The organism is Oscillospiraceae bacterium (assembly GCA_035380125.1).
GTDB lineage: Bacteria > Bacillota > Clostridia > Oscillospirales > JAKOTC01 > DAOPZJ01.
Genome location: DAOSWV010000005.1, coordinates 57,672 through 115,342 on the forward strand (window position 1 = coordinate 57,672; position 57,671 = coordinate 115,342).

The following is a 57,671-nucleotide window of genomic DNA, read 5'->3' on the forward strand; positions in this document are numbered from 1 at the left end:
TGATATCTTAAAACCGGATGTCTGTATTTTAAACAGCGGCGGTCTGGTAATGTATCAGGGCACGGAACTTTACAAACGAATGCTTTCGGCAGACACAACGGACGGCATTATTACGGAATTGGTAAACAATCCCGTCGTCGGTGATATCGCTGTCGCCACACAAGACCGTTATCTGGTCAGCTACACTTCCCCGCCCGATCACCCGGATTACGCCAACGGTATCATATATAATTTCAGAAAACCACTTAGTGTTCCGACATATAAAATTACAGCGGAAGTTTTCGGCAGCAAACTCGGTCATGAAATCGCAGCAAAGTATCCAAACTGCAGCTATGTCAGTTATATCGGTGAACTGTGGGGAAAATTCGCGCACTTCGAGGCCGAAAAAATGACTGCACTTGAGGCCGTTCTCCCGCGGCTCGGAATCATAGCGGCGCAGGTCGCGGCTTTCGGTGATGACATGGTCGATTTGGAACTGATCAAACGCTGTGGTGTCGGCGTCGCGGTAGAAAACGCCATTCCCGAAATCAAAGAAGCCGCCGATGAAATCACCGGCAGCAACGATGAGAATGGCGTAGCCGACTGGATTGAGAAGAACCTGTTGTTTTAGTACGCCCAATGAATTTTAAGGACCAAATTCGTGAAAATTGTAGGAGATTTGATTATGGAAAAAGTCGATTTTTCGTATGCGTTTGCCCCGCCCCACCGGATCACCCTATCGCTTCCGTCGGGAAGCGATAAAATCCTCACTGATATATCAAAAAACAGCATCAAATTCTCGTTCAGCTATCATTCGCTGCTCAACTCGGTCTATAATGCTTATCAGACGCCTGCAATTGAAAGAGCGGTCGAATACACCGTTTTAATCGACGGAAAAAAGGTTGAATTCAACAGTTGGCGAAGGGCGAAGGACGGAACTCCGGCTTTTCACGCTGCCATTGACGCAGAGGGCGTTTTGGTTGAATTTTATGGGATCGCCGCAGGCGAAGGCGCTGTTATCCGCATAAGAGCCGATTCTGCGGATGGGAAAGCTCACGCACTCACCGTGATCGGTGAAGCGATCAAGGGAAGCGGTTTTATTCATAATCCGGCGTGGGTTGACGGGAAAAATGCAAATATACTGATCTGCCTTCAATGGGATCGCTCTGACAGGATCATCTCCATGTTTCGCGGTGCGGACAGATACTCCGATCCCGTTCGAATCAGCAAAGAAGCCGGAGTGCTGTTTGACAGTGACAAGCATCCCAAACCGTGGAATTCTTCTTATGCGGAATTTGATCTGAAAGTGGGAAAAGAGTGTGCCGGTTATATCTTTATCCCGTATCAAAAATACGTCTATTCCGATATCGATAAAATCGAGCAGATCGATTTCGCCTCTGAGATAAAAAAGGCCGAAGAAGATTGGAAAAAATATCTCATTTCGCACTGCATACCGATAATTCCGGATGAGGGGATGAAAAGCGTATTTGACGCCTGCCTGGCCGACCTCTTTGTCATGCGCGAAAAAATAAGAAAAAATGAATACAGCGTTACATGCGGAACGGAAGTTTATCGATCTCCAAACGATACCGAACCGGTGATAGCGGATGAAATATTCGATCGTATGGGCTTTTCAAAAGAGGTTCGGGAGGATATGCCGGTTCATATGGGCGGCTGCGGGAACGACGGGGATTGGAATACGCCGACCGGCTGGAATGCAAAAATGTGGATGACAGCAGGTATCAAATCTTATTTTGCTTTTGAACATTTCCGTCTTACAGGAGATAAGGACTTTCTCAAAAAAATCTATCCGATGATGAAGGCAAATTCGGATTTTCAGAACCGCATGCGGCTTTCGACGGAGAATGATCAAAATCCCTCATGCCGCGGACTCATGCCGCGCGGGATGGGCGACTGCGGACTGATGAACAACGGCGACTTTTATGGGGTGTTTTATCCGCATTCGCTATTTTCGATCGTTGCCGACAGAGAAACGAAAAAAGCCGCCGAGATTCTCGGATATTCAGAGGACGCAAAGCTGCTCTCAAAAAGGATTCAAAAGGCCAAGGACGATGCGATTTTTTCATTGCGAAAAGAAGCGGTCGCAGATGAGAACGGCGGTTTTCATATTCCGTCCGGCCCGGAGGCAAAAGAAAATACCTCGCGCTACGGCGCTTTATATGCGTATGCTGTCGACATGCTCGATTTCAAAGACCCGTTGATTCAGGGTACGCTCAAATGGTTGGAGAACGACATCAGCGAAGGCGGACTGCCCAAGAATCTCGGCTGGCTCAAAGACGGCCTTTGGGTGGCGATTGCGCTTGATAATATCTCCTCGGCGTACTTGTCCGCCGGGATGGGCGACGAGGCGGTCAAGTATCTTTATCCGACCGCCAATCACGCGTCGCCTTTTGTCACCTGGTGCGAAGAGCGCGGGAGCGAAAAAGGCAGCGATAAAAGAACAGGCGACAGCCAGCATCTTTGGACGCCCGTGGCCGTTTGCCGGTATCTGCTCGATGCGCTGTGCCTGACAACGGAAAGCGGAATAAAACTGGTTTCCGGCATACCGAGGGATTGGCTTTCCGCAGGGAATACCGTCGGAATCAAGAAATTACGTGTTCCTGGCGGCACAGTGACTTATAAAATCAGCCGCGCTGCTTCCGATTTGCTCAAGCTTGATTTTGAAAGCAAAGAATTCGACCGGATCGGCGCTATAACGGCGGACATCCGTATACCGGAAAAAGCGTTAAAAATAAAAGAGGCGAAAGCGGTCGGTGGAAAAATTGAATTTTCGGATTATGCCATAAAGTTGTTCCCGGATAAGCCGAAGATGAAGGTAAAAATAACGCTCGGACCGGCATAATACCGTTTTCATACGAGATATGAAATTTTAACACCGAGATCGAAAAAATAACGACCTCGGTGTTGTTTTAACCTATTTTTATATTACGGGAATATAATATTGATTTCGGTGCCCTGTCCCAGCGTACTGGTTAATTTGACTTCCGCACCGTGCAGCAACGCGCCGTGTTTGACGATCGACAGGCCGAGACCTGTGCCGCCGGTGGCTTTTGAATGGCTCTTATCGATTCGATAAAATCGTTCGAAAACCCGGCTCTGATGTTCCGGCGCGATGCCGATGCCGGTATCCTTAACAGAGAGTACAGGATGCCCCTGCACCGTGCTTAAATCAATCAGCACCGAACCGCCTTTTCTGTTATAGATGATCGCATTGTCGCAGAGATTGAAAATCATCTCGTGCAGCGTGTTTTCAATACCGTTGACAGCCAGATGATCGCCCTGCAATTCCAGTATGACATCGGCGTTTTGGGCCTTTTGCGAGAGCTCGGAAACGACGCTCTCGCAGATCTCATAGAGATCCGTTTTCCGAAATTCCTGTTTTAAACCACCCTCGTCAAGCTTGGAAAGTTTGATAATGTCTTCGATCAGCGAAAGAAGCCGGCCGGCTTCGTCGTAAATCTGTTTGGTGAAGCGCGGGAAATCCTCGGGTTTCGCGACGCCGTTGCGCATGATCTCTGCATAGCCCAAAATCGAGGTCAGCGGGGTTTTCAGCTCGTGTGAAACATTTGCGGAGAATTCTCTGCGGATTTGTTCGGCGCGTTCCGAATCAGTGATATCCGTGACAAACAGCACGGCGGCAAATTCGTTGCTCTCGCCGACCGGGTCTGCGGACAACCGGTAAATATGGCCGTCGCGGCGGAATTTCTCCTGCGCCGGACGCCCTAAAAACGCCTCTTCGACAACGTGGATATAGGCCATATCGCGGCAGAATTCCAAATACCCGATACCCTCCGGTTCATAGGAGGAGAACACATGTTTTGCGCTGCGGTTTGCCGATAAAATTTTACGGTCCGCGCCGAAAATCACCAGCGCCTCGCTCATGCCGTCGGTGACTTCGGAAAATTCCCGTTGTTTTTCGGACAGCACACGAATCTGATCGTCAATTTTCTTGTTCCGCTTATCAATGCTGACAATCAACGGTGAAAATTCCTCATAAGCATCAGAAGAAAGCGGATCTTCGGGATTGATTTTGTTAATCGGCGCAACGATGTGCTTTGTCAGCAGATTGGCGGTGACGATGATGATTACCAGCGCAAAAATCAAGATGATAAAAATAATAGTGGCGGTGTTGTCGATGATGGTCGCCATGCTATTCATGGTCGCCGCAAGACGCAGCACATTCCCGTCGTCCAATAATACGGCGTAATAATAGGTTTTTTGCCCGAGGGTGGCAGAAGCGCGGGTAGATTCACCGTTTCCGATTTCCAGTGCGGAGATGATTTCGGGCCTGTCGGCGTGATTTTCGAGCGTGGAAGCGTCGACAAAACTATCATATATAACCGTGCCGTTCGGCGCAACCAGAGAAATACGGTTTTCGCTGTTGATGCCGATTTGCCGGAGATATGAAATATCCTCTTCGTCATAGGCGCTTATAATATATCCGGTTTCGGTTTTAATTTCAGCTTTGCGTTCGTCGGTGAACTGATTATAAACGGTTCCCATCACGGCAGTTACCGTTAAAGTAAGCAGTAAAAAAGACGTCAGAAATATGCTCCAAAAAATTCTCCGCTTCATCGGTTCACCTCCATTTTATATATGGGTATTTCAAACTTCGTTTCCGATTCGATAACCCACGCCGCGGACGGTTTCGATCAGCTCTCCGCTGTCACCCAATTTTGAACGAAGCGTGCCGATATGTACGTCCACCGTTCTTGTCTCGCCGTCAAACCCGTATCCCCAGATGTTTTCAAGCAGCATATCCCGCGTTAAGACGGTGCCTGCGTTTTTCATCAGGAGGCGCAGTAATTCAAATTCTTTCAGCGTCACCTCAACGGCGGAACCGTTGACGGAAATCGAATGCGCTTTGACATTTAAAACGATGTTGTGAAAGGCGTAGACTACATCGTCGTTGGTCTCTTCCGCGCGCCGCAATACGGCTTTGATACGGGAAATCATCTCCATCATACCAAAGGGTTTGGTGATGTAATCATCCGCACCGGAATCCAGCCCGATCACTTTGTCGTATTCGGCGCCTTTTGCGGTGAGCATGATGATCGGGACTTTTTTCATCGCCGCATTTTGGCGCAGCCGCTTGAGAATGGAAATCCCGTCCTCGCCCGGCAGCATGATGTCAAGCAGGATCAACTGCGGTTTTTCGGTTTTCAGTACCGTATAGAGTTCCTGCGCGTTTTCACAGCCCATGGCCTTAAAACCGGTATTTTGGAGGGTATAGACGACCAATTCGCGGATTCCGCGGTCGTCTTCAACGACAATAATCATTTATGCTGCCTTCCTTTTTTAATAACAATCGGGATGTTGGGCTCTATATGATTTTTAATTGATAAAACCGATAATATCGCATCGTAAGCCATAATCTGTCCGAGATTCTTCGACTTAGTTCAGAATGACAAAATCTAATTTAATGACAATCTAAGGCATTTAAAATTCATTTCAAACGTTTTCGCCAACATGTTTTCCGGTGATTGCGAAAACCACCCATTCCGCGATGTTGGTCGCATGATCGCCGATACGTTCAAGGTATTTTGCAATCATCATGGTGTCGAGCGCAACTTCCCCGCTCTGTTTATTCAACGCAATCAGTTCGATCAGATCGCTTTTGATTTTCAGGAAAAGGTCATCTACGATGTCGTCATATGCGATGACCGACTGTGCAAGTTCGAGATCGTGTTTGACAAAGGCGTCGATGCTGTCTGTGACCATTTTGATGACGGCTTTGGCCATATCCGCAATGTGGATGTCGTTTTTGGAATCCGACAAATCGGTATACGTGACCAGTTCGGCGATATCGGCCGCTTGGTCGCCGATACGCTCCATATCGGTCACCATTTTAAGCGCCGAAGAAATGAGACGCAGATCGCTGGCCACCGGCTGCTGCTGCAAGAGCAGTTTCATACAGAGCGTTTCGATATCACGCTCTTTCTGATCGATTTCCTTTTCAATTTTAATGGCGTTTTCGGCGAGTGAAATATCGGAATCCAACAGGGATTTGACCGAACATGCAATCCCGTCTTCGCACAACGCGCCCATGATGATCAGGTCGTTATTCAGCGCCTGAAGCTGCTCGTCAAATTTGATGCGCATTATCCGAACCTCCCTGTAATATAATCTTCTGTTTTTTTGTTTTTCGGTGTTGAGAACAATGCTTCTGTATCTCCGTATTCAATGACCTCACCGAGCAGGAAAAACGCTGTTTTATCGGAAATTCGGGTTGCCTGCTGCATGTTGTGGGTCACGATGACAATAGAATACCATTTTTTAAGCTCGGTGACAAGGTCTTCTATTTTACTGGTCGAGATCGGGTCGAGTGCGGAGGTCGGTTCGTCCATCAAAAGTACCTCCGGCTCGACGGCAAGCGCCCTCGCGATGCAGAGACGCTGCTGCTGGCCGCCGGAAAGTCCGAGTGCCGATTTTTTCAACCGGTCTTTGACTTCGTCCCAGATCGCCGCGTCCACAAGCGATTTTTCGACGATTTCGTCAAGTTTTGCTTTCTGTTTGACGCCGTGGGTTCGGGGCCCGTATGCGATGTTATCATAAACGCTCATCGGAAAGGGATTGGGCTTTTGAAAGACCATGCCCACCCGTTTCCGGAGCAGGTTGACGTCCATTTTGCGGTCGTAGATGTCCTCGCCGTCCAACAGGACTTTGCCCTCGATGCGGCAGCCCTCGATCAGATCGTTCATCCGGTTCAGGGATTTTAAAAGCGTGGACTTGCCGCAGCCGGACGGGCCGATAAAGGCGGTGATTTCTTTGCTCTGAATCGTCAGATCGACGTTTTTCAGGGCTTGAAAATTTCCGTAAAATAAATTCAGTTGTTCGATGTTGTATTTATCCATTGTTTGTTCTACCCTTCGATAACCTCTTTGCGATAAATGCCGATAGTGCGTTGATGCCGACGACGACCACGAGCAGCACAACTGCCGACGCATAGGCCTTATCCTGTGAAAGCCCTTCGTTCCAGAGCGCGTACAGATGTACCGAGAGCGTTCTTCCGCTTCCCAAGACATCGTCCGGAATCTGCGCAACCGTGCCAGCCGTATAGATCAATGCGGCTGTCTCGCCGACGATTCTGCCGATCGACAACACGACGCCCGCGAGAATTCCCGGGATCGCCGACGGAAGAACGATTTTAAAAACCGTGCGCAGTTTTCCGGCGCCGAGTCCGAAACTGCCTTCGCGGAATGAATCCGGAACCGCTTTCAACGCTTCTTCGGTGGTGCGCATGATGACCGGCAGGATCATGATCGAGAGCGTCAAAGCGCCCGCAAGCATGCTGTAACCCCATCCGAAGTAGACCACGAACATCAGATATCCGAACAGACCGTAGACGATGGAGGGGATGCCGGAGAGGGTTTCGGCGGTCATGCGCACGACGGCGACGAGTTTATTGCCGCGTTTCGCGTATTCAACCAGATAGATCGCCGAGAAGACGCCGAGCGGTACGGCGATGAGCAAGGACATCAACGTCATTGTGACGGTATTGACGATCGCGGGAATGACGGAACAGTTCGTGGTGTTGTATTTCAGCGAAAACAGGTCGAGTGTGATGTTCGGTATTCCTTTTGCGAGGATGTAGACGATAATAAAAGCGAGCGCCGAAACGGTTAAAGTAATTCCGATATAGACGAGAATCCTTAAAATGACGGACTGCAGTTTTGCCCTTGTCATGTTTTCGACCTCCTTTTCAAGATCGAAAAGATCAGGTTGATAATCAATATAAACACGAACAGCACAACGCCTGTGGCAATCAGCGCGTCATAATGCAAATCGGCCGCATACCCCATTTCAATGACGATGTTTGACGTCAGGGTACGCAGTCCTTTGATGATAGAAGTCGGCATGATCGCCTGATTTCCCGCGACCATGACGACGGCCATGGTTTCGCCGATTGCCCGTCCGACACCTAAAATCACGGCCGCCATGACACCTGATTTTGCCGCCGGAAAAACGGAGAAGAAAACGCTTCTCTCATGACTGGCTCCGAGTGCGAGAGACCCTTCGTAATAACTCTCGGGCACTGCGCGGATCGCCGCCTCAGAGACGCCGATAATCGTGGGCAAGATCATAATGCCCAGTACGATTGATGCGGCAAGCATGGATGAACCGGTTCCTCCGAAGAGATTGCGTATGGTCGGGACGATGACCATCAATCCGAAGAATCCATAGACGACCGAGGGGATTCCGGCCAGCAGATCCACTGCGGGTTTCAACACTTTATGCAGCTTTTTCGGACAGAATCTGGCCATGAAGATCGCGGTGAGGATTCCGGTCGGAACACCGATCACAAGCGCACCCGCCGTGACGTAGATACTGCCCATGATCATCGGGAGAATGCCGTAGATGTCGTTTTCCGGCTTCCATTTTGTCCCCGAGATGAAATCCCAAAGCCCGATCTCTTTGATCGCCGGGATGCCGTTGGCAAAGAGGAACAGGCAGATGAGCAGTACTGCCAGAATCGCGACGCATGCGCTCAGCATGAAAACGATTTTCATTGTGATCTCTTTGAACTTGATCATAGATTGGCCTTTCTTGGAAAGTAAGGCTTGAAAATCGAATTTTCAAACCTTACTTCCCGGTGAGGTGCTTCAGAAACCGGATTAAGCAATATCTTCCCAGTTCACGATGGTGCCGGTGTAGATTCCGAGAACCTGCTCGGATGTCAGACCGTCGATCGCGTTTTCGATGTTGACAATCACGGCGATGCCGTCGAGAGCGATGACTGTCGGGACTGCGCCGGATTCAAGCTCGCTGTCTTTGAGTTCACGGGACGCCATACCGATTTCGCAGACACCTTCAAGCGTGCTCTTGACGCCGGATGTGGAGTCGCTCTGCTGAACTTCGATGGTCGCGTTGGTGTTGATTTCGAGATAGGCCTCAACCAGTTTTTCCATCAAAGGTGTGACAGAAGAGGAACCTGCGATAGTGATGGTGCCGGAGGGTTTGGTGCCTGCGTATGCGGACACGCCGTCAAGCGGGATATAGCTGTTGGCTTCGACGATGGCCTGTCCTTCGGTGGAGAGGATAAAGTCGATGAAGTCCTGCGCGAGGTCGCCGACTTCGCCGTAAGTGACGATGTTGAACGGACGGTAGATCGAATAGGTATCGTTTTTGATGTTTTCGACTGTTGCCGCCACGCCGTCAATTTCCAGCGCCTTGACTGTATCGTTGAGTGCGCCGAGAGAGATATAACCGATCGCGTTGGCATCGGAAGCGACGTTGGTCAGCACGACGCCGGTAGAGCTGTTGATCAATGCGGTGTCGATGGTGTAATCGACTTTATTGCCGTCCGCATCTTTCTGTTCGATTCCGAACAGTTCGATGAAGGCGCCGCGTGTGCCGGAACCGGATTCGCGGGAAATAACCGTAATGGGGGTGACCGCGGAAGCGGATGATTCCGGCGTTTTCTCACAGCCGATCAGCGCCGTACAGAGCAGTACCGCGGAAAGCACAAAAGTGATAAATTTTTTCATGCAAATTTCCTCCGTTTATCAATTCGTTGTCTGATACGGTTTTCACCGTACAGTTCAAGGATAAACCAGAAGCGTAAAATCAAAAACGGCTTTGATGTAAAATCTGTGTAAATTTTCGATATTTCGATTTTTTTACATGCTGATCAGGGCAATTGAGATAATTCCGATCCCAATGCCTAAAATTTGAATTTTCCGCAACTTATCCCTGAAAATCAGGACGCCGCAGATTGTCATCATGATTGTGACAGAGCAGCCGATAATTGGGAAAAGTACGGCGCTGTCGATGATCCCAGCAAGAAATAAATTGAACTTTTGATAGACACCCAGAATTATTCCCGCGAAGGCTGCGGGTATCCATACTTTCGGTGTCAATTTATAAGTAACTTTTACATGGACACTCTTGTATTTATAATAATAAAGCAGAGCGGAAAGCGTAAACGCGACGATATAGGCGGCCAGCACAAACCCGCTATATTGTTCTTTGGATTCCGTATGCTGGTGAAGCTTCAGGACGACGGATGCAAAACCGCCGGAGAAAAAACAAATCAACGTATGAATCAGCCAACGAACATTGAACTTCCCGAATTTGCTGTCTTTTTTTACGCTGAAAAAGAAAGAGATGAAAAGCAGAATCATTCCGATGATTCTGTTTACGGTCAAAGGTTCTTCGTAGATGATCGAACAGAACAGAATCGGAATGATCAGCGAAAAACTGTTGATCAAGACCGTCAGGGAGACAGAACCCGTCCTGAAAGCGTTCGCATAGGAAAACTGAAAAATGATGCTCAATATGCCAAATGCCGCCCCATAAAGGCAGGTCGTGATTGAGAGCGTCTGTTTTTCCGCTATTGTCAGCGGTATTGCAATCACAGCCGCGAAGGCGAACAGCATCCCATTATAAAACAACGCATCGGCACTCGTCTGCATGATCTTTTTTCCGAATGCGCTCTGGATCGTCACTTTGGTCGTCGCCATCGCCGCCAGCCCGAAAATGGCCAATAAGTAAAGCGGGTTCATTCCAAATCCCCTATCCGATTGATTTTATTTGCCGCAGTTTTTCAGGCATTCCCGAACGGTGTCTTCGTTTTCGAACAAGGTACAGCCGCCGTCATGTTCTCCGCCGGAAAGCCCTCTCTCCTGAAGGGATCGGAAAAACGGGGATTGAAGCGCATCTTTTAAAGTGCTGCTTTTTAAATCGGTGTCGGAATATGGAGAGAACGGACAGGCCTCCGCCGCGCCGTTCGGCCCGATGTGGAAAAAACCCCTGCCTGCCGCCAGACACCCGCCCATATACTGTTCGTCACCCGGAAAGGATAAAAACATCATCTTGGGATATTTTCGGCGGAGATGATTGAGTTTTTCGTCCATGATTCTGCGTTCTTTTTCGGTCGGAGCCAACTCGGTCTTGCCGTCAGCCGGTACATATTCGATATAAAAGATCAATCGGCAGCCGAGATCGTTGAAAAGGTCTAAAAAATCGTCGGAAGTGACCTCGTTGAGATTTTGCGTGGTGACGGTCACGGAAGCGCCGAAGAGGATTTTCTTTTTGCCGAGAGCGTCGATTGCGGTCATGATTTTTTCATAAGTGCCGGTACCGCGCCGTTCGTCGGTCTGTTCCCTGCCCCCTTCGACGCTGAAAATCGGGATCAGGTTCCTGTGGCGGTCCAACAGTTTGATATAATACTCATCAATAACCGTGCCGTTTGTGAAAATCGGAAAGATGATCTCCGGTTTTTTCGCCGCCTGTTCCAATACATCTTTTCGCAAAAGCGGTTCTCCTCCCGCCAACAGGCAGAATGTGATGCCGAGATCGGACGCCTGTGTGAAGAGATCATTCCATTTTTCTGCGGGCAGTGTTTCACCGCCGCATTTTTCGCCGCAGATGCCGTTGGCGCGCGCATAACAGCCCTTGCAAAACAGATTGCAGGAGTTCGTGATGCTCGCGATTAAAAAAGCGGGTACGTGCAGACCGTCTTTTTCAAAATCCTCGCGTGTTTTTGCGTTTTTCTCCGAATGCGTTAGAAATTTTAACAAATAAGCGGTCTCTTTTGGATTGCTGAAAGTGGACTTCAACACACCGGAAACCAACTCTTTGATGCCGTCGTTAAGGTAGGAAGTGAGTTCTGCGTTATTCATGAATTCTCCTTGCGCGAATGATTACAATTTTGATTATATTCGAAGTTCGGAGAAAAAACAATAAAATTTCTGTTTTTACATCGTAAATTCGAAGAAGAACGACATTTACAGAATCAAAAGGCAGAAGACGAGCAGAACCGCCAAAAAGCCGAAATTGAACGCGGAAAATTTTAAAATATAGCTTCCCTGTTTTCCCGGGTACAGGTTCGTATATTCGCGCAGGGTGATCAAACTGGCAAGAGACGCGATGATCGTGCCCACGCCGCCGATATTGACGCCGACAAGCAAACCGGCATAATCGGACGTGAAATTCGAGAGCAGCACCGCAGTCGGCACGTTGCTGATGAACTGGCAGGAAAGCGCGGAAAAAAGCAATGTATTTTTTTCGAGCAATCCGGCGAACAGGTTCCGGACCGCTTCGATACGAGAGAGGTTTCCGGAAAACACAAAAAATGCGGCGAACGTCAAAAGCAGCGGATAATCCACCGCCGCGAGCGCTTTTTTATCCATGAACAGAAGGACCGCAGGAATCAAAATCAAACCGAAATAATACGGGATTATTTTAAAGACCAATGCGATTGAAAATGCGAACAAAACGAAATAAATCATCGATTTTGCCGGGTCGAGCTTTTTGATCTCGCCGCCGATCCGTATAGGTTCCGGTTTGATAAACAGGCAGCAGATTGTGATCAGAATCACCGACAGCAGAAACGGCGGGAACATGATCGAGACAAACTCAGCGTTCGAAATGCCGAATTTCGAATAGAGGTACAGATTCTGCGGATTTCCGAACGGCGTCAGCATTCCGCCGAGGTTCGCGGCGATGTTCTGCATGATGAACGTAAACGCCATATATTTTTCTTTACCCGTTTTATACAGTGTGGAATATCCGAGCGGCAAAAAAGTCAGAAGCGCCATATCATTGGCGATCAGCATTGAGCCGATGAAAGTGACATAGACCAACACGAGAATCGATGTGCGGGTGTTTTTGCACTTTTCAACGATTTTGCAGGCCAAAATCTCAAAAAAGCTGATGTTTTTCAAAGCGCAGACAACCGCAAGTACGCAAAAAAGGCAGGTCAGCGTTTTAAAATCAAAATATGCGATATAGGCGCCGTCCGGTTTCACAAAAAACGCCGAGACAGCCGCAGCCGCCGCAGCGATCAGCATGACAATGTTTTTTCGGACGAATTGGCCGAATTTATTCGTTTCGGTTTTCGGATTTTTCGGGAGCGGATTTCGTTCCTGAACCCCGGAAAGATTCATGGTTTCATATCACCGCATTGATCAGATTGGCATAAAAAACAGCAGGCATTTACCCGCCTGCTGAATTTTAGCATTTATATGCGCAAAGTCAAGATCTTTTCGAAATCAGAATGCGTATTTTCGGTGGGATAGCGCTGCGATTTCCTCAAAATTGATCATCAGGTTCATCAGTTCGTGGGCGTGTTCTTTATACAAGCCGGTACTTTGTGCAAATGGCTCTGTAAAGCGAATATCGGAGCCGTTGTCAAACGGTCTGCGGCTGTCGTAAAGAGCGAACGGGACGGGTTCGGGGCTGTGCGTCGTGGTGGAGACCAGCGTCGGGTGGTCGGGCATCAAAAGCGCGCCGAACGGTTCTCCGCAGGATTTAAGATATTCAATCACAGGCGCGACGATTTTTTCGTCGATCTGTTCGATGGATTTGACTTTTTCGGCGGCGTTTCCGTGATGGCCGCACTCGTCCGGCGCTTCGACATGGATATAGACAAAATCGTCTTCTTTGAGCGCATCGATGGCGGCACGGCCTTTTGCGGCGTAATCCGTATGCCAATCGCCGGTTGCGCCCGGAACATGCAGAACGCGCAGTCCGGCGCATTTGCCCATGCCCTGAATTAAATCGACCGCCGAAATGATACTGCCCTTGACGCCGAATTTCTCTTTGAAATCGGTCATCTGCGGTTTCCTGCCCTCGCCCCACAGCCAAAGCGCCGAAACCGGCTTTTTGCCCTCTTTGATTCTGCGGATATTGACCGGGTGTTTCGGAAGCTCCCGATAGGAATATTCCATGATTTCGCGCAGCAGATCGCTGTTTTTTTCTTTCGGGAGATATTGACCGACGATTTGACCGTGAATGTCGTGTGGTGCGGACGTTTTCGCACCGGTCTCGGCGTTTCTCAAAACCAGGCAATGGCGGTAACGGATGCCGGCATACAATTCCACGCGATCTGAAAAATGTTCCGCGACCGACTGAATAACGGCGTGGGAATCCTTGTTTTCGATCTCGCCCGCACTGAAGTCCAGCATCACGGCATCTTCGAGTTTTTCGGCTTGCGAAAGCGTCACGGTATTGCAGCGGTAAGTGATGTCACCCGGCGAGAGTTCGATGCCCATATTGACGGCCTCAAGCGGAGAGCGTCCGGAATAATAGATTTTCGGGTCGTAACCGAACACCGAGAGATTCGCCGTATCGCTGCCGGCCTCCATGCCGTCGGGGATCGTCTTTGCCATGCCGAAAATGCCCTTTTGCGCCAACTCGTCCATGGCAGGGTGAAAAGCCGCTTCGAGCGGCGTTTGACCGGATAGTTCGGGGATGGCGATATCGGACATCCCATCGCCTAAAAATACAACATATTTCATAATTATTACCTATTTCCTTTATTTCAACCAGTCCAGAACGCTTTGTTTCATTGCGGACCGCGTGATGATTTGATCGAATCTGACCGGAAGGTTCCGGATATTTTTCAACTGCTTCGGCGCGGGAATTTTCGAGAATTCGTCCAAAGCGTCGATGGCGTTGAAGCCGTCCTTCGGAACGGGCTGCCCGAGCGCATGCAAGATTGATGAGGCAAATTTGAACGGAGAGGCGGTGGAAAGCACCGCCGTGGTAGTTCGGTCGCCCGTGGCTGTTTGATACTGCCGCAAAACGTCAAATCCCACTGCGGTGTGCGTATCGCAGAGATAGGCCTTATTTGCCCATGTGTCGGCGATGCATTTGTCGGTGGCGTTTTCATCGCAGAAATAGGCGCAAAAACCCTCTTTATGAAGCGTCGAAAGCAATTCGTCACCGATTTCGTAGCGGCCTGTTTCGCTTAACGAGCGCATAAATTGACGCACCTTTTCATCTCCGCCCAACAGGAACAAAAGGCGTTCCAGATTGGACGAGATCAAAATATCCATGGACGGAGAATTGGTCAGATAAAATGCGCGGTTTTTATCATAAACGCCGGTGTTGATAAAATCGGTCAAAATATTGTTTTGATTGGATGCGCAGAGGAGTTTATCCACGGGCAATCCGCTCTTTTTTGCAAAGTAGCCGGCCAAAATATTGCCGAAATTACCGGTCGGCACACAAAAATTCACAGGCGCACCGGGTTTGACGGCGTTGCCGGAAACCATTTTGGCATAGGCGTAAAAATAATAGACGATCTGCGGCGCAAGGCGTCCCCAGTTGATCGAATTGGCGCTGGAGAGGATGATTTTGCGTTTATCAAGTTCCTGAATGACCGACGGATCGGTGAAAATGGCTTTGACGCCGTTTTGGGTATCGTCGAAATTTCCTTTGACGGCGAGGACGTTGACGTTGTTGCCTTTTTGCGTTGACATCTGAAGCCGTTGAATTTCGCTGATGCCGCCGTCGGGATAAAAAACACAGATGCGGGTACCTTTTACATCGGAAAAACCCGACAGTGCGGCCTTTCCGGTATCGCCGGAAGTTGCGGTTAAAATTGCGATTTCTTTATCACAGCCGCATTTTTCGGCGGCGGAAGTCAGGAGGTACGGAAGCAGCTGAAGCGCAAAGTCCTTAAACGCACAGGTGGGCCCATGAAAGAGTTCCAATGAGAAAATACCGTCGCCGAGGCCTTTAATCGGTGCGGGATCGGCGGTTTCGAAGTTGTCTCCGTAGGCCTTTTCGATATAGGAGGAAAGCTCTTCTTCGGAATAACCCGGCAGGAATTTCGGCAGGATTTTTAAAGCGCAGCCGCGGTAGTCCAAGGCGCTCAATTCCGCAATTTCGGCAAGAGAAAACGACGGCAGCGTTTTCGGGACAAACAGTCCACCGTCCGGCGCAAGGCCGTTCAAAATCGCGTGTGCCGCGCTCACGGTTAAATTTTGATCTCTTGTGCTGCAGAATTCCATACCGTTTTACCTCTTTTGGTTATTTTGAAAGGTCGATCCAATACCTTTGAAAAGGCACTCCGTTTTTGAGGACTTCGTTTTCGAGAACGCCGCCGTTTTTTATCATGGTTTTTGCGGAGCCGATGTTGGTTTTGACGCAGGTGATTAGTACGCGTTCCAGACCCATTTCCCTGCACTTTTCAAGCGCAAGAGACAGCATTTCGGCAGCATAACCCTTTCTGCGCTCGGATGGGCGGATTTCATAACCGATGTGACCGCCGTAATTGAATAAAAATTCGTTGAGCTTATGGCGGATTTGAATGGTACCGACCATACGGTCACCGTCAAAGGCGAAGTATTCGGTGGCGGGAACAAGCGATTCGGTTTCATCATTTATTTTCAGGTCGGACTCAATTTTTTTAATCCAATCCGCGTAATTTTCGGCGTGGTCAAGCCCGGCGTCGCCGTTGATCTCGACTTCGCCGGCGTCGAAACACTCCTGCCGATAGTCGAGCGCCTCCCGCTCCATTTCAAGCGTTGGGAATAAAAGTTTTAATCTGCCCATAAGAGTTCCTCCGTTACAATGTGATCCAATAGCGTTGAACAATCGCGCCGTCATCGACCAACACTTCGTTTTCGAGAACACCGCCGTTTTTTAGAATCGTCTTAGCGGAACCGAAATTGTCGTTATCGCAGGAGACAAGCACTTTTTCAAGACCGAGTTCCCTGCACTTTTTAAGAACCAGCGAGAGCATTTCGGTCGCATAACCCTTTCTGCGCTCGGAGGGACGGATATGGTAGCCGATGTTTCCGTTGCACTTCAACAATTCCGCGTTTAAGCGATGGCGGATTTGAGTGACGCCGACCAGTTTGTCGCCGTCAAATGCAAAATAAAGCGTCGCGGGTACATAGGGGTTCTCTTCGCTTGTGAGATCGGCATTGATTTTGGCGATCCAATCCGCGTAATTCTCGGCGTAGTCAAACCCGCCGTCGCCCTGAATTTCGGTCTCGCCGTTCTCAAAACACTCCCGGCGGAATGCCAGCGCCTGTTGTTCCATTTCTAGGGTCGGGAATATCAATTTTAATCTGTTCATAAATGATCCTCCAAGATCAGTTCCATTTTCATGATGCGCGGGCTCATGCCGCAGGATTCGTAAAAGGCAATCGCCTCTTTATTGAAACACCAAACGCCGAGATCAATATTATAACAGCCCAGTTGTTTTCCCTGATCTTTGCACGTTTCAAAAAGTGCGCGTCCGATACCCATACGTTGATATTTTTGAAGCACGCAGATGTCGTCGATGTAAAACTGATCGAAATCAATATAGGTGGAATGATTGCGGATTCTGTTGATGTTTGCGAACGCATAACCCACGACTTCGCCGGCGTTGTTCTCGGCGATGTAAACGTAATGACCGGGCGTGTTCAGGCGTTCCGTGAAAGCGTCGGAAGTGAAGCACCGGGGTTCGGTCTTGAAAAGATCGGGACGGCCGTTGTAATGCAGATCGGCGATCTCTTTTTGCAGGGGTTTGATCTTTTCACAGTCCTCGGGGACGGCGGTTCGGATTGTGATATTCATAAATTTATTCCTTTCTCAATATATCCAGCGTATGGTACGACATGCCGGTCAGATCAGCGCGTTCGCAGATGGCGAAATGGTATTTCAAATACAATTCAAACAGGCTATCGTCCATATTGTCGATCATCTCACGGTTATAATTGGTGAACATATCAGTACCGAGGAAATGAAGCCGGCTGACTTTCAAGTCCGATATTAAGGCGTCTATTTCCTCCTTGCGGTAGAGCGTGAAAATTTCATCAGGAGTCGAAGAGGCCTTGAACGTAATGGGATTAATCAGGGTTTTATACGGTTCTTTCAAAATACCGCCGCGCTGAAAACCAAACTGGATGATGGTGGCCTCGTTCATACAATAGGCGACATATAGCAATCCGTTGGGTTTTGTCACGCGAAGGGCCTCCGAGAGCGCTTTTTTCTTGTCTTCGTCGGCAAACAGGTGGTACATCGGCCCGAGCAGCAGCGTGATGTCATAGGTGTTCTGAGCGATAAATGAAAGATCGACCGCATTTCCCTGCGTGATCGTGACGGTTTCATCAGGTAAGGTATTTATTTTGAATTTTTCAATATTGTGTTCGATTAATTCAACGGCGTCGACCGTATAACCTTTATGTGCGAAAAGGTGTGAATACCGACCTGTACCCGCACCGATCTCTAGGATTTTCATGCCGGAGCGAAGGTATTTTTCAATATATCGCACGGTCGTCAGAAACTCGACACTGCCGTGTCGGGAAAGCAAACGGCTATCTTCGTCGTAAGAATTATAATAATTCGTTAAAACTTCAAACGCTTCCATAAAAACCTCCTGGTAAAATAAAAAACGGCGTAAGCTCTTTATCGCTTACACCGCTGCGTCTTGTTCGAAAAATTCCTGTCTATTTTTCCGAATATGATAACAGAGGTATAAGCACGGCGGTAGTGGTAGTAGTACCATACACGTCATGCGTATCAGTAGTGGCGGTCGTTATATTTAATTTGTTAATCAACAATACCATTACCGGATCCTCCCGTTGGAAATTTTTAAGAGTATAACATGGGCAGAGCCTATTTGTCAACACTCTTTTATAAAAAGGATTTATTTGGTTTTTCAAAGTTTAGCGGATTTTTTCAGGAATAATAAATTATTACCTTGTTTTTCCTTATTCTTTTACATCTGTTTTATTTTTTCATCCCATAATTTTGTTACGGGTTTGTAAAAGGTTTTTTTACTTTAAATGATTGCATTTAGTTGATAAAAAGGTTATACTATAGGACATATTATTTTTCTCGAAATTGTTTGGGGGATGCATTTAATGAATACAAAGCTTGCATTTTACATATTGAAAAGATTCTTTTTGGCTCTATTGACGATTTTTTTGGTCATAATGATTACATTCTTTGTTATGCACGCCATTCCCGGCGGGCCGTTTTTGAGTGAAAAATCTCCAAGCCCCGAAGTCACGGCTGCACTTGAAGCAAAATACGGTTTGGACAAGCCTATTATGGAACAATTCTGGACTTATTTAAAAGGTGTTTTAAAATTTGATTTCGGTCCCTCTATCAAACAGAGAGGCCGCAGTGTTACGAATATTATTTTAGAGGGTTTTAAGGTCAGTGCTAAACTGGGTCTCGCCGCAGCAGGACTTGCGATTGTTTTCGGCCTTGTTTTAGGGTCTCTTGCCGCGGTCTTTCATAATAAAGTAATCGATAAAGTTACGATGGTTTTGTCAACCGCTTTCGTTGCAATACCATCATTTATTTTAGCGACGTTTTTATTATTGATATTTTGCGTCAAATTGAGCTGGCTGCCGGCAAACGGGTCCACGGCCGGCGGTTTGATCCTGCCCATTATTGCGCTTTCCTTGTATCCGATGGCATATATCATACGATTAACGAGGTCGAGTATGCTCGATGTACTGGGACAGGATTATATCCGTACTGCCCGTGCAAAAGGCGTGAAACCGAACAGAGTTTTGTTTAAACACGCTCTGCGAAATGCCATTACGCCGGTTATCACCTATGCGGGGCCGATGATCGCTTTTATTGTCACCGGAAGTTTGGTCGTGGAAAAGATCTTTGCCGTTCCGGGACTGGGCAAATATTTCGTCTCAAGCATTTTCAACAGGGATTATACGCTGATTATGGGTACCACGATTTTCCTTGCGACACTCGTTATCTTTATGATGTTGATTTCTGATATTTTATATAAAGTATTTGACCCGCGGGTTGAATTATCTTAAGAACGGAGGGTTTGAAAATGAGCGAAAATAAAAAAATGCCCAAAAAGAATCCTCTGAGCTTTCAACTGGATTTATCTAAATTTACACCCGCAAGCGAAGAAGAGAAACTGCAGCAGGTGCAAATGCGTGAGCGGACCACTTTTTTTAAAGACGGCATGCGCCGTCTTTGGAAAAATAAAATTGCCATGACCTGCTTCTTTATTATTCTGATCATTCTGCTTATGGTGGTTTTCGTACCGATGGTCTATCCGTATTCTTACGAACAGCAGCTTGGTCTTACTCAGGGCCAAAGTGTGGATTCGTCCTATTTGAATTTAAAGCCGTTTGAATACGGAGCGACCGAACAGGCGCGCATTGCCGCCGGTGAAAAAGTATTCCCGCATATTTTCGGAACCGACACTGCCGGCAGAGATTATGCCATCCGTGTCATTTACGGCGCAAGGGTTTCTTTACTGGTAGGTTTCTTCGCCAGCATCATCGTTTTGATCATCGGCGTTACCTACGGTTCTATAGCCGGTTATTTCGGCGGCAAAGTGGATTTGTTTATGATGCGAATTGTCGACATTATCTATTCCCTACCCGACCTCTTAATGATAATTCTGCTCTCGGTGGTATTAAAAACGGTACTCGCTCCGGTGATCGAGGGCTCTTGGTTTTCTAAATTGGGAACCGGAATGATCAGTATTTTCATTGTATTCGCATTGTTATACTGGGTTAGTATGGCGCGTTTGATCCGCGGTCAGATTCTCTCGATCAAACAAGAAGAATATGTCCTTACGGCAAAATCCATCGGTGCAAGCGCTTTTCGCATTATTCGCAAGCATATCCTGCCAAACTGCATCAGCATCATTATCATCACCACGGCACTCCAAATTCCTTCGGCAATCTTTACGGAAAGCTTTCTCAGTTTTTTAGGTCTCGGCGTCTCAATTCCGATGCCGAGTTTGGGTTCTCTTGCTTCCGATGCGCTCACGGGTATTTACAGTTATGCTTATCGTTTGGTTATTCCGGCTGTCTTTATCTGTTTGATCGTGCTTTCGCTGAACCTTCTGGGCGACGGTTTGCGCGACGCCTTCGATCCGAAGCTGAAGAATTAACGAGAAAGGCGGCATTCGTATATGAAATTACTAGAAGTCAGAAATTTGCAGACCTCGTTTTTTACAGCGGCGGGTGAAGTGAAAGCTGTAAACGGTGTTTCGTTTAATTTGGATGAGGGAAAAGTGCTTGGAATCGTCGGCGAATCCGGATCCGGTAAAAGTGTTACCGCTTATTCCATTCTTCAGATTTTAACCAATCCCGGTAAAATTGTAGGCGGCAGCATAAAACTAAGAGGTCAGGAACTGGTTGACTGCGGAGAAAAAGTGATGAGTACGATTCGCGGTAATAAAATCAGCATCATTTTTCAGGACCCGATGACCAGCTTAAATCCCGTTTTTTCGATCGGGAATCAGCTTATGGAAGCAATTATGCTTCACACAAACCGTGATAAAAAACAAGCACAGGAGAGAGCAATTGAAATGCTCTCCCTCGTCGGTGTCAATGAACCTCAAAAAAGAATGAATCAATATCCGCACGAATTCTCCGGCGGTATGCGTCAGCGTGTTATGATCGCTATGGCACTGGCTTGTGAACCGGATATTCTGATCGCGGACGAACCCACAACCGCACTTGACGTAACCATTCAGGCTCAGATTCTGGAACTGATGAAAGACCTCCAAAAGAAGATGGGAATGGCAATCATCTTGATTACCCACGATCTGGGCGTTATCGCTGATATGTGTGATGAGGTTATCGTAATGTATGCCGGCCAATTCTGCGAACGGGGCACGGCAGATGAAATCTTCTATAATCCACAGCACGAATATACCAAAGGGTTGATTCGTTCCATTCCAACCGTTTCCGATGAAAAAGAAAAACTCAAACCGATCGGCGGTTCTCCTATTGATCTGCTCAATATGCCGGCCGGCTGTCCGTTTTCGCCTCGCTGCGAAAATGCCATGAAAATCTGTCTCACCGAAAACGCCCGTGAGATTGTGATCAACGAAAAACATATCTCGAGATGTTGGTACAACATTAAAAAATGTATCGATGGCGGTACTTTGACGCCGGATCAGATAAAGGAGCTGTATTTAGATGATTAATGATAAAAATTTGCTCGAAGTCAATCATTTGAAGCAGTATTTTGATGTCCCCACCGGTTTTATCGGATCTATCCCGTTGAAAGCGGTAGACGATGTTTCTTTTTCGATCAAAGAAGGCGAAACACTCGGTTTGGTCGGTGAATCCGGATGCGGTAAAACCACCGTCGGACGAACATTGCTGCAATTGTATAAACCTACGGGCGGAGAAATTATTTTTGACGGAAAGAAAATCTCCGATAAAAAATCCATCAGAGAAATGCGGAAAAAGGCCCAAATGGTCTTTCAGGACCCCTACTCTTCCCTCGATCCCCGCATGACCATCGGGGATATCATCGGTGAGCCGCTGGATGTACACAAACTCTATTCCTCTAAAAAAGAACGGCAGGAAAAAATCAAGAATTTGATGGACATCGTCGGGCTCTCCAGTGAGCACGCAACTCGTTATGCGCACGAATTTTCCGGCGGTCAGCGGCAGCGCATCGGTATTGCACGCGCTTTGGCGGTTGATCCGAAATTCATCGTTTGCGACGAGCCCGTTTCCGCGCTTGACGTCTCGATTCAAGCACAAATTATCAACATGTTTGAGAGTCTGCAAAAACAACTTCATTTGACCTATCTGTTCATTGCGCATGATCTCTTGATCGTTAAGCATATCTCGAACCGGATTGCCGTTATGTATTTGGGTAAAATAGTTGAGGTCGCTCCGGCCAATGAGCTTTATCATAAACCGCTTCATCCTTATACCGTTTCTCTGCTTTCGGCTGTTCCGATTCCAGACCCCGAATATGCAAGAACACACAAGCGGATTACGCTTGAAGGCGACGTCCCAAGCCCACTGCACATGCCGAGCGGATGCCCGTTCAGAACAAGATGTCCAAAAGCGACAAAAGAGTGTGCTGAAACAGCGCCGACTTTGCAAGAAATTTCTCCGAATCATTACGTTTCTTGCTTGCATATTTGAATTATTTGGTGTATTATATTCTACATATTTATTAACCGTTTGGTTAATTTAAATATGAAAATTAAATGGAGGGGAAAAAATGAAAAAGACAGTAAGTATTCTGCTGGCATTGTTTATGGTCTTCGGTCTTGCCATCGGTTGCTCGCCCAAAGAAGCGACTCCGTCGGAAATGACCGTCTGTGTCGGTCCGTATCCCGATACGATCGACCCTGCCCTGAACAGCGCGGTAGATGGCGCAACCTATATCATCCATGCCTTCTCCGGTCTGGTTGGATATAGACAGAATGCATCCGGTAATTTGGAACTCTTTGCCGACTGCGCAAAAGAGCTTCCTACCGCAACCACAACTGCTGATGGAAAAACTCAGTATGTTTTCGAACTCAAAGATGATCTCAAATGGAGCGACGGTACCCCGCTGACAGCTGCTGATTTCATCTATGCATGGAACAGAGCTGCTTCTCCGGTTACAGCCGCTGATTACGGCTACATGTTCGATGTCATCGACGGTTATTCCGAAATCATGGCTGCGTTCGAGCCGGCCAATGAAGCGCAATCAGCAGCAGACGATGCAGCCGCAGCGGCAGAAGCCGCCGTGGGAACTGCAGATGAAGAAACAACCGCAGCAGCGGCAACTGCAGCTCAGGAAACAGCGGATGCAGCATATGCAGCCGCGGTTGAAGCAGCATCGGCTCTTTCTCTGAATGTTACTGCTTCTGAAGACGGCAAAACCCTGACGGTTGTGCTTCCGGTTGATGTTCCCTACTTCATGGAACTCTGCGCTTTCCCGGCTTATATGCCTGTTAAACAATCCGTTGTCGACGGCAACGAGAGCTGGGCAACAGCAGCTGAGACCTATATCAGCAATGGCCCGTACAAAGTGACCGAGTTCACACAGGCTCAGCTGGTTATGGAGAAGAATGAGAACTATTACAATGCCGACGCCATCAAGACGGATAAACTGGTTTTCCCGTTCAATGACGACGACAGCTCGCTGCTGGCAAACTATCAGAGCGGCGCTTATCTGTTCATCGACTCGGTTCCGAACGATGAAATCGAAACACTCAAAACCCAATATCCGGACGAATTTGTTGTCACCGGTCAGCTTGGAACTTATTACATCTGCTTCAACATCAATGACGCCGCTCTTTCCGAATTCACTCCGGAAGAAGCTGTCAAGATCAGAACAGCGATGTCTCTGCTGATCGACAGAAACTACATCGTCAACGATATCGGTAAGGTCGGTCAGGTTCCGGCGGCCGGATTTGTCGCTATGGGACTCACCGAACCGGACGGCTCAGAGTATATCTCCAAGAACGGTTATAACGGCGACGGTACCGGTTACTACAGTGTTGCTGCTGAGGATTATTCCTCCAACTGCGATCAGGCGATTACACTTCTGAAGGAAGTCGCGGCGTCTTCCGGCAAATTCACTGTCAGCGAGGACAATAAAGTTGTCGGATTCCCCGAACTCTCCTATATCTTCAACACAAGCACCGGTCACCAGAAAATTGCTGAATATCTGCAGGCTGTGTTCGGCACTTACGGATTCACGATCAATGTCTCGTCTCAGGAATGGGGCACGTTCCTCAACACCCGTAAGAACGGTGACTATTCCATCGCGAGAAACGGTTGGCTGGGCGACTATAATGACCCCATCTCCTTCCTCGATATGTGGACGACAAACAGCGGCAATAATGACACCCAATTCGGCAGAGACGCCAACGCCACTTATGCCGGCTACAGCTACAACGGCCAGACCGGTTTGACCTGGGCAGAGTCCTATGACGTGATCATCGCTGCAGTCAAGGCTTCCAAGGATCCGGTTGAGCGTTTTGCACTGATGCATCAAGCCGAAAACCTGCTGATGAGCACCGGCTGCATCTGCCCGCTCTACTACTACACTGATATCTACATGATCAGCCCGTCAATCGATGGATTCTTTGCGAGCCCGCTGGGATTCAAGTACTTCATGTACGCTTCGGTTACTGCTGAATAATCACTGTCGGTAGCACTAATCCGATATAAAAACAAGGCGGCCAAATCGGCCGCCTTGTTTTTTTGATTTTATATTTTACTCGATCATGTTAAGAAAGTGTTTGTGTACGGTAGTATTGTTTGTGAGTTCGGGGTGAAAAGCGGTAACGAGTTGGCTGCCCTGCTGCGCTGCGACGATTTTACCGTCTACGGTTGAGAGGATTTTAACAGGACTTTCTGCGGATTTGATATACGGCGCGCGGATGAAGGTCATATCAATCGGTTTACCGTCGAAGTCCGAGACCGCGTTGAAGCTGCCGAGCTGTCGGCCGTAAGCGTTGCGCACGACGGTGATATCCATTGTGGCAAGATGTGAAACGGATTCGTTATCAATCTTTTTCGCCAGCAAGATCATACCGGCGCAGGTGCCGAAGACGGGCAAGCCGTTTTGAATCAAGTCACGGATCGGGTTCATCATATCGAGGTCAACGAGCAGCTTTCCCATCGTGGTGCTCTCGCCGCCGGGCAGGATTAACCCGTCAAAAGGCCGGTTCAGATCGCTCTTTTTACGAATCTCGAAGCTGTTTGCACCGAGTTTTTCAAGCATGCGCCGGTGTTCGATAAAAGCACCCTGAAAAGCCAGTATTGCAATTGTTGTCATTTATTTTCCGCGCTCCGCCATCAGCAGTTCGATTTCGCCCTCATTGATGCCGACCATGGCCTCGCCGAGGTCTTCGGAGAGTTCCGCTAATATTTTCGGGTCGTTGTAGTTCGTTACGGCCTTGACGATGGCTGCTGCGCGTTTTGCGGGATTGCCGGACTTGAAGATACCCGAACCGACAAAGACGCCTTCCGCGCCCAGTTGCATCATTAAAGCAGCGTCTGCCGGAGTTGCGACACCGCCTGCGGCGAAGTTCACCACCGGAATCTTGCCGTTTTCATGGACGTAGAGCAGCAGATCATAGGGAACTTGGAGTTGTTTTGCGGCTTCGAAAAGTTCGTCTTCGCTGATGGAGGTCATGCGCCTGATCTCGCTCTGCATCTTGCGCATATGGCGGACGGCCTGGATGATGTCGCCCGTGCCGGGTTCGCCTTTGGTGCGGATCATCGATGCGCCCTCGCTGATGCGCCGCAGGGCTTCTCCGAGGTCCTTTGCACCGCAGACGAACGGTACCTTAAATTTCGTTTTGTCGATGTGATAAATGTCGTCAGCGGGCGAAAGAACTTCGCTCTCGTCGATGTAGTCGATCTCGACGGCCTCGAGAATCTGCGCTTCGGCAAAATGGCCGATGCGGCACTTGGCCATGACCGGAATCGAAACGGCGGCTTGGATGCCTTTTATCATCTTGGGATCGCTCATGCGCGAGACGCCGCCGGCGGCGCGGATGTCGGCGGGAATGCGTTCAAGCGCCATGACCGCGCACGCACCCGCTTTTTCGGCAATGGCGGCTTGTTCGGGGCTGGTCACGTCCATGATGACCCCGCCCTTTAACATCTGCGCGAGTTGTTTATTCAATTCGTATCTGTCGTTTGTCATAAAAAGTTCTCCTTTACTTTTGGAATACCATATACTATAATGATTTTGGTATTATTGAAATATCCATTTTGATATTATGATTTAATACCAGATTGGAAATACGTCATGTTGACTTATGATTTATCGAGTAGAGGGAATGTCCCGATCTATCTGTATTTATATAACTGCATCAAAGCCGACATTGAGAACGGTGTGATAAAACCGGATGAAAAGCTGCCATCCAAGCGCAATCTGGCGGAACACCTGAAAATCAGCGTTTTGACCGTGCAGAACGCCTATCTTGCGCTGCTGTCGGAGGGCTATCTCTATTCTCGCGTCAGAAGCGGATATTATGCCTCGGCACTGGAACATGTGAACCGTACCGCACCCGTGAAAAAGGCGGAGACGGACGAACCCGTGCAAAAAGAGCCGGAATGGGTGATCGATTTCTGCGACAACAACATCGACGCGGCGAATTTTCCGTTTTCGATTTGGTCGAAACAGATGCGCGAAGTATTAAACGAAGGCGTGGCCTTGGAAAAAATCCCGGCGGCGGGTGTTTTGGCGCTGCGGATTGCCATTGCAGACTTTTTATATCATTTTCGCGGTATGGCGGTTTCACCCGAACAGATCATCATCGGCGCGGGAACGGAATATCTCTACGGGCTGCTGGTCAAGCTGCTCGGGAAAGACAAGATTTACGCGGTTGAAGACCCGGGCTACCGAAAAATCGCGGCGGTCTACCACGCCGAAAACGTGGAGTGCCGCTATATCGGGCTGGATAAACACGGGATTTCGTCGGCGGAACTGGCTGAAAGCGGCGCGGACATCGTGCATATTTCGCCCGCGCACCACTTCCCCACCGGCATTGTGATGCCGATTAAAAGGCGGCAGGAGATTTTAAATTGGGCGAACGAACAAGCGGGACGCTTCATTATCGAGGATGATTACGACAGCGAGTTCCGGTTTGCCGAGAAGCCGATTCCCACGATGCAAAGCATCGACGCGCAGGGCAAAGTGATCTATATGAACACGTTTTCAAAGACGATCTCGCCGTCGATCCGCATCAGCTATCTGGTGCTGCCGCAGGCGCTGCTGGCGCGTTTTCGGGAAGAACTCGGATTTTACGCCTGCACGGTGTCGGGATTCGAGCAGTATGCGTTGGCGAAGTTCATTCAAAACGGGTATTTTGAGCGGCACATCAATCGCATGAAAAAGGCGTATAAGGCCAAGCGGAATCTGATTATCAAGGCGATTAAAAATAGTGCCCTGAGCCGCAACGCCGAGATTTTGGAGGAAAACGCGGGGCTGCATTTTATCTTAAAGCTGAAAACGGCGCTTTCGGACGAGGAGATTGTTCGTCGGGCAAAAGAAAACGGCATTAAAATATCCTGCCTGTCGCAGTATTGCTTCAGGCAGGAACACGCCGCGCCCGGCATGGTAATTATCAACTACTCCGGCATCAACACGGATCGGTTGGATGGGGTGATAACAGCTTTAGGAATTATCATTTTGTAGCCTTATAAACTTAATATTTTTTTAATTAATTTTGATGTCATTGGTTGTTTTTTATTATTAAATTCTGATATCCAATCGCATTCATTTTTAAATAACTCCTGGCACATACTATTAACAGAATGACCGTTAGATAAACTTTGAATTGTATAGTTTAAAAAATCATCAGTATATGCATGTAAATTTTCAACAAGTAATTTTAAATAAGGCATTGTTTTACCATTATGAATAATCAAATTGCGATTTCTGTATATACGCATTAATTGCCATTTTACTCGATCAGAATGTTTTTCAACAAATTTATAGACTTTATCAACTGTAGCTAACATATTGTTATAATACTGGATGCGTTCTTTTAGCAAGGGGAAATCAAAACATGAATCCAAAAATCTTTTCCTATCTAATTTTTTTTCGTCTAAAATAACGAATTCACAAATCTGCTGAACGATTTCAAACTCATCCGTTTTATCTTTAATGATTTTTTTATATTCACTATTCGAATACATTTTTAAGTCATTAGTAAGTTGTAAGAATAATGAGTATAGATATTTTCTTTTTAATATTGGTACTAAATATACACAAATCTGATCAATTCTATCGCTTGCATGTTTACTATTGATATTAAGTAAAGTTTCAAAAATAACCCATAAATCAAGCAATTGATTTTTCTCAGAAACACTATCAAGAGATAAAGAATGAAAAAGCACTGCCGAAATTAAAGCTGAAAAATCAGCGGATTCCTGCGTTTTTTCGATAACACCCATATTTTTGTTAATTATATCTTTATTTGGAGTTTTTGCTTTTTGAACTGCATTATTATTTTTTAATACTAATGTAAAATGATTAGAATCATCATAAACACCACAATTCATATTTGTAATATTGAATTGTAAATAATGATCCGATAATTTATAAAAGGAAAGGTTAATTTCAAGATTTCTCTTTGCATATTCTACCGCTTTATATGGGTCTAAAGATTTAGCATCTATATTCAAATATGTCTCATATTTTCTTTTTTTAAGAAAATTCTTTTCTATATTCAATGTAGTTTTAGGATTAAAAGAGTCTTCACAATTTAAACCATCAAAGTGCTCAATAAATTCGGCGACTTTATTATCAATAATAAAAATGACGGAGTAATTATTCGGTTTAAAAGTAAAAATACTAAAATAGTCAATTATTTGACGCGGATCTTCAATATTCTTCTTTCTAAAAAAGTACTTATTCGTATACTCATATATGAATGCAGGACTGTATCTTAAATTTACTAATTCAGTTAAAATTGACTTTGTCAATTTAAATAAATCATTTTGTTTTTCTACATTATTATCTATTATAATTTTAATAATCTCATTCATTAAGTTCTCATAATAAGAATTTTTTGAAAAGAATTTATCATTTAAAGCTTTTATAATAATTTTAGAATCATTGAAATTTAATTCGTTTGTATTATATATCTTTTGATATTTTTTGTTATTATATTTAACAAAAAAATCCAAAGGGGATTCATTAAGTAGAGCAAATAGTGTATCTTTATTTAAAGAATTATACAATTCCTCAATAATTGGTCTTAGAGTACCCTCAGGAACCCCTTTGTTTTCTATTGCATTTATTGCATTTATTGCATCATAACACAAAAAGTGGCTATTTAATGTTGAAATTCGGTTTGAAGGTATAGAATAATCAAATAGTAGCTCGTTTACTAATTGAGCAAAAAATAACAAATTCATACATTGATCAACGTTCTTCCAACTTGAAATATCTCCTTTTTTCATGTTTTCTTACTCCCATCTATTTAAACTTCATTTTGACAATTTTAAGTTCATTTTTGCTTCCTCGCTGACACGATAGCTTTCGAGGGCTTTTTGGATGGCTTTATTGTGCGTCCATGGGGAAAGGCGGCGCTGCTCGATGTACGGGAGGGCGGCGTCATACTGCTTGGCCAGCGCCGTCGCAAAATACCATGCGATCATCATGTTGACGTAATACTCCTCTGACCTCACGACCGCGACCCATTCGAGATATTCCGGCTTGAAGTTGCCGTCCAAAAAGTGCGTCAGCAGCATCCCGATGCCAAAGCGGATGGTATAGGTCTTGCCGGAGGAAATCCACGTTTTGATTCGGGTTTCGAGTTCCGGCGGGTGCTTTTTGAACACCTTCGGCGAGAGCTGGTCGCAGGTCGCCCAATTGTCTACATACGGCAAAAATGCCTCTGTCGCCGCGAGAGCTTCGCCGTAATCTTTGATCTGCTCGATCAAAAACGCGTGCAGCTGGTTTTCCTCGAAGTAGGTATGCGGCAGGGTTTGCAGGAACTTGTCTACTGTGTTTGATTCGGAAGTCCCCTGCTCTTTTGTGCGCTCGTGCGCATTCTCACGCATGAGTTCCTTGGCCAGCTTGCGCAGTTCCGGCGTGCGCACGCCGATGATCGTCTGCAGATCGATGTTCAGGATCAGTTTGCGGTTGAAATCCCGGTAGGTTTCGTCCCGCAAAGCGAAAAGCTGGGTTTGGATGGTTTCGATTGGGTTCATCGGGGCGAAAGGTCACCTCCCGTGACAGTTGAATTTTACCATGGAAATATCTTCTGAAAATATTATAATACCGGATTTGTCGAAAATCAAGGTTTTCAGGCGAATTAGGAGAAACCACCCCGTAAAATCCGCAAAATGCGGTCTTGCCACCCCTCCACAGAGGAGAATTTCGGGCGCACACATAGGTGCGCCCCTACGGGATGAAACCGGAGGTCTTTATCAGCCCATAATGATTCTGAGCGCCGGGTCGTCGCTCCCTACGTGTAAACGGATTGCCCCGTCACAAACTTTCAAAGAATGTTCGTGCACCCCTCCACAGAGGAGAATTTCTGGCGTACACATAGGTTCGCCCCTACGGGATGAAACCGGAGGTCTTTATCAGCCCATAATGATTCTGAGCGCCGGGTCGTCGCTCCCTACGTGGAAACAGACCACCCCGTCGCTTCGCGCCAAACCCCTATAGCATCGCATACGACGCATTAAAGAGGGGAATTTTCGGAATGGTCAAGACCATTCCCTACAATAATGAAAGCGCATGAAAGAAAAGACAAAAACCGCCCGAAATCCTGAATATCGGGATTTCGGGCGGGCCTTTCGCTATTGGAAATTATAGATAACCTTTTTGCTTTATTTACGCGAAGGGAGGATTTCGAGCCAATAACCGTCGGGGTCTTCGATGAAATACAGGTTCATCTTTGTGTTTTCATAACAGATGCAGCCCATCTCCTCGTGGCGTTTATGCGCGGCTGCATAATCATCTACACGAAATGCCAGATGGAACTCGGATTCGCCGAGGTCGTATTTCTGCGGGTGGTTTTTGAGCTGAGTCAGTTCCAACTCAAACTCGGACTCGTTGTTTCCGATAAAAACAATGGTAAAATCGTCGTTCGTATGACGACGGACTTCGGTCAAGCCGAGCGCCTTTTCGTAAAAAGCGAGTGAAGCGTTCAGATCGCTGACATTGTAGTTTTCATGGACCATTTTGAATTTCATTTTCATCTCTCCTATTGTTTTTCGGGATACCGAATCGCGTCACGATACTGCGGATATTCGGATAAAAAGCGGTCGATGGTTTCGGGCTTTTGCCAATAGTGCATCGGATAAACGCATTTCGCGTCGGCAACCGCGAGGAAATAAAGAAGCCCGTCGGCATAATGCGCATCCTGTCTCGGGTCGAGCGGAATGAAAGCGACATCGATTTTGCGGCCTTTAAGTTTATTGATTTCGTGGCGGTAACTGCCGCGCATTTGTTTATTGTCGTTATCGGGCTCGCCGTCCCAAAACCAATCGTTCAGGTCGCCGGCATGATAGATAACACCCTCTTCTGTTGTGAGCAGAAACGCCACGCCACTGTCGGTGGACTGCAAGGTCTCCAGATGTTCGCCGCATGGCAATTCACAAGCGATATTGGCGCGAACGGTCAATACCTCAATGTCTTTGGGGTATTTCTTCTCGGAAATATCCTTGGAGAGAACCGCATAAATGTCTTTCATGTCCATTGAATTGAGAATCGTGAAAATTTCGGGATTGAAATGATCGCGATGGTTATGGCTGCTGAATACAACTATGGGTTTTTGCGTGTCAAGCTGAGGAAGCTCTCCCTGATAATAATCAAAGAGATAATAACGCGCCGCTGTCTCAAGCAAAAATCCGCTGTGAAAGATGTATTGCACGGTCATGCCCGATCACGCTCCCTCTGCGTTTATAGTACATTCATCAAAAGGCCGTGTCAAGTTTCCTTTCATGCCGGATCGCAGATGATGCTAATAATTTCTTTCCCGGTAACTGTACCTGTTTTGAAGGCAGACGCGCATAAAGGGTTCTTTTAAATAAAGCTTTGCTTCACGCTCAAACATCCCTTTGTGTTTCTCGGTGTCGGTCTTGAGCGTGAAGCGGATATTCGGATCGGGCTCATGGCGTTCGGTGTCATACTCCTGCAAGCAAGAAAAAGATGAGATTTTATTCGTTTCAAGGACAATGCTGTTCGGGAAACGATGGCAAAGATCATCAAACGAATATTCCCGCAGATGTTCCGCATAAGGATTAAAAGCCAGCGCGACCAACCTTTGCTGCGAAACACGTTTTGCCGGCGGAGGTGTTCCCTGCACGATTTGATTTAAAAGCGATTCTTCAATCCGAAGAAAAACACAGTGCTGTTGATCCAGCCACAGCACCGCCGGATGTTTTGCAATAAGCCCGTCAAATATGTAACAGGCAATTGTGACCGGAATTCCCGATGCCGTTGGTTTTTGCGGAGGATTGTCGAGCGGATTCCCGCAGTGTCCGCAAAAACGCGCTCCGTCAATGATCGGGCTACCGCATCTTGAGCAAAACATTGAAATAATCCTCTCCTTTAAAATCATGGATTTGTAGAGATTTCGGAGACTTTCCATACGCCGTTTTCGCCTTCCATGTGAAGATAACGCACAATTTCGCCATCCTCCCACACACTCATAACGGCTCCGGATTTCAAAGTGACAGATAGATAACATTTGTAATATTCATGTCCGTCTAACCACGAATCCGTAAGAAAATCTTCGATTTTATTCACTTTGATCGATTCAATGCTGTCAAACCCGGCTTTCCATGCGGCTTTTGTTACAGAATCTGAACTTTTGGCACTCAACATAAAGCTAAACGCTTCCTCGGAATCCCCCTTATTCAACGCGTTGAAAAAGGCGATGACAACATCTTCCGAGTATCCTTCCGGAGTCTCCGGATTCGATTGAATGCTCATCGGATCAACCGAATTTCCATATGCATCAACAAGGTCAATCAGTTTTCCCGTTACCCCGTCGACAGCACAGAAATACGCGATATCTGAAACAGTAAATCCAAACTGCCAAAACGGCTTACCGCTCCATTCCTCTGTATAGCTTTCGATCAAATACATAATCATTACATCCGACGGATGGGACGGCATGCCGCTTTCAATTGCGACTTCGGCGGCTTCCTGCATCGAGATCTTTGGCTGATCAACGGGAGCGGACGCCGGGATATCAATACCTCGCACCGTGCTTGTTACTTCAGATGATCCGATCACTTCGCCGTTTTGAATTGTCACAGTGTAGCAAGTTTCATCTGCTCTGCATGCAAATATGACGACCCAAAGTTCCGACAGATCGTTATCAGACCAGTTCGCATCAAGGCTGTAATACATCGGTTGTATACTCCACAATACGGCGTCGGAACGCCATTTTATTGCTTCATTATAACCGATTTTCGCAGCTTGTAGAGATGTGATTCCCGTTCCTTCGCTTGTGGATTGGACCGAATAGGACGTTACCTGAGCACTGTTTGACGCTGCATCGGTATTCATTGAACTCTCAATTTCTTCGCTTTCAGATGAAACGATACCGGCTGTTTCTCCGCATCCTGTCAAAACTAGTATTGCAATAAGTACCGGCGCAAGCAAACGAAATATTCTACTTTTCATACAAATCCTCCCTATCGCCTCACAAATTCCATTCAATTAATAGACACAGAACAACTATTTTAAATATAACAAATATATATCTTTTCATCAATACATTTTATGGATTTTTTCAACGCGGAGGTAAAAAATTTTTTCATTGCATGAAAAAGCGCATCCTTATCGGATGCGCTCAAATATTATACTGATTAACAAACCTTAATACAACCCAAAAACGTTTAACCTCAAATCATTACATCAAATAAAATTTATTTCGTCAAACATTTCGCTACGGATTTTATCCCTTCAAATGTGCATATCCATAATCATCCGCTGTAACACTGCGATAAACCATTATTAAAGTTGATCCGGAATTTTTAAATTCATCTTGGGGAAAATCAAAAATACTATCGAAATGAGAACTGTCATTCAACATATAGACAAACTTTGTCTGAATAAAAACCTTATAGAACGGGACTACTACCCCGTTATCAACAGTTACGCCCGGCCATCCTTGAGATACCATAAACTCTGACCAATTCCATGGAGTTCGATCTTGAATGTGATTCTCAATGAGTGCTCCTATAGAATCGTAGTCCAGAGCCTCCCAATCCTCAAATCCGGCATAATTGGAACCGGCAAGCTCAGACATATATGTTGTAACCTGACTTTGCGTTTTGCCGTTTAGTGTAAAGGTATCATCGGATTTTCCGAATTCAATATTTTCCGAGTAGTACATACCATCCCATTTCGTATCGACAACGGTATTCTTCTCAATCGGAAGAGTCAGAAGTGCTTCCTGCTGTTCAAGATGCGACTCGTAGCGGTTAATGCAATCCATGATTATTGATTCATTTTCTCCGGGTTCTTCCTCTATGGCATGGTAATACTCTACCTGAAGAAGAAGTATAGCATCCTGATACTGCTTGAAAAAGTCATATTGCGACTTAATTTTATCATAGTCGTCTGAATCCAGATAACGGTCTTCATAAACGATTTCGCGCCAAAGAGTAAGAAGCGGCTTTTCACCCGCCAAACCCACCAGTTGGTTGTGAATCACATCCGCATGATCGATAATATTCGATGCAATCCTTTCTATCAGTCTCTGTCTAGCCGCTTCGGGATTTGCAGGCGGGTTGCTGATAAAACTGTTTAAGTCCCTTTGTATGGAGTAAATGCTTGAAATGAGATCGTTCAATTGAAGTACGCGATTCCCGTAATCCGACAAAGCCTGCTGATGGGAAAGCTGTTTCAGCATATCTTTTAACTGCAAGACAATGTTGTCAAGCTTATCGCTGATCGCATCAAGCTGTATGGACATTTTTGACATTTCCGTTTTCATCTCAGTCATGCCCTCTTGGATTTTTGCCAATTCTTCAGGGGTAAGATCCTCTTCGCCAAAGTTGATTCCGGCTTTGTCAAGTCCCCAGCCCATCAACTCGCCGCCGACATAGGATACGGCTCCCTCGGCAAGTGTAGTAGCCAGCCACGAAGCGGCACTCTGAAGCATCAAGGGTTTTTGGAAAGGATGTGTTTCCCCCGCGTCCATCTCAACTAAGAGCTGCTCAATAAACGAATTTATGCCGCCGCTTTCATTGGCCTCTGTCAGGAACTGAGAATTATTAAAATATTCGCTTGTGAGCTGTGTCCCGCTCGAAAGATCAAGCGATTCCGGCACCTCTAAAAAATTCTTCACCGCAAGAGAAGCTTCCATAAGACCAGCTTCAGGGTGTTTATCAAGATAAGCGCTGATAATCGTTGTGGTAAGATTGATGTAGATGGTATCCGTTTCAGCATTATAATTGCGTATATCAGCACTTAATTCAGCGGTGAAAGCTTCGCCGTACAGAGTGCCACCTTCAGTGATAATCTTAAAATCAGAGGGCAGTTTTGCCGTATCGATTAAAATGGCGCCCTGTGCATCGGTAATAAGATTGTCCGACTTTAAAATTTGATTTCCGCTTTTATCGTATATGCTTAAAACAGCGGAAGAGACAGAATCGTCTGCATATACCCAGCCACATACTGTTTTTTCCGTGTTGCTGCAGCCAAGTGATATCATGCATGTCAGTGTGAGAGCAAGAGATAAAACGCAGGAAAAAATCTTTTTAAACCGCTTCATGATCATCATATTTACCTTTTTTCATAAGTATTTTGAAACCAGAAATTTTGCCAAAATCGGATGCTGTTATCTTGTCAGGGCGTTAAGCTGAGGCATATTAAGCATCTTAATTCGGTTGATAATTCTAGCACACAAAGCAATGTTTGTAAAGCGTTTTTCAATAAAATAAAGTCATATTTAAAGTGTTAATATATTACTTGTAAAAGCTACATATTTGCCATTTAATGGCATTTTCGCTTGAAGATGATTTAAATATTTTATCATCTTGTTTCGTGTTTTGTGGTTTTCTTTTTTACGATTTTCTTTGTCTGCATATCGTTTTTACGGCTTTTTAGGGTTTTAAGTCGGATTTTTTTCATTTCATTCTTAGCATCTCTCTTACTCGAGCAAGCCACGTTACACCCCTGGTTTGATTCCTGCTCGCAAAAAAACAGAGACACCGGTTTGGTGTCTCTGTTTTTTGGTGGAGGCGAGGGGAATCGAACCCCTGTCCGAAAATCACTCCGCGCAACTTTCTACGAGCGTAGTCGGTGTTTAAAAATTCCCGCTCATTAACACACGCCGACAGGCGTTAAATCACGGTAGCTTCATGAGTTTCTGCTCGGCCGCAAAGCTTAAGCCGTTTCAGATGGGCCGCTTAGACACGCCCCCGCCAGGACGCGGCACTCAAGGCGTGGGACGGCTGCTTTAGTTAAGCAGCAACTGCAACTAAATTAGTGTCAGTTAATTAAAAGTTTGCGCGTTTTTAAGAGGTCACGCTGCTCTGCCCGCTTATTACGTTTCACAACCCCCGTCGAAACCTTTACGCCCCCATGGCATACTGACTCAGGCTGCATCCATATTATACTCGATTTACAAATAATCGTCAATCGGTATTTCTATCCGCAATATTAACCGAAATGATTGAAAATAAACTTTTTAATGCTCTTGTTTATTTTCCTATGACTTGTTAATGGCGAATAATAATGATAAAATATTATTTACAACAGGATATTAAAACGACATGAATCAACAGGAGGTGCACAGCATCTGCAAAATCCAAATGCAGAGTCATTCAACATGAAGAAAAAACCGACAATACTGTTTATTACCACCGACGAACAACACCTTGAAACGATTTCGGCTTTCGGAGCGAAATCTCATACCACACCTAACATTGACGAGCTGATCGGCTGCAGCGATGTTTATCGGAACGCATACACCGCCTGTCCGCTCTGCCTGCCGTCCAGATGCAGCTGGATGACGGGGCTTTATCCGCACAATTCAAAATGTGCGGGGAATATTTACGGCGCATCCCTTCCCCGTTCGCTGCCGAATCTTTTTACCGAACTGAAAAAACAAGGATATCAAACCTCACTTCACGGTAAATGCCACTTTATTCCCGTGCCCTACGCGGCAACCAGAAACAATATGACACTGGAATACGAGCATTTTATCACTTATTATAAATCCCTCGGGATGGATACTTTGAATCTGCAGGATGATAAAAATAATTCTCTATGGTATTTTGACGACTATTCAAAAGAGTTAGAAAGCAAAAATTTGCTGAAAGAATACAGAGATACGGCGCATCTTCCGCCGGACAACAAAGCCGTTTTTGAATTCACCGGGCCTGATGACATGCACCCGGACGCCTGGGTCGGCGCAAAAGCGCTTCAGTATATCGAGGACTGCGACGGCACACAGCCCCAATTTATCTGGACTAGTTTTTCAGGGCCGCATTATCCGATCGATCCGCCCCAAACTTACATTGATAAGGTCAATGCTTCTCTTTGCGGCGATCGCATTTTTCGAGAGGATGAATGGGATGACAAGACCAAATATCACTGCAACGGGTTTTTCGGCCCGGGCAGTACGGAAGGCAGCGGAAAAGCACCCGATCATGCGCAAAAGAATTATACCGAGGAATACTGGCAAAAATGGCGCCGGTATTATTTCGCCAATGTTGTTTTAATTGACGAATGGATCGGTAAAATCATTGAAAGCGCCCGTGAAAAATTCAAGGAGGATCTCTATATTGTTTTCACCACCGACCACGGAGAAATGATGGGTAACCACAGTCTTTGGGGTAAAAACGGCAGCTTATATCAAGATGTGATTCATGTACCCCTCGTCGTCCATTCACCGAATCAGGAAAGCCGCTGCGATTTTGACGAGCGCGTCAGCTCTTTGGAATTATTCCCGACTATTCTGAATTGGGCGGGTGCCGAAATCCCTGAAAAATGTGACGGGAAAACACTGCGTCAGATGGTCAAAGACGGCGGAAGATCTTACATTTTGTCTTTATGCAGTGAAGAAGTTGCGCTTATTAAGGGCCATATGAAACTTGAATGGATGCGTTATCGCGAAGACAAAATGTACTATGAACTTTATGACATCGAAAACGATCCGCATGAATTTAATAATCTTTATAATCATAAGGACTATGCAAAAATTCAAGCGGAACTTGAAGCCATTCTATACGATTTAGAAAAATCAGAGGGGCTGATATCTACCTTATTTTATGATTTTACGGGTACGCCTTACTGGATGGCTGAACCGCAGAAATAATCCGCAAATAAAATTCGATTAAACAAAGATACCGAATAAGTGAAAACACTTTTCGGTATCTTTTATTTTCGGTTATTCTTTTTCCGGATAAATCGGGGCGGCCGGAGAACAGGACACGACTTCGTCTCCGCGCCACTGCAATATGAACTTTCTGCCGCTACCTTTCATGATTTCTTCCGTCTGATAGGTCGGCGGTTTGTATTTGACGGTGACCGGCTCTTTCCCTTTCGGAAAGATTAAATAGTCGCCGTCCCATGTTAATTTCCCGGACGATGAAACAACCGATTCTCTGGGTGCCCAGCACGGGATTCTGATGCGAAGGCCGCAATCGATTTTCGGCGTGACCGTAATTTCTCTGACGTCTCCGGTTTTGGTTTTTACATTCACAAACGGCGTATCGATATCGAAATTCAATTGTATCGTAACGATATCGCCATCTTTTTTTGCGATGTTTTTATACACATCGGCAAGCGAATGCAGGACGGCGGAATACACATCGGGCGTGACGCCGAAATCGTAAGGATAATCGTAAACGCCCCATGCTCCGTTGCGCTTCGGATTGTCGTGATCGATCACCTGTGCGGGCAACACCCGCGCTCGGATCAAGCGTTCCAAATCATCCAACATATCCGAATTGCCTTTTTCTTCGGAAAGCCACAAAGCAAGCTGCATCATATCGCTGCAGCTGCCGTGTTCCCCGAGCGGTTCGCCAAATTTATTGTTAAAACGCGGATAGCCCAGATCGTGCGGGGTATATCCCGAATAAGTCGCGTTGTTTTTCCAAAGCGTATGGCGATAGGTGGCTTCCACCGCTTTGATATATTCCGTTTTCCCTGTAAGACGCCCGTAACGCACCAACCCGCGAAGTGTGCCGAGATAAGAATGATTATGGCCGTTGTTTTTTACGGAGAACATTTCTTCCCTCGGCGAACCGTCTGCATTGACCATTGTCCGCAGATTCAGCTTTGCCAGACGTTCTGCCAGCCGCAGCGCCGATGCTTCACCGGTAATCTCGTAAAACCAGACAAAGCCCTCGAGCGCCCGTCCGGTACTGCCGGTGTTATTGAACCATGGGCTGTCAGAAGGCAATATATTGGGGTCGGAACCCAACGGAAGATTTGCTTTTTGAGCAATCCCGAGAATATCCAACCGTGTGTCGTCAGGCAAAAATTCCTCGACAGACTGTATCAGCTGAAGGGCTTTTTTCTTGGCCCAGTCGTTATTCCGAAATTGAACAAGCGCCGTCAAAGCCAAAATGGTTTCCCGGAAATTATGCCCGTTGAATTTTGTCTTCAACCAAGGCCTCCCCGGGGGATTTAACAGGATCCCGACGGGATTATCGGTCATCAACTGTATGTTTTTCAACATGGCGGTTTCCGCAAATTCCGGAATTTTAAAGCCGGATGCGTCTTCGAGCCGCAGCATGGCATCCCACCAGCGTCCGGTATCGTGCGCCGCTTCCCAACCGCCGAAAGGCATATATTCCTTTTCTGGATCCAGCCATGCCAAATGGCACTGACCGCAGAGTTCCATGGATTCTAAAATGGTGCGGTCTTTCATTTTCGCTTTCCCCTTTTCGCTATGTTCCTTATTATTATCCATATTTATCGGAGATGTGTCAATGATTGTTTGTTTGAATTATTTGACATTCTTCCTGCCCCGTGTTACAATCGTTTTGCAGTTACGGGGACGGCACCCATCATTAAAAACGGTTTTCTGCATGACAACTCAAATACCGCAAAGGGGGCGACACCCATCGAAAAAAACGTGTTTGTGGTCGATGAGCTTGGCAATCAATATGAAGCGACCTATCCCAAACGGGCAAAAGGTCTCGTCAAAAACGGCAGGGCACGCTTCATTTCGGAAAATACGATTTGCCTTGCGTGTCCGCCAAAGTTAAATTTGGAGGATAAACATATGACTGATCATATCAAAACACCGGATACAAACGTTGAAATTCCCAAAACCAATGTGAAACCCGACGAAAAACCGACCTTGCGTTATGTGCTGGAGCAGATTGAAAAAATCGCCGTGCAGACTGAATATTTGAATCAGGCCATCGCACAACTCGGTAATATTCTGGACGGTATCAGCGGCGAACCAGGCAGTCCCGGTGATCTTGCCGGACAGGAAAAAGCGAAGGCACTCGGAGACATCGTCCGCTGCCGGGAGACCACAAATCAGCAGTTACTCAGTTTCTATGCCATGTTGTACACGGATTTGAAACATCAGTCCGGATCGGTCAGCGATTCGGTTAAAACAATTTAATGCGTTAGTAAGAAACAAGCGGCGTGGACATTTCTGTCCACGCCGCTTGTTTCTTGTGTTTTTTAATTCAATAAATCGAACTTTTCAAAATTCAATCGAAACGTCAACCCATCGTAATATTCACCCCGAACAAACCGTAAATTTGGTTTCCTTTTGCATTCCTCGAAACCGAGTTTTTGCGCGAGCCCGATCATTCGGGTATTTCCCGACCAAGTCTGGGTATAGATTTCATTGACGCCCTGTTCGAGCAGATAACGGATAAACAAAATCAACGCCGCCTTTGCGTATCCTTTCCCGCGCGCTGACAATGCCGAGATATCAATTCCTACGGCGGTCATCTCTCCGTTTTTCGCGGCATTAAAATCCTCATTGATCCGGTAGGAATTAACCCACCCTATGTATTCGCCGGAACACTTCTCCGCGATCTGAAAGCCGCTGCGCATGGCATCATCCGACATATCCGCGAATTTTTTTACCCATTTTCGCATGGTCTCTACATACCTGCTCAGTTCGGCCTTTTTCTCTTCTTCGGTTTTGTTTTCATATTCCCACGGACCGTCCCAGAGCTGCCATTCGGTTTCGCCGGTCTCCCAGAAAACCCGTTTTTCAATATCCGATTCGATAAAATCCCGTAAAATGATTTTGTCGCCGACAAATTCAATCATATTCTTGTCTCCGTTAAAATAAAGTCAACTGATTGCTCTCGGGGAGATCGCCGAAAACGCCGTAATCGCGCATGGAATTGATGACGGCAGAGGAGACGCCGCTTTCGGCTGCAAACTCCTCAATTGTGGCAAAACCCTTATCCCGTGCGGCAGCGATATTCGGTGCGGCGTTATCCCCGACACCGGAGATAGAGGAGAACGGCAGACGGATTTTTCCGTCTTCGATCAGGAATTTTCGGGCATCGGATTTATAGAGGTTGGCCGGCAGGAACTCGAAACCGCGCGCAAACATCTCGACCATGATCTGCATGATTTCGGAACTGTCCTGCTCTTTTTGTGTGGCGGACTTTCCCTTGTTTTCGATTTCCGCGATTTTATTTTTGGTATAGATAAGCCCGTTCACGGCACAGTCGTAATCGACGTCAGTGCTGCGCACCGAGAAATAGACCGAATAAAATTCCAGCGGTTTATAGACTTTGAACCAACCGAGTTTAATTGCGGAAGTGACATAAGCAGCCGCATGGGCTTTCGGGAACATATATTTGATCTTAAAGCAGGAGTCGATGTACCAGTCGGGTACGTCGTGTGCCACCATATCATCCACCAATTCTTTTGAAAGTTCCTTTTTCGCCTTGCCTTTTCGAACGATCTCGGTAATTTTAAAGGCCTTTTTGGGTTCTATACCTTTTTTGATCAGATACAGCATAATATTATCGCGCGTTCCGATGACCTCGGAGATAGTACAGGTTTTATTCTTGATCAAATCCTGTGCGTTGCCGAGCCAGACGTTGGTTCCGTGCGAAAGCCCTGAGATCTGAAGCAAATCGGAAAATTTCTTCGGTTGCGTCTCAACCAACATCTGGCGCACAAATGAAGTGCCCATTTCGGGGATTGCAAACGTGCCGATGGGGTTATTGATCTGTGCAGGCGTGACGCCAAGCGGTTCGGTCGATACAAACAGCTGCATAACCTTTTCATCCGACATCGGGACATCCTTGAATTTAACACCGGTCAGCTCCTGAAGATATTTAAAAATCGTTGGGATGTCGTGACCCAGTTCATCGAGTTTTAAAATCGTATCGTGCAGCGAATGGAAGTCGAAGTGCGTCGTGACGATATCACTGTCTTTTTTCTCGGCGGGATGCTGCACCGGGGTAAACTGATAGACACTCAGACCTTTCGGAATAACGACCATGCCGCCGGGGTGCTGGCCGGTTGTTCGTTTGACACCCGTACAGCCCGCCGCAAGGCGCTCCATTTCGGCTTTTGGCAGAGTGATGCCCTTTTCTTCACAGTACTTTAAAACGTAGCCATAGGCCGTTTTCTCGGCCACGGTGGAGATTGTGCCCGCCTTGAAGACGTTTTCGGCCCCGAACAGCTGCTCGGTGTATTTATGGGCCTCACTCTGAAATTCACCCGAAAAATTCAAGTCGATATCGGGGGCCTTATCACCCGCAAAGCCCAAGAAAGTCTCGAACGGGATATTGATACCATCCCGTTCCATGGGGGTATGACAATTGGGACAGTCTTTCGGCGGCAAGTCAAACCCCACGATCGCCTCATCATCGATAAATTCGCTGTATTTACAGGACTTACAGTAGTAATGTGCGGGCAGCGGGTTGACCTCGGAAATGCCGGTCATCGCAGCCAAAAAAGTAGATCCGACCGAACCTCTTGAACCGACCATATAGCCGTGTTCGTTGGAATAGGCAACGAGTTTTTGAGCGATCATGTACAAAACTGCGAAGCCATGCTTTATTACCGGTTCAAGTTCACGCTCAATACGATCCTCGACCACTTTCGGCAGCGGATCACCGTACTGCGCTTTTGCACTTTGATAGACGATATCAGTCAGCTGTTGCTCGGCACCCTCCATCTGAGGCGTATAGGTGCCCTTTGGAATGGGACGAACAATTTCGACCATATCGGCAATTTTATTGGTGTTTTCGATGACGACCTCACGGGCTTCCTGATCGGACAAATATGAAAACTCCGACAGCATTTCGTTTGTCGTCCGGAAATACAACGGGGCCTGGAATTCTGCGTCTTTCATCTTTTTCCCGGTCATGATGATCTCGCGGAAAATACCGTCCTCCGGCTTCATGAAATGCACGTCACAGGTGGCGACGACCGGTTTATTGAGCTTTTTGCCGATATAGATGATCTTTTTATTGAATTCGATCAACTGCTGATTGGATCTGACGTGTTTATTGCGGTCATCGTCGCTGCGGATCATGAATTCATTATTGCAAAGAGGTTGTATTTCGAGATAATCATAATAGGAGGCGATGGCATACAGAATCGAGTTTTCTCTTCCTTCCGCCACAGCTCTGTAAAGTTCTCCAGCTTCACATGCGCTGCCGATAATCAGCCCTTCCCTGTGTTCGGTCAATACGCTTTTCGGAATTCTCGGGACATAGTGGTAATACTCGAGGTTTGAAAGCGAAACCAGCTCATAGAGGTTACGCAGACCGACTTCGTTTTTGACAAGGATGATGCAATGAAATGCATGGAGCTTGTTCAGCGATCCGCCTACCAGTTCTCCCTCCATATCGGTAAGGCATTTGCAGCCGTTTTGTATAAAACGATCGAGCATTTTATTGAAGATCATCGCTGTGACGCGTGCATCGTCAGAGGCACGGTGATGATTGAACTTGTCCAAACCGAGGTGAGAAACCACGGTTTCAAGACGATGGTTTTGTAATTCCGGCAATACAAGACGTGCCATTTTCATGGTGTCGATATGTGCGTTTTCGAATTTTTTCCCGGTTCGTCTCGCTGCGGCGGAGATAAAACCCGTATCGAATTCGGAATTGTGCGCAATCAAGGTGCAATCGCCGATAAAGTTGAGAAACTTTTCAATCGCTTCGGCTTCCAGCGGTGCGTCGGCGACCATCATATCATTGATACCGGTGATCTCGACGATTTTTGGCGGGATGGGCTTTTGCGGATTGACAAAAGTGTTAAACTCCTCCAGCACAACACCCTTTTTGATTTTCACCGCACCGATTTCGGTAATGCGTTCATTTTGACTGGAAAGACCGGTCGTTTCGATATCGAACACAACGAACTCATCCTCAAAAGACGCGTCGGTTTTTCCGGTCACGACGCCGCTTTTATCGTTGACAATATAGGCCTCCATGCCGTATATCACCTTGAAATCGGCATCGGGGTTGGATTTTTTAATGCTCTCATATTCGTTCATGGCCTCGGGGAACGCCTGCACCACACCGTGATCAGTGATGGCAACCGCCCGATGTCCCCACTCATACGCTTGTTTGACAAGTGTTGCTGCAGGTGTAATTGCATCGAGTGTAGACATTGAAGTATGTAAATGCAGCTCGACACGCTTTTTCTCAGCGCTGTCCATGACCTTTTTCTTTTCGGAAAGACAGATGCTGCTTGGTACCAGAATATCCTGCTGTGCAAAGTCGTCGAATTCCACGTTGCCGCTGACCTTGAGCGTCTGACCCTCTTTGATCAAGTCCTCCAGTTCAAGTCTGGAGTTTCGCAGAAACAACTTGCAGCCGATTGATGAACCTCCGTCAGTGATATAAAAATTAAAAATGACCGTGGAGCCGTCTTTGATCGGTTTTTTATCGATCAGGAAAACGTCACCTTCAATGACCACGTTTTCTTTCAAACGTTTTTGATAAATCTCGGAGATCGGTATGGCGGGCTCTGAGATGCGTTTGCCTAGAAAGACGGTTTTTTTACGGCTCGGTTCCTCGACCGCCTGTTCTTCCGGACGTTTTAACACATTGATCGGCACTGCGGAGGGTGGCGGCGGTTCCTGCGGCTTGACGATTATCGGCGGTAATTCCGGCGCCTTGATTGCATCGGCATATTCGCCCGAGTTGCGGTCGATCTCTACCGTACCCGAAAATTCCACTTCAATATTGACGCCAAAACTCTTATGTACGGCAGATGTTAATACTTTGATGAAGTCCGATTTTTCCAACAATTCTTTCCCGCCGTATTTCAATTCGATCATCAGTTTTTTATCTTCATAACTGTATTTGGATTCATCCAAAAATCCGTTAACGACGGCCATTTTATCCCGCAGAATTTCACATAATGCGCTCAGATATTCAGTAGTCAATAACTCGGCAGGATAGATGGGGTAGATTTTAACGAACTTTAATTTATAAAGGCCGCACAGCTCGTCCTGTGCGTGTTCGATCGCTTTCGGCTCAATTAATTCGAAATACAGGGCCTCCAGCCGTATGAACTTTTCTTTTTTATCGATCTCGAGTCCTCTGATTTCACCCAGAGCGACCAACGGATCCGAAATCGCGCCAAAGAACAATTCAGACAGCGTTGCAGCCATTATTAAGTCCAACCTTTCGCGATTTTTGAGCTGTTTGGTTCTTTTGCATTGCGTCAAAGGAACAAACTTCAGATTTGAAAAATCTATTTTTCAAACTTTATTTCCTCCAGATATTTGATGATTTCGTTGTAAATTTCGTCATGACTTCCCTTTTTGACGATCTCTCCGTTTTGAAACAGAATTGCGTAGTCGTTGCCGAACGCCATCCCGATATCGGCGCTTTTCGCTTCTCCGGGGCCGTTGACTTCGCAGCCCATCACCGCAACCTTGACCGGATGATAAATATCCGCACAGTAATTTTGCAGCTTTTCGGCGAATTCAACCACCGGGCCTCTGGTTCTACCGCAGGTGGGACAAGAAATAACGGTCGGTCTGTTTGACATCCCCAAAGAAGCCAGCAGATTTTGTCCGACAATCACCTCGCATTCAAGTGTTCCGGTGATGGAGATGCGTATGGTGTCTCCGATGCCGTCCAACAGTAAAGAACCGATGGCCGCCGCCGACTTTAATGCAGACATTTCTTCGGTCCCCGCCTCAGTTACGCCCAAATGCAACGGATAAGGACAGCTTTGCGATAAAATCCGATTGGCTTCTACCGTCGTTTTGGCATCCGAGGACTTGACCGAAATCACGATGTTGTCGAAATTATAACGCTCCAGCAGTTTGGCGTTATACAGCGCGCTCTGTGCGAGCGCCTGCGGGGTCGGTCCGCCGTATTTACTCAGCATATCTTTGCCGAGTGAACCTGAATTGACACCGATGCGGATCGGGATGTTTTTGGCCCGGCAGCAATCCGCAACCGCCTTGACACGCTCGTCCGAACCGATGTTGCCGGGATTGATGCGGATTTTATCAGCGCCGGCAACAACCGATTCGATGGCCAATTTATAATCGAAATGGATGTCGGCGACCAGCGGCAGAGCGCAGGCCTCCTTTACGGCGGCAAGCGTCTTGATTGCTTCCATGTTCGGCACCGCGATGCGAATGATGTCACAGCCGACTTCCGCAAGACGCTTGACCTGTGCAATATTCCCCTCGATATCATCATAACGGGCATTCAGCATCGATTGAACTGCGATTTTCTCATTTCCGCCGATGGCAATGTTTCCGATTTTAATTGTTTTGCAAATCCTGCGCATTGTTTTGACTATCCTTTCGCAGATTCCGTGATGAAACTTTAAATCCTCATGTTTCCGTATAAAATAAATGCATTTCGTGTAATTAATGACTTGATGTCGTTGAATGTGACCAAAATAATCAATAAAATCAAAAGCATAAATCCGATAAAATGTATCATGCTCTCGTATTTTTTCGGAACGGGTTTTCTGCGGATCATTTCGATAATAATAAAAATCAGACGACCTCCGTCGAGCGCGGGCAGCGGGAGCAGATTGAAGACGCCCAAGTTGACCGTGATAAATGCCGCCAGATAAATCAATGAATCAAGACCTTGTGAGGCCGCTTCGCCGATGACCTCCACCGTTCCAACCGGTCCGCTGACTTCGGAGGCGCTGTACTTGCCCCTCGCGATATCATAGATGGATTGGTAGACCACCTTGACAAGAGAAATCGTCCCGTAAAAACTGTGCCTGACGACATTTTCAAAATTCTTAGATTCGACTGTGAAATAAAAATCACGGACACTGACAGTGGTTTTTCCCACAACCTCGGTTTCAAACCGCACGTTTTCAAGCGTAATTTTCTCGCCGTTCCGGCGTACCGTTACGGTGGCATTTCCCGTCTGATTGCGCATGATGGCATAGACCGCATCGGAATAAATGGAGATGTGGGTACCGTCGATATTCAGCAGCTCGTCACCCGCTCGCAATCCCGACGTCACACTGACGGCGTTATCAAAAAACTGATCAACGGTACGGGACGGAAGCGCTTTTTCCCCGAGAACCAGAATGCTGGTCAAAATCAAACCGAGAATCAGGTTCATTACCGCGCCTGCGATAATGACGATGAAGCGTTTCCAGGCCTTTTTATTGCAAAAAGCATCGGGATCGGTGCTGTCTTCATCTTCGCCTTCCATCGCAACCATACCGCCGATCGGAAAGGCCCGCAGGGAAAAGAGATTGTGCTTCCCCTGTATCTTCAGGATTTTCGGCCCCATGCCGATGGCGAATTCCTGTACTTTAATTTTGAAAAGGCGCGCCGCGATATAATGCCCGAGCTCATGAATGACAATGAGCAGGTCAAGCACCAGTAGTGCGATGATGATTTGCCAAACGATATTCAAGATTTATCCTCCCGTATGCCCTACCCCTGCACGGACGAATTCTTTTGCCGCAATGTCCGCGTCGAAAATCTCTTCCAGTGTATGAATCGGCGTGGGTTTTATTCGCTCCACTGCCTCGCTTACCAGTTCGGTGATCTGCAAAAAACCGATTTTACCCGTTAAAAACATAGCTACCGCTTCTTCGTTTGCACCGTTTGCGACCGCTGCCGCTGTTCCGCCCAGGTCAAGCGCTTTTTTGCAGACAAGCGGTGCGGGAAAGGTTTTATAATCCGGTTGTGCAAATGAAAGGGTTCCGATCTTGGACAGATCGAGCGCTTCCCCGTCAAAGTCACACCGTTCCGGATAAGTCAGCGCATATTGGATCGGCAGGCGCATATCCGGAAGACCCAACTGCGCGATGACGGAATGATCTTCAAACATCACCGCCGAATGGACAATGCTGTTTCGGTGGATAACGATTTCAATCTGTTCCGTTTTCACACCGAACAGCCAATATGCCTCAATAACTTCAAGCCCCTTGTTCATCATGGTAGCGCAGTCGATGGTAATCTTTTTCCCCATGCTCCAGGTTGGATGTTTCAGGGCCTGTCCGGCTGTGATATGGGCCAATTCCTCCCTGTTCTTTTCGAAAAAAGGGCCGCCCGAAGCCGTCAGAATGATTTTTTTTAATCGGTTTTTGCTGCCGTTGATGCATTGGAAAATGGCACTGTGCTCGCTGTCGACCGGAATCAATTCGCATCCGGTTTCGTTTATTTTTTGCATTACTAACGCTCCGCCGGTGACCAAACTCTCTTTATTGGCCAGCGCAAGACGGCGGCCTTTGGCGATTGCAGCCATTGTCGGACGCAGACCCGCGATGCCCACAACGGCGTTCAATACGGTATCACCGTATTCCCGGGCAACTTCACAGACAGCCTCTTCTCCGCCGAAAACTTTGACATCGGTATCGGCAATACGCACCTTTAAATCGGCGGCTGCTTTTTCGCTGTTCATAGCAAAAACCTGCGGGTGAAATTCCCTTGCCTGCCGTTCCGCCAATTCAACATTTTTATCAGCCGCGAGTGCTGTAATATCGTATCCTTTTTTCTTGGCAACATCCAGTGCTTGTGTGCCGATGCTGCCGGTGCTGCCGAGAATGGTCAGTTTCAAATCCGTTTTTCCTTTCAGCCGAAGAAGTTCACAAATTTGGATGCAAGCAGAAAGAGAATCGATGTCATTAAAACCCCGTCGAATCGATCCATAACTCCCCCGTGCCCAACCACGATTGTGCCGAAATCTTTGACGTTATGCTCGCGTTTTAACACCGAAGCGGTCAGATCTCCCATCAGACCGAATATCGCCGCAAACGGTGCAATAAAGGCAAATACCACCCAATTAAGCGGCTGTTCGGGGACAGCCAATCTTGAGAGAAAAGCCAAGCCGATAAAGGCGATTTCCGAAAATACAACCGAGCCGATAAATCCTTCAATCGTTTTCTTCGGGCTTATCGTCGGACAAAGTTTATGCTTTCCCATTGTAATGCCGAACAACCAGCCGCCCACATCACCGGCCCATGCACCCAACACGATAACTGCCGCAAGCACCGCGCCTGCTTGAAGATTATCTTGTTTTTGCAGCTGGGTGAGTGCTGAAAATCCGGTCGTAATATAGACGGTAAACAGACCGGCCATCGCCACCACTGAGAATTTTGCACGATCGCTGCTCCGATAGATGACTGCTAAAAACATCAAAATCACCATGTATCCGATGGCGGCATCGGAAATATGCGCGCTGTTTTGTGTAAAAATCAAAGCTGAAACCACAGTGGGATAGGCAAAACACGCCAACGACAGCAGTTTCAGTCGCAGCAGTTTCATGACTTTTAAGGATTCGTAAACCGCGATCATCGCAAGCAGATACATGACAGCGCCCAATACCCAACCCGCAAAAGTCGTGGCGAAAAACGCCGCCCCGATGATCAAGATTAAAATGATGGATGTGATAAACCGCTGCTTCATTGTTCCCTGTTCCCTTGTTTTATTTGATTCCGCCGAATCTCCGATCCCGTTTCTCGTATTCTTCGATCGCCGCATCGAGGTCTTTTTCGGTGAAATCAGGCCAATATTTTTTATTGACGACAATCTCCGCATAAGCGATCTGCCAAAGCAGAAAATTCGAAATGCGCATATCCCCGCCGGTGCGAATCAACAGATCAACCGGAGGCTGACCCGCCGTATAAAGATGCCGGTCAAATTCTTGCTCATCAATGTCTTTGGGGAGCAGTTTGCCGTTTTTTACTTCGTCCGCAAGCAGCCGAGCTGCATTGATGATCTCAGCTTTGCCGCCGTAGTTCATTGCGAGGTTTAAACGCATGCCGTTTTTACCTTGATTCAAATCCTCGACGCCGACCATCAACTTTTGCAGTTTATCACTGAATGGTGTTCGGTCTCCGAGAAAATTGACGATGATATTGTCTTTTGCGAAATCACTGATCGCTTCTTTGAGATAGGACTCGAACAATTTCATCAAAGCATCGACTTCTTGTTTTTGCCGAGACCAATTTTCTGTTGAAAAAACATAAAGCGTAAGGTGCTTAATTCCGATTTTATCGGCATAACGGGCGATTTTTCGAAAATTCTGGCTGCCTGCGGTATGACCGGCACTGCGCGGCAAAGCACGGTCGGTAGCCCATCTGCCGTTTCCGTCCATGATAATTGCAATATGCGCCGGGGGTTTTTCGAAAGCCGTTATATTTTTCATAACTCCGTCATGCCATAAACAAGTCCCCCTCGTTTCGGAGGGGGGAATGTTATTAAAGCTCCATGAGCTCTCTCTCTTTTTTTGCAATGATATCGTCGATTTCTTTGCAGTATTTATCAGTGAGATCCTGCACTTCTTTTTCGCAGTCGTCAAAGTCGTCCTCGGTAATCTCGGAGGCTTTTTTCTGCGCTTTCAGTTTTTCCATCGCATCACGGCGTATATTTCGCACGGCGACTTTGCTCTCTTCCGCGTTCTTTGAGATCTGTTTGGTAAGGTCACGTCGGCGGTCTTCTGTGAGCGGCGGGAAGACGATTCGGATGACTCTTCCGTCATTATTGGGATTGATGCCGATATCGGAAGTTTGGATGGCTTTTTCGACATGTTTCAGCAGCGAGGCATCCCATGGTTGGATGACAAGAATTCTTGCTTCGGCAACCGAGATCGCAGCCACTTGATTGATAGCGGTGGGAACGCCGTAATAATCCACAGTGATATGATCGAGTACCGCCGGATTAGCGCGACCGGCCCGAATGGTTGCCAGTTCGCTTTCAAGTGCCGAAATGGACTTTTTCATTTTTTCTTCGGCATGTTTAATGTTTTCGTTCATGTCTCACACTGCCTTTCGTATTGTTTTGTTTGACCGGTTTGTTCAATCGCAAGTAACTTGTGTGCCCACATTTTCGCCGATAACGGCTTTATAAATGTTATCGGGATCACCGATGTCGAAAACGACAACCGGGATTTTATTTTCTTTGCACATGGCCGCAGCGGTTGCGTCCATAAAATGAAGCTCCTGCCCCAGTACCTCGGACATCGAAATGATATCATACTTTTTGGCGTTGGGATTTGTTTTGGGATCACTGTCATAAACACCGTCGATATTGGTTGCCTTCAAAATAACTTCTGCGCCGATCTCTGCGGCACGCAGCGAGGCCGCCGTATCCGTTGAAAAGAAGGGATTTCCGGTTCCGCATCCAAAGACGACAACACGATTTTTTTCAAGATGCCTGACTGCACGGTTGCGGATATAGGGTTCGGCAACCGCCTTAATTTCAAGTGCGGTCTGCACCCGAACCTCGACACCAAGCTGTTCCAAAGCGTCGGCCATCGCCAAAGAGTTCATGACCGTGGCCATCATACCGATATGATCAGCGCGCGTGCGTTCCATACGTTCGCTGCTTCTGCCGCGCCAAAAGTTTCCCCCGCCGACCACAATTCCGATCTGTACCCCGAGTTCATGGCATTTTCTTACGCTCGTGCAGACTCTTTCCAACGTGTCGCGGTCGATTCCGCCTGTCCGGCTGCCTGCAAGCGCTTCGCCGCTGATCTTAATAATGATTCTTCTGTATTTGGGTAACTGCAATCGAACACCCCCTTCTTCTTTCAAAAAATATTTTACACGATTTCCCGCTTCTTGTAAATACCAAATTGACTGAAACGATTTTATTTTGAAAGCCGCATGGTATCTCTTGCAATGACCAATTCCTCGTTGGTCGGGATGACATATACGCGGGTTTTGCTGCCTTTTACGGAAATTTCGTCTTCTACACCAAACATGGTCTTTTCGTTTTTCTCAGAATCAAGTTCGATACCCAAATAATCCAATCCGTCGCAGACACCCGCACGGAACGAATCGACATTCTCGCCGATTCCTCCGGTGAAGACCACCGCATCCATGCCGCCCATGCTCGCCGCCATCGCGGCCAGCAATTTTTTGACGCTGAGCATCTGAACTTCCCTGGCTTGTTTGGTGCGCATGTTGCCTTTTTCGGTTGCGGCACGATTGTCCCTATCATCGCTTGAGACGCCGCCGAGTCCGAGTATTCCCGATTTTTTATTCAGAATATAATCAATTTCATTAGGTGTAAGATTTTCTTTACGCTGCAAAAAGGTTACGATGGAAGGATCGATCGAACCGCTTCTCGTGCCCATCATCACGCCCTCGAGCGGCGTCAAACCCATAGTGGTGTCGACCGATTTTCCGCCGGATACCGCCGTGATCGACGAGCCGTTGCCGAGATGGCAGGTGACGATTTTTAAATCCTTGATATCTTTTTTCATCAGTTCGGCGCAGCGTTCGGAGACGAACTGGTGAGAGGTGCCGTGAAAACCGTAGCGGCGGATTTTATATTTTTCGTAATATTCATAGGGAATCGGATATAGGTATGCCTGCGGCGGCATAGTCTGGTGGAATGCGGTATCGAAAACCACGACCTGCGGCAGCTTGTCCCCGAAGACTTTCAGACAGCCGCGAATGCCCTGTACCGCGCCGGGATTGTGAAGCGGCGCGAGTTCGGACAGCGCTTCGATATCTGCGATAACCGTCTCATCGACCCGTACGGAATGGCTGTATTTTTCGCCGCCGTGTACGACCCGGTGACCGACGGCTGAAATTTCGGAAACGTCGCTGATAACCCTGCACTCGCCCTGCGAAAGAGATTTAACGAGAATTTCGAACGCATCCGTATGCGTCGGCATTGAGATCTGCGCCTCATAAACCTTTCCGTCGGCATTTTTCTGTTTATACGTCCCGTCGATTCCGACGCGGTCGCAGATACCCTTTGCCAATACCGACTCGTTTGTCATGTCGATGAGCTGAAACTTCATCGACGAGCTTCCGGCGTTGATCACTAAAATCTTCATCCGATTGTCCTCCGCTGGTGTTGTACTGATTTTTTCAAATATGCTATAATCATAAAAAGATGCTCTTTCGAGCGCCTGTTTTATGATACTACAAAACCGCTTTGGTTTCAAGTGAAAATTTCTCAATAAGGAGTTCGTATGATCTGCGGTGTCACAACTGAATATAACCCGCTTCACAACGGACATATCCATCAGCTGAACGAACTGCGCCGAAACGGCGCCGAAACGATTGTCGCCGTGATGAGCGGTAATTTTGTGCAACGCGGCGAGCCGGCGATCTGTGATAAATGGACTCGCGCCCGTGCCGCTGTCGAGTGCGGCGTTGATCTTGTCGTCGAACTCCCCAGTGCCTGGGTTGTCGCCAGCGCACAGCGGTTTGCCGAGGCGGCAGTCGGAATGATGGCCAAACTCGGCGTTGATACGATCGGTTTCGGCTGTGAGTGCGGTGACGGTAAATTGCTCAAATCCGCCGCCGAATATCTTTCAAAAGAAGAATTTCATTTTAAAATAAAAAAGTATATCGCCAAAGGGATGAATTATCCCTCCGCCGTTTCAAAAGCCGCAGAACTTTACAGTGATATTCTCTCGGGTGCGAATAACGCGCTCGCAATCGAATATATACGCGCAGCGGAAAAACGAATTGAAAACTGCAATTTTATCGCCGTGAAACGAATCGGTACGGGACATGACGAGCATGAAACCGAAGACAAATTTGCGTCGGCATCAAAAATCAGAAAAATGATTGTATCCGGTGAAAATTATTCGCATTTTATTCCTGAAACAATGGCCTCTTCTCTTGAAAAAGCACTTTCAGAAGGGCTTGCACCGGCTTCTTTAGTCCGGATTGAACGCGGTATTATCGCCAAGCTGCGCACGATGTCACCTGAGGAACTGAGAGCCGTCCCAGACGTATCCGAAGGACTTGAAAATCGAATTTTATCGGCAGCAAAATCGGTTTCGGATTTGGAATCACTTTATGGTGCTGTAAAGTCAAAAAGATTTACACATGCGCGAATCCGCCGTATTATTTTAAATGCCTATTTGGATACGACCGCTTCTCTTCAAAATGCACCGGTACCCTATATCCGTCCGCTGGCTTTTAACAAACGCGGAAGTGAGCTGATCAAGGCAGCCGCAGATCAAGGGCTTCCGATCTATACAAAGAGTTCAAAATTTGCAGCGGATCCAAGGTGTTCTGCGGCGTTTGAGCATGAAGCAAAAACCGGTTCCGTCTATGCGCTCTGTTTACCCGACCCTTTAAAAATCGTTGACGAATATCGTGCAACACCGGCGGCGGTTTTGTGATTTTGTTACTTGTAACAAACTTCTATTTGCGTTATAATATTGACATATTAACACGGAGGGATATTTATGGCTGTTACTTATCAAATCGAAAACTATAAAACCTACGGCAAGGTCGTTGCGATCACCAACGGAACCGTTGATATCAAGGTCACCGCAGATGTCGGCCCAAGAGTCATTTATCTCGCGCTGGCCGACGGCCAAAACGTCATGTTCAACGACGATTCACGCGAGGTCACAAAAGGAAAAGGCGATCCGATTTTTGAATCCGCCTTCGGGAAGGACAAGTACTGGCAGATTTACGGCGGTCATCGCATTTGGGCTTCTCCTGAAGAATATCCGTATTCCTATGTTCCCGGTGATGAACCGGTCAAATGGACCGCAGAAGGAAATAAATTCACTTTTGAACCGAATATGTTCCCGACCCTCGGTTTGAAATTCACGCTGGAACTTGTCATTGACAATAAAAAACCGCTTGTCACTGTCAATAATATTATAGAAAACCATAGCGGTGGCATCCGTCGCATCGCGGTTTGGGCGCTCTCCGTGCTTGCGTCGAACGGTCTTGAAATCGTCCCGCTGCCGAAAGAAAAACCGGAACTTCTCTCCAGCGGCACACTGGAACTCTGGCCCTATACCAATATGGCGGACGGACGCGTTCACTGGGGCAAGGAATACATCACCCTGCGCAGTGTTGAAGGCACTCCCGACGGCGCGTTTAAATTCGGCATCACTAACACGGCCGGAAGAGCGGCTTACATTAACAACGGCACCGCTTTTATCAAAAAATTCACTCACAACAAACACGGCAATTATCCGGACCACGGGATGTCTTTCGAGACCTATACCAATGATAAATTCATTGAGATGGAAACCCTCGGGGAACTGAGCGAAATGCTGCCCGGCGAAACCAGTGTTCATACCGAACAATGGGTATTGAAAAAAGTCGCTAAAGCACCGAATCCGAAGAACGAAGCGGCGGTTGCAAAACTGGCTGAAAGGTTATTTAAATGAAAAATTTTGATCTTGTTATCATCGGCGGAGGCCCTGCGGGGATTTCGGCAGCTTTATATGCAAAGCGCGCCGGTGTCTCGGTAGGCGTCATTCACAGCGGCAAAGGATCGCTTTGGAAAGCCGAAAAGATTGACAATTACTACGGGTTCCCCGGCTCAATCAACGGGACAAAACTCTATCAGGACGGTATCGAACAAGCACGCACCCTCGGTATTGAAGTGGTTGAGGACGAAGTTGTCGGCATCGGGTACATGGGCACCTATCAAGTCAAAGGAAAGACCAATGAATATGAATCGAGAGCGCTTCTGATTGCGACCGGTTCAAAGAGAACTGTTCCGAAAATCGAAAACTTCACCGATTTTGAAGGAAAAGGCGTCAGTTACTGCGCAGTCTGCGACGGATTTTTCTATCGGGGTAAAAGCGTAGCGGTACTCGGCAGCGGCGATTATGCCCGCGCAGAAGCTGAAGAACTCAAAAATATTGCAACCAGTGTGACGATTTTGACAAACGGTGAACAACCTTCTGCAGACTTTTCCGAATTCACCGTCGTCATCGATAAAATTACCTCAATTAAAGGTGATGAACGTCTCGGAGAAGTCGTATTTGAAAACGGAAACACCCTGCCCCTCTCCGGCTTGTTTGTCGCCATCGGCGTAGCCGGTGCGACCGATTTTGCCAAAAAACTCGGTGCGGTCACCAAAGGCGCATACATTGTAACCGACGAAAGCGGAAGGACCAATTTGCCCGGATTGTTTGCTGCAGGAGACTGTACCGGTGGTTTGCTGCAAGTATCGATTGCGGTTTCAAAAGGCGCTTCCGCCGGACTTGCTTCAGTCGAATTTTTAAGGAAGAAATAATATCTCAATATAAAACAAAACGGCGGTCGGATTTTCCGGCCGCCATTTTGTTAAATTCTGATTTAGATATACTTTTTAACGTTCTCGGGAAGATCTTGAACATCCGCAGAAACCGTGAAAATCAACTTTACATTATGCGGTATGGCAAGTTTTGCGACTTTTTCAAAAAACTCATTCATCGCGTTATAGTCTCTGGGACACATTTTGAAAAGTCCGTCTACATAAATATCGGTGATGTCATAATTACCGGCCGTCAAGCCTGCAAGAAATCCGTAAAGTTCGCCGAATCCTTCGATTCCGTATTCATCGATATCGATCAGTTTCACCTGGAGCGAGAGGTCATAACGAAGCTTCATGCCTTTCTCGATGCACACGACGTTTCCTTTGCTCTCTTTCGCGGCACTGTTCACGCCCTCGATTAGAAGTTTGGTTTTGCCCGAACCCTTTTTTCCGACGATCAGTTTCAACATTGACGCTACCTCCTGAATTTATTTTGTGGGTTTGCCTAACAGCTTAAACATATTTTTCTTATAAAATTCTACGCCCGGTTGATCGAACGGATTGACTCCGAGCAGATAACCTGATATTGCACAGGCTTTTTCGAAGAAATAGACCATATAACCGAAATTATATGCATCGATTCGATCACATTCGAGCAACACGCAGGGTACGCCGCCGTCATTATGGGCGGAAAGCGTTCCCTCCATGGCCATATTGTTGACGAATGAAACCCCCTTTCCCTCTAAATAATTCAAGCCATCGGCGTCGCCTTCACTATATCCGATGATATACTCGGATTTCGGCTGCTTGAACCAAACGACTGTTTCGAAGAGATTTCTGCGGCCCTGTTGGATATATTGTCCCAAAGAGTGCAGGTCTGTGGAAAAAGTCGCGCTGGCGGGGAAAATACCTTTGTTATCCTTGCCTTCGCTCTCGCCGTACAGCTGTTTAAACCACTCACCCATCATCGTAAAGTCGGGTTCAAAGCCGACCAAAATTTCGGTGGAAAATCCCTTGCGATAAAGAATGTTGCGAATTGCAGAATATTTGAGGCATGCATTCGTCTCAATATCGGAATCGCAAAGCTCTTTTTTTGCGTTTAAAGCACCGCGCATGACCGCGTCGATATCAATCCCGGCGACCGCCATCGGGAGCAAACCCGGCGCTGTCAGAACCGAATATCGACCGCCGATATCGTCGGCGATGACAAAGGTCTCGTAACCCTCTTTATCGGCAAGCGCCTTTAGAGTGCCGCGTGATTTGTCTGTGGTGACAAAAATACGTTCTTTTGCGTTTGCTCCGTATTTTTTCTTCATTAGATCGGAAAAAGCACGGAATGCGATGGCAGGTTCGGTCGTCGTACCGGATTTTGAAA

The 57,671-nt window shown here is 47.0% G+C and carries 51 protein-coding genes and 1 other RNA gene (2 of these 52 cut by a window edge); 13 read left to right on the plus strand and 39 right to left on the minus strand.

Annotated features, from left to right (window positions below):
* Positions 1-610, plus strand: the 3' portion of a protein-coding gene (locus tag PK629_02755; protein HOP10389.1) for an HAD family hydrolase. It extends 161 nt beyond the left edge of the window; only the last 610 of its 771 coding nucleotides appear in the window; its start codon lies beyond the left edge, outside the window; it ends in the stop codon at positions 608-610.
* Between the two features lie 54 nt (positions 611-664).
* Positions 665-2,842 carry a hypothetical protein gene (locus tag PK629_02760; GenBank protein HOP10390.1) on the plus strand — a complete coding sequence of 726 codons (2,178 nt, stop codon included), beginning with the start codon at positions 665-667 and terminating at the stop codon, positions 2,840-2,842.
* Between the two features lie 83 nt (positions 2,843-2,925).
* Here the strand turns inward: PK629_02760 and PK629_02765 are convergent, their stop codons facing one another.
* The 16 genes from PK629_02765 to PK629_02840 all read right to left on the minus strand — a co-directional run bounded on the left by PK629_02765 (position 2,926) and on the right by PK629_02840 (position 18,094).
* The gene (locus tag PK629_02765; protein ID HOP10391.1) at positions 2,926-4,575 is read right to left on the minus strand and encodes an ATP-binding protein; all 1,650 of its coding nucleotides are present in this window, start codon (positions 4,573-4,575) and stop codon (positions 2,926-2,928) included.
* A 30-nt stretch (positions 4,576-4,605) separates the two neighbouring features.
* Positions 4,606-5,280 (minus strand): response regulator transcription factor, encoded by a 675-nt coding sequence (locus tag PK629_02770; GenBank protein HOP10392.1) that lies wholly within the window; start codon positions 5,278-5,280, stop codon positions 4,606-4,608.
* A gap of 171 nt (positions 5,281-5,451) precedes the next feature.
* Complete coding sequence (gene phoU / locus PK629_02775) at positions 5,452-6,102, minus strand: phosphate signaling complex protein PhoU (protein HOP10393.1); 651 nt, start codon at positions 6,100-6,102, stop codon at positions 5,452-5,454.
* Positions 6,102-6,854, minus strand: a complete 753-nt coding sequence (gene pstB / locus PK629_02780; protein ID HOP10394.1) for a phosphate ABC transporter ATP-binding protein PstB — start codon at positions 6,852-6,854, stop codon at positions 6,102-6,104. Before pstB ends, phoU begins: the two co-directional genes overlap by 1 nt.
* Positions 6,847-7,686: a phosphate ABC transporter permease PstA gene (gene pstA / locus PK629_02785; GenBank protein HOP10395.1), complete on the minus strand. Its 840-nt coding sequence runs from the start codon at positions 7,684-7,686 to the stop codon at positions 6,847-6,849. Before pstA ends, pstB begins: the two co-directional genes overlap by 8 nt.
* Positions 7,683-8,534 (minus strand): phosphate ABC transporter permease subunit PstC, encoded by an 852-nt coding sequence (gene pstC / locus PK629_02790; GenBank protein HOP10396.1) that lies wholly within the window; start codon positions 8,532-8,534, stop codon positions 7,683-7,685. Before pstC ends, pstA begins: the two co-directional genes overlap by 4 nt.
* 81 nt (positions 8,535-8,615) lie before the next feature.
* A complete protein-coding gene (locus tag PK629_02795; protein ID HOP10397.1) occupies positions 8,616-9,488 on the minus strand; it encodes a substrate-binding domain-containing protein in 873 nt (290 codons plus the stop codon).
* A 132-nt stretch (positions 9,489-9,620) separates the two neighbouring features.
* Positions 9,621-10,505 (minus strand): EamA family transporter, encoded by an 885-nt coding sequence (locus PK629_02800; protein HOP10398.1) that lies wholly within the window; start codon positions 10,503-10,505, stop codon positions 9,621-9,623.
* Positions 10,506-10,529: 24 nt separating this feature from the next.
* A complete protein-coding gene (locus PK629_02805) occupies positions 10,530-11,624 on the minus strand; it encodes a radical SAM protein (GenBank protein ID HOP10399.1) in 1,095 nt (364 codons plus the stop codon).
* 105 nt (positions 11,625-11,729) lie between these two features.
* Positions 11,730-12,890: an SLC13 family permease gene (locus PK629_02810; GenBank protein ID HOP10400.1), complete on the minus strand. Its 1,161-nt coding sequence runs from the start codon at positions 12,888-12,890 to the stop codon at positions 11,730-11,732.
* A 105-nt stretch (positions 12,891-12,995) separates the two neighbouring features.
* On the minus strand, positions 12,996-14,243 hold the full coding sequence (locus PK629_02815; GenBank protein ID HOP10401.1) for a cofactor-independent phosphoglycerate mutase: 1,248 nt from the start codon (positions 14,241-14,243) through the stop codon (positions 12,996-12,998).
* Between the two features lie 18 nt (positions 14,244-14,261).
* Complete coding sequence (thrC, locus tag PK629_02820; GenBank protein HOP10402.1) at positions 14,262-15,743, minus strand: threonine synthase; 1,482 nt, start codon at positions 15,741-15,743, stop codon at positions 14,262-14,264.
* Between the two features lie 19 nt (positions 15,744-15,762).
* Complete coding sequence (locus PK629_02825; GenBank protein ID HOP10403.1) at positions 15,763-16,287, minus strand: GNAT family N-acetyltransferase; 525 nt, start codon at positions 16,285-16,287, stop codon at positions 15,763-15,765.
* Positions 16,288-16,300: 13 nt separating this feature from the next.
* Positions 16,301-16,816, minus strand: a complete 516-nt coding sequence (locus PK629_02830) for a GNAT family N-acetyltransferase (GenBank protein HOP10404.1) — start codon at positions 16,814-16,816, stop codon at positions 16,301-16,303.
* The gene (locus PK629_02835; protein ID HOP10405.1) at positions 16,813-17,301 is read right to left on the minus strand and encodes a GNAT family N-acetyltransferase; all 489 of its coding nucleotides are present in this window, start codon (positions 17,299-17,301) and stop codon (positions 16,813-16,815) included. Before PK629_02835 ends, PK629_02830 begins: the two co-directional genes overlap by 4 nt.
* Positions 17,302-17,305: 4 nt before the next feature.
* On the minus strand, positions 17,306-18,094 hold the full coding sequence (locus tag PK629_02840) for a class I SAM-dependent methyltransferase (protein ID HOP10406.1): 789 nt from the start codon (positions 18,092-18,094) through the stop codon (positions 17,306-17,308).
* 496 nt (positions 18,095-18,590) lie between these two features.
* On the opposite strand from PK629_02840, the gene PK629_02845 reads away from it, so the two are divergent.
* The 5 genes from PK629_02845 to PK629_02865 all read left to right on the plus strand — a co-directional run bounded on the left by PK629_02845 (position 18,591) and on the right by PK629_02865 (position 24,615).
* Complete coding sequence (locus PK629_02845; GenBank protein HOP10407.1) at positions 18,591-19,517, plus strand: ABC transporter permease; 927 nt, start codon at positions 18,591-18,593, stop codon at positions 19,515-19,517.
* A gap of 17 nt (positions 19,518-19,534) precedes the next feature.
* A complete protein-coding gene (locus PK629_02850) occupies positions 19,535-20,614 on the plus strand; it encodes an ABC transporter permease (GenBank protein ID HOP10408.1) in 1,080 nt (359 codons plus the stop codon).
* Positions 20,615-20,635: 21 nt separating this feature from the next.
* On the plus strand, positions 20,636-21,658 hold the full coding sequence (locus tag PK629_02855; protein HOP10409.1) for an ABC transporter ATP-binding protein: 1,023 nt from the start codon (positions 20,636-20,638) through the stop codon (positions 21,656-21,658).
* Complete coding sequence (locus PK629_02860; GenBank protein HOP10410.1) at positions 21,651-22,619, plus strand: ATP-binding cassette domain-containing protein; 969 nt, start codon at positions 21,651-21,653, stop codon at positions 22,617-22,619. The genes PK629_02855 and PK629_02860 overlap by 8 nt, the downstream gene beginning before the upstream one ends.
* A 79-nt stretch (positions 22,620-22,698) precedes the next feature.
* A complete protein-coding gene (locus tag PK629_02865; GenBank protein HOP10411.1) occupies positions 22,699-24,615 on the plus strand; it encodes a peptide ABC transporter substrate-binding protein in 1,917 nt (638 codons plus the stop codon).
* Between the two features lie 75 nt (positions 24,616-24,690).
* Here the strand turns inward: PK629_02865 and pdxT are convergent, their stop codons facing one another.
* Together pdxT and pdxS are read right to left on the minus strand one after the other, a co-directional pair.
* A complete protein-coding gene (gene pdxT / locus PK629_02870; GenBank protein HOP10412.1) occupies positions 24,691-25,254 on the minus strand; it encodes a pyridoxal 5'-phosphate synthase glutaminase subunit PdxT in 564 nt (187 codons plus the stop codon).
* Positions 25,255-26,130, minus strand: a complete 876-nt coding sequence (gene pdxS, locus PK629_02875) for a pyridoxal 5'-phosphate synthase lyase subunit PdxS (GenBank protein ID HOP10413.1) — start codon at positions 26,128-26,130, stop codon at positions 25,255-25,257.
* Between the two features lie 105 nt (positions 26,131-26,235).
* Here pdxS and PK629_02880 point away from each other — a divergent pair, with 105 nt between their 5' ends.
* Entirely contained in the window at positions 26,236-27,627 is a 1,392-nt protein-coding gene (locus PK629_02880; protein HOP10414.1) for a PLP-dependent aminotransferase family protein, read from the plus strand.
* Positions 27,628-27,629: 2 nt separating this feature from the next.
* Here the strand turns inward: PK629_02880 and PK629_02885 are convergent, their stop codons facing one another.
* The 8 genes from PK629_02885 to ssrA all read right to left on the minus strand — a co-directional run bounded on the left by PK629_02885 (position 27,630) and on the right by ssrA (position 36,498).
* Positions 27,630-29,399: a hypothetical protein gene (locus PK629_02885; GenBank protein ID HOP10415.1), complete on the minus strand. Its 1,770-nt coding sequence runs from the start codon at positions 29,397-29,399 to the stop codon at positions 27,630-27,632.
* A gap of 27 nt (positions 29,400-29,426) precedes the next feature.
* Positions 29,427-30,152: a DNA alkylation repair protein gene (locus PK629_02890; protein HOP10416.1), complete on the minus strand. Its 726-nt coding sequence runs from the start codon at positions 30,150-30,152 to the stop codon at positions 29,427-29,429.
* 627 nt (positions 30,153-30,779) lie between these two features.
* On the minus strand, positions 30,780-31,145 hold the full coding sequence (locus PK629_02895; GenBank protein HOP10417.1) for a VOC family protein: 366 nt from the start codon (positions 31,143-31,145) through the stop codon (positions 30,780-30,782).
* Between the two features lie 11 nt (positions 31,146-31,156).
* A complete protein-coding gene (locus tag PK629_02900; GenBank protein HOP10418.1) occupies positions 31,157-31,831 on the minus strand; it encodes an MBL fold metallo-hydrolase in 675 nt (224 codons plus the stop codon).
* Between the two features lie 84 nt (positions 31,832-31,915).
* Entirely contained in the window at positions 31,916-32,488 is a 573-nt protein-coding gene (locus PK629_02905; GenBank protein HOP10419.1) for a zinc ribbon domain-containing protein, read from the minus strand.
* A gap of 23 nt (positions 32,489-32,511) precedes the next feature.
* On the minus strand, positions 32,512-33,588 hold the full coding sequence (locus tag PK629_02910) for a hypothetical protein (GenBank protein ID HOP10420.1): 1,077 nt from the start codon (positions 33,586-33,588) through the stop codon (positions 32,512-32,514).
* Positions 33,589-33,862: 274 nt separating this feature from the next.
* Complete coding sequence (locus PK629_02915; GenBank protein HOP10421.1) at positions 33,863-35,695, minus strand: hypothetical protein; 1,833 nt, start codon at positions 35,693-35,695, stop codon at positions 33,863-33,865.
* Between the two features lie 452 nt (positions 35,696-36,147).
* Positions 36,148-36,498: a transfer-messenger RNA gene (gene ssrA / locus PK629_02920) on the minus strand.
* 247 nt (positions 36,499-36,745) lie between these two features.
* Here ssrA and PK629_02925 point away from each other — a divergent pair.
* Positions 36,746-38,236, plus strand: coding sequence for a sulfatase-like hydrolase/transferase (locus tag PK629_02925; GenBank protein HOP10422.1), 1,491 nt, complete (start codon positions 36,746-36,748; stop codon positions 38,234-38,236).
* A gap of 72 nt (positions 38,237-38,308) precedes the next feature.
* Here PK629_02925 and PK629_02930 read toward each other — a convergent pair whose 3' ends face one another.
* The gene (locus PK629_02930) at positions 38,309-39,796 is read right to left on the minus strand and encodes a hypothetical protein (GenBank protein ID HOP10423.1); all 1,488 of its coding nucleotides are present in this window, start codon (positions 39,794-39,796) and stop codon (positions 38,309-38,311) included.
* Between the two features lie 69 nt (positions 39,797-39,865).
* Here PK629_02930 and PK629_02935 point away from each other — a divergent pair, with 69 nt between their 5' ends.
* Positions 39,866-40,504: a hypothetical protein gene (locus PK629_02935; GenBank protein HOP10424.1), complete on the plus strand. Its 639-nt coding sequence runs from the start codon at positions 39,866-39,868 to the stop codon at positions 40,502-40,504.
* Positions 40,505-40,566: 62 nt separating this feature from the next.
* Here PK629_02935 and PK629_02940 read toward each other — a convergent pair whose 3' ends face one another.
* The 10 genes from PK629_02940 to PK629_02985 form a co-directional block, all read right to left on the minus strand.
* Positions 40,567-41,169: a GNAT family protein gene (locus PK629_02940; protein HOP10425.1), complete on the minus strand. Its 603-nt coding sequence runs from the start codon at positions 41,167-41,169 to the stop codon at positions 40,567-40,569.
* 13 nt (positions 41,170-41,182) lie between these two features.
* Positions 41,183-45,499 (minus strand): PolC-type DNA polymerase III, encoded by a 4,317-nt coding sequence (locus tag PK629_02945; protein ID HOP10426.1) that lies wholly within the window; start codon positions 45,497-45,499, stop codon positions 41,183-41,185.
* An 83-nt stretch (positions 45,500-45,582) separates the two neighbouring features.
* On the minus strand, positions 45,583-46,638 hold the full coding sequence (gene ispG, locus PK629_02950) for a flavodoxin-dependent (E)-4-hydroxy-3-methylbut-2-enyl-diphosphate synthase (protein HOP10427.1): 1,056 nt from the start codon (positions 46,636-46,638) through the stop codon (positions 45,583-45,585).
* A 38-nt stretch (positions 46,639-46,676) separates the two neighbouring features.
* On the minus strand, positions 46,677-47,741 hold the full coding sequence (rseP, locus tag PK629_02955) for an RIP metalloprotease RseP (GenBank protein HOP10428.1): 1,065 nt from the start codon (positions 47,739-47,741) through the stop codon (positions 46,677-46,679).
* A gap of 3 nt (positions 47,742-47,744) precedes the next feature.
* The gene (locus tag PK629_02960; GenBank protein HOP10429.1) at positions 47,745-48,890 is read right to left on the minus strand and encodes a 1-deoxy-D-xylulose-5-phosphate reductoisomerase; all 1,146 of its coding nucleotides are present in this window, start codon (positions 48,888-48,890) and stop codon (positions 47,745-47,747) included.
* A 14-nt stretch (positions 48,891-48,904) separates the two neighbouring features.
* Positions 48,905-49,738 carry a phosphatidate cytidylyltransferase gene (locus PK629_02965; protein HOP10430.1) on the minus strand — a complete coding sequence of 278 codons (834 nt, stop codon included), beginning with the start codon at positions 49,736-49,738 and terminating at the stop codon, positions 48,905-48,907.
* 19 nt (positions 49,739-49,757) lie between these two features.
* The gene (gene uppS, locus PK629_02970) at positions 49,758-50,480 is read right to left on the minus strand and encodes a polyprenyl diphosphate synthase (GenBank protein ID HOP10431.1); all 723 of its coding nucleotides are present in this window, start codon (positions 50,478-50,480) and stop codon (positions 49,758-49,760) included.
* A 52-nt stretch (positions 50,481-50,532) separates the two neighbouring features.
* Positions 50,533-51,087 carry a ribosome recycling factor gene (gene frr / locus PK629_02975; GenBank protein HOP10432.1) on the minus strand — a complete coding sequence of 185 codons (555 nt, stop codon included), beginning with the start codon at positions 51,085-51,087 and terminating at the stop codon, positions 50,533-50,535.
* A 42-nt stretch (positions 51,088-51,129) separates the two neighbouring features.
* Positions 51,130-51,843 carry a UMP kinase gene (pyrH, locus tag PK629_02980; GenBank protein ID HOP10433.1) on the minus strand — a complete coding sequence of 238 codons (714 nt, stop codon included), beginning with the start codon at positions 51,841-51,843 and terminating at the stop codon, positions 51,130-51,132.
* 80 nt (positions 51,844-51,923) lie between these two features.
* Positions 51,924-53,123: an acetate kinase gene (locus PK629_02985; protein HOP10434.1), complete on the minus strand. Its 1,200-nt coding sequence runs from the start codon at positions 53,121-53,123 to the stop codon at positions 51,924-51,926.
* Between the two features lie 138 nt (positions 53,124-53,261).
* Here PK629_02985 and PK629_02990 point away from each other — a divergent pair, with 138 nt between their 5' ends.
* The 3 genes from PK629_02990 (at position 53,262) to PK629_03000 (ending at position 56,296) form a co-directional block, all read left to right on the plus strand.
* Positions 53,262-54,428, plus strand: a complete 1,167-nt coding sequence (locus tag PK629_02990) for a nucleotidyltransferase family protein (GenBank protein ID HOP10435.1) — start codon at positions 53,262-53,264, stop codon at positions 54,426-54,428.
* Between the two features lie 66 nt (positions 54,429-54,494).
* A complete protein-coding gene (locus PK629_02995; protein HOP10436.1) occupies positions 54,495-55,439 on the plus strand; it encodes a hypothetical protein in 945 nt (314 codons plus the stop codon).
* Positions 55,436-56,296, plus strand: a complete 861-nt coding sequence (locus PK629_03000) for an NAD(P)/FAD-dependent oxidoreductase (GenBank protein ID HOP10437.1) — start codon at positions 55,436-55,438, stop codon at positions 56,294-56,296. Before PK629_02995 ends, PK629_03000 begins: the two co-directional genes overlap by 4 nt.
* Positions 56,297-56,358: 62 nt before the next feature.
* Here the strand turns inward: PK629_03000 and PK629_03005 are convergent, their stop codons facing one another.
* Together PK629_03005 and PK629_03010 are read right to left on the minus strand one after the other, a co-directional pair.
* A complete protein-coding gene (locus PK629_03005; GenBank protein ID HOP10438.1) occupies positions 56,359-56,766 on the minus strand; it encodes a hypothetical protein in 408 nt (135 codons plus the stop codon).
* Positions 56,767-56,784: 18 nt separating this feature from the next.
* Positions 56,785-57,671: the 3' portion of a glucose-6-phosphate isomerase gene (locus PK629_03010; protein ID HOP10439.1), read on the minus strand. It continues 412 nt past the right edge of the window; 887 of the gene's 1,299 nt are visible here — the last part of the coding sequence; its start codon lies off the right edge, out of view — the gene reads right to left on this strand; its stop codon occupies positions 56,785-56,787.

Excerpts from the sequence above, each read along its gene's own strand:
- pstB (HOP10394.1), bottom strand. The coding sequence starts at position 6,854 with ATGGATAAATACAACATCGAACAACTGAATTTATTTTACGGAAATTTT.
- PK629_02890 (HOP10416.1), bottom strand. The coding sequence starts at position 30,152 with ATGAACCCAATCGAAACCATCCAAACCCAGCTTTTCGCTTTGCGGGAC.
- PK629_02885 (HOP10415.1), bottom strand. The coding sequence starts at position 29,399 with ATGAAAAAAGGAGATATTTCAAGTTGGAAGAACGTTGATCAATGTATG.
- PK629_02910 (HOP10420.1), bottom strand. The coding sequence starts at position 33,588 with ATGAAAAGTAGAATATTTCGTTTGCTTGCGCCGGTACTTATTGCAATA.
- pdxS (HOP10413.1), bottom strand. The coding sequence starts at position 26,130 with ATGACAAACGACAGATACGAATTGAATAAACAACTCGCGCAGATGTTA.
- thrC (HOP10402.1), bottom strand. The coding sequence starts at position 15,743 with ATGGAATTCTGCAGCACAAGAGATCAAAATTTAACCGTGAGCGCGGCA.
- PK629_02915 (HOP10421.1), bottom strand. The coding sequence starts at position 35,695 with ATGATGATCATGAAGCGGTTTAAAAAGATTTTTTCCTGCGTTTTATCT.
- PK629_02895 (HOP10417.1), bottom strand. The coding sequence starts at position 31,145 with ATGAAATTCAAAATGGTCCATGAAAACTACAATGTCAGCGATCTGAAC.
- PK629_02810 (HOP10400.1), bottom strand. The coding sequence starts at position 12,890 with ATGAATCTTTCCGGGGTTCAGGAACGAAATCCGCTCCCGAAAAATCCG.
- PK629_02850 (HOP10408.1), top strand. The coding sequence starts at position 19,535 with ATGAGCGAAAATAAAAAAATGCCCAAAAAGAATCCTCTGAGCTTTCAA.
- PK629_02855 (HOP10409.1), top strand. The coding sequence starts at position 20,636 with ATGAAATTACTAGAAGTCAGAAATTTGCAGACCTCGTTTTTTACAGCG.
- PK629_02800 (HOP10398.1), bottom strand. The coding sequence starts at position 10,505 with ATGAACCCGCTTTACTTATTGGCCATTTTCGGGCTGGCGGCGATGGCG.
- PK629_02985 (HOP10434.1), bottom strand. The coding sequence starts at position 53,123 with ATGAAGATTTTAGTGATCAACGCCGGAAGCTCGTCGATGAAGTTTCAG.
- pstA (HOP10395.1), bottom strand. The coding sequence starts at position 7,686 with ATGACAAGGGCAAAACTGCAGTCCGTCATTTTAAGGATTCTCGTCTAT.
- pdxT (HOP10412.1), bottom strand. The coding sequence starts at position 25,254 with ATGACAACAATTGCAATACTGGCTTTTCAGGGTGCTTTTATCGAACAC.
- PK629_02945 (HOP10426.1), bottom strand. The coding sequence starts at position 45,499 with ATGGCTGCAACGCTGTCTGAATTGTTCTTTGGCGCGATTTCGGATCCG.
- PK629_02845 (HOP10407.1), top strand. The coding sequence starts at position 18,591 with ATGAATACAAAGCTTGCATTTTACATATTGAAAAGATTCTTTTTGGCT.
- ispG (HOP10427.1), bottom strand. The coding sequence starts at position 46,638 with ATGCGCAGGATTTGCAAAACAATTAAAATCGGAAACATTGCCATCGGC.
- pstC (HOP10396.1), bottom strand. The coding sequence starts at position 8,534 with ATGATCAAGTTCAAAGAGATCACAATGAAAATCGTTTTCATGCTGAGC.
- PK629_02995 (HOP10436.1), top strand. The coding sequence starts at position 54,495 with ATGGCTGTTACTTATCAAATCGAAAACTATAAAACCTACGGCAAGGTC.
- PK629_02765 (HOP10391.1), bottom strand. The coding sequence starts at position 4,575 with ATGAAGCGGAGAATTTTTTGGAGCATATTTCTGACGTCTTTTTTACTG.
- PK629_02815 (HOP10401.1), bottom strand. The coding sequence starts at position 14,243 with ATGAAATATGTTGTATTTTTAGGCGATGGGATGTCCGATATCGCCATC.
- PK629_02860 (HOP10410.1), top strand. The coding sequence starts at position 21,651 with ATGATTAATGATAAAAATTTGCTCGAAGTCAATCATTTGAAGCAGTAT.
- PK629_02835 (HOP10405.1), bottom strand. The coding sequence starts at position 17,301 with ATGAATATCACAATCCGAACCGCCGTCCCCGAGGACTGTGAAAAGATC.
- PK629_03005 (HOP10438.1), bottom strand. The coding sequence starts at position 56,766 with ATGTTGAAACTGATCGTCGGAAAAAAGGGTTCGGGCAAAACCAAACTT.
- PK629_03000 (HOP10437.1), top strand. The coding sequence starts at position 55,436 with ATGAAAAATTTTGATCTTGTTATCATCGGCGGAGGCCCTGCGGGGATT.
- PK629_02880 (HOP10414.1), top strand. The coding sequence starts at position 26,236 with ATGTTGACTTATGATTTATCGAGTAGAGGGAATGTCCCGATCTATCTG.
- phoU (HOP10393.1), bottom strand. The coding sequence starts at position 6,102 with ATGCGCATCAAATTTGACGAGCAGCTTCAGGCGCTGAATAACGACCTG.
- PK629_02830 (HOP10404.1), bottom strand. The coding sequence starts at position 16,816 with ATGAACAGATTAAAATTGATATTCCCGACCCTAGAAATGGAACAACAG.
- PK629_02805 (HOP10399.1), bottom strand. The coding sequence starts at position 11,624 with ATGAATAACGCAGAACTCACTTCCTACCTTAACGACGGCATCAAAGAG.
- PK629_02795 (HOP10397.1), bottom strand. The coding sequence starts at position 9,488 with ATGAAAAAATTTATCACTTTTGTGCTTTCCGCGGTACTGCTCTGTACG.
- PK629_02925 (HOP10422.1), top strand. The coding sequence starts at position 36,746 with ATGAAGAAAAAACCGACAATACTGTTTATTACCACCGACGAACAACAC.
- PK629_02770 (HOP10392.1), bottom strand. The coding sequence starts at position 5,280 with ATGATTATTGTCGTTGAAGACGACCGCGGAATCCGCGAATTGGTCGTC.
- PK629_02930 (HOP10423.1), bottom strand. The coding sequence starts at position 39,796 with ATGAAAGACCGCACCATTTTAGAATCCATGGAACTCTGCGGTCAGTGC.
- PK629_02965 (HOP10430.1), bottom strand. The coding sequence starts at position 49,738 with ATGAAGCAGCGGTTTATCACATCCATCATTTTAATCTTGATCATCGGG.
- PK629_02865 (HOP10411.1), top strand. The coding sequence starts at position 22,699 with ATGAAAAAGACAGTAAGTATTCTGCTGGCATTGTTTATGGTCTTCGGT.
- PK629_02905 (HOP10419.1), bottom strand. The coding sequence starts at position 32,488 with ATGTTTTGCTCAAGATGCGGTAGCCCGATCATTGACGGAGCGCGTTTT.
- PK629_02825 (HOP10403.1), bottom strand. The coding sequence starts at position 16,287 with ATGGGCAGATTAAAACTTTTATTCCCAACGCTTGAAATGGAGCGGGAG.
- frr (HOP10432.1), bottom strand. The coding sequence starts at position 51,087 with ATGAACGAAAACATTAAACATGCCGAAGAAAAAATGAAAAAGTCCATT.
- PK629_02990 (HOP10435.1), top strand. The coding sequence starts at position 53,262 with ATGATCTGCGGTGTCACAACTGAATATAACCCGCTTCACAACGGACAT.
- PK629_02940 (HOP10425.1), bottom strand. The coding sequence starts at position 41,169 with ATGATTGAATTTGTCGGCGACAAAATCATTTTACGGGATTTTATCGAA.
- PK629_02840 (HOP10406.1), bottom strand. The coding sequence starts at position 18,094 with ATGGAAGCGTTTGAAGTTTTAACGAATTATTATAATTCTTACGACGAA.
- PK629_02900 (HOP10418.1), bottom strand. The coding sequence starts at position 31,831 with ATGACCGTGCAATACATCTTTCACAGCGGATTTTTGCTTGAGACAGCG.
- uppS (HOP10431.1), bottom strand. The coding sequence starts at position 50,480 with ATGAAAAATATAACGGCTTTCGAAAAACCCCCGGCGCATATTGCAATT.
- PK629_02760 (HOP10390.1), top strand. The coding sequence starts at position 665 with ATGGAAAAAGTCGATTTTTCGTATGCGTTTGCCCCGCCCCACCGGATC.